The organism is Chryseobacterium sp. 2P, assembly GCF_059579425.1.
On the sequence record NZ_CM184194.1, the window covers coordinates 1,268,770 to 1,326,440 of the forward strand.

Genomic DNA, 57,671 nt, shown 5'->3' on the forward strand with positions numbered 1-57,671 from the left:
AATCTCTCTTTTGATCTACAAATTCTTCAATATGATATAATGTATTCAGTTTGTTCTGAATAGATTTATCTGCAATAGTTATATCTCTACAATTGGTAGATGTATTTAATTTTGTTAATATTTGATTCCAATCTAATACATTCTCGCTATTTATTAATTCATAATTAATGATAGGTAATAAACCTTCATATATAGCTTTCTGATTTTTTTCCTTTGCATGTTCGCAACCTAAAGTAGAAGATGCTATTTTTGAAAAAATTATATCTAGATTTTGAAAAAAAATTTGGTTTTCACCCCAAACTTTATCTTTAGGAATTATTTGATATAATCTATTAATTGTTTCTTCTCCTGCCTTACGACAATTTTCTTGTAAGTCGAATAAAAATTTTATTTGTTCATTAGAATTTATTATTTCTAATATTTTTTCAGGCAAAGTGCTTACTTTTTCTCCCTCAAAATCAAATTTATCAATACTGAAAATTTGAAGAGGGTTTAGTATATCAATTTCCCTTTCATTAATATATTCTCTAAAAACATCAACTAAATCTTTATTTTTTGTCCAAAAGATTAGAATATATGGTCCATTTTCAGGAGAAATAAATTGATTTATTGCGACCGCAAGTTCATTTAAAACTTTTGAATTATTTTTTTTAAGCTCCTCTTTATTCTCACTACTTACAATTTCAGCAAGACTTCCCAAATTAATATCAAAGAATGCAATTCTTACATTTTTTAGAGGTTCTTCATCGTAGTCCTGAGTATAAAGAAAAGTCCTGCATCCAATACCAATTTCTAGAAATGCATTACCTAATCTTTTTAATTCTTCTTGAGAGTTATCTACTATAATTATTCTATTTTGTTTATCAATCATGGTTAATTATTTTGGAAAAACGAGAGCTAAGCATGCACCATCATAAGCTTTTGGTATTTCTAAATCAAGAGTATCAGGAAAAATCAATTTCCCCCCAACCATATTCATCACAACATCAGTAAAATATAAACCTAACCCCATTCCTCCATTTTTTTTAGTTTTAAATGGTTGTGTCATGAATTCTGGATCTACTGAAAATCCTAATCCATTATCGGCAATAATTATTGCAGGACCTTCAAACGAGTTCATGTCTGTGCCAATATATATGGCGGGCTTAAAGTTTTTATTATTAGTTATATCTGCCTTTGATTTTGTCCAATATATTGAATTATCTATTATATTTGAAATTGAGGATATCAGTAAATTTGATGGAACCTTAAATGAAATATCCTTATTTTCTCCATTTAATAATGGACTCGAAAATACTATTTTGTGATATTTAAATCTATTAATATTTCTTTTAAGTGCTATTTCAATAATTTTTTTTGCTGATGTTAAAGTTGTTTGATTCTGTCGTAGAAGTGGTGATAAGCTTTCTAAGATCTGAACTAAATTTTTTATTTTATCTTTAATAATATCTATATCAATACCATCGCCCTCAATATTTAGTTCCTGATTAATAATACGAACTTCTCTATCAACCTCATGAAAGGCAATACCTAAATTTATACCTGTCATGCCTGAATTAACCATAATATCACGCATAATAGTATAATCATTATCGATTCTTTTTAATAATGGAGAGAGTTCGTTATCTAGATTTTTTATTTTTAATTTATCTTCCAGCTCAATGATAGAATCTTTAAATCCTACTTTTTTTATTGGTCTCGTTCCTTCTAGAAATTCTTCAATTTCATCTTTATCACTTTCAGACTCTTTTTCAAACAAATAGAAAATTTCCTTTACAATTAATCTAAATTTCTCAAAAATTTGATTTTCAATAAATCCCTCTCGATTTGTTTTCTCAACAAGTCCATCATTACTGGTTTTTAAATTTAATTCAATTGCACCTACTGTAACTTTTTTTCCAAAATGATCTCCAGCTCTCTGAATTTTATCTAAATCCAATCCTAACCAATCATCAAAAGGTTCACCATAGTTATAAACCCTTATATTGTCTCGAAATATTTTTATCCCACAATTATCTTTAATAAATTGCTTTATAGCATTAATTTGTCCACCAAAATGCATTTTTAATAAATTAGAATTCTGGTTAAAAACATAGAATTGTCCTTTAAATGATCCTATCCCGTCCAGATCTTTATTCCTTAAAAAGTGTTTTAGACTATTACCATCGATATCTTTAAAGATTGTTCCTATATGAAATTCTTGTTCAATAATTTTTTCTTTTTTTTTCAATCCTGTTTGTGAAGGAGGATTAAAATAATACTTAAATTTTATGTTAACAAAATCTTCTTTATCACCTAATTGATCTAGTTCAAAACTAAACTGATATAATGAATCTTCTAAAACTTCAGTAGTATCTTTGACTTCTTTTATCCATTCATTATGAATATCGTTTGCTTCAACAATAATCTCAAAATTATTGTTTAGTGAAAATGGGTTTTTAATATTATTGATTTTTCTAACTAAATCTTTAAGTGTTTTTTTGCTCCACACTTTCGTAGTTAAATTGTCCAGAATTATTCTTGTACCATGACCATCCTCAAATAAAACTTCTCCTACTGATTCAACTTCAACTTCTAAATCCTGAATAAATTCTTTAGAACTAATCAGCTGTGGCCAATCAATTTGTAACCGGCTTGGAAATAAATCATTTCTACCTTGTGTTTCTAGCGTAATAGTTTTTGCTAATTTATGTACAGCAAGTCTACCTACTCCCTTATTTCCAAAAGAAACTCTATTTAATATAGGGCTCTCCTTTCTATTTTTGCCTCTTTTAAAATCAGTGCCAATTGTTAACCAAACATCTTGAATAATCTTTGAAGACATTCCATTTCCATTGTCTTCAATTATTATTCTTTGACTATTTTGATTCAAATTTAGAAACGTAACTTTTACTTTTGTAGCGTCTGCATCATAAGCATTTTTAACCAATTCAAATATTGCTAAACTATCACTTCCAATGAGCTCATCTCCGAGTAGAGATAATATATGACTTTTTGCCTTAATTTTATGTGTACTATAATTGCTCATAAATATTTTTCATTTTTTTTGCAATAGCATACGCTAGCAGTGGAGGAACAGCATTTCCAATTTGTTTAAATGCTGCAGATCTTGAACCTTCAAAATAAAAATCATCTGGAAATGATTGTAATCTTGCCGCTTCTCTTACCGAAATAGATCGACATTGTTCTTCGTCTGGGTGTATATAATGATGTCCATCTTTTGCAATGTGTGCAACTACTGTATGTGATACTCCTGTTCCGTTTACAACCTTGAATCTATCAATGAATGAAGATTCATTTTTATGTGTCTTTAATTCTTCGGGTAAATCTGGGTATTTTATTCTTATTTGTTCATTATTCCACTTATTTATCGCAGTTTTATAAATTGCTAAATCTCTCTCATTATGAGGGCGTGAAATATGCTGAGTGACAAATTCAATTCCATTTCTTAAATTGAATTTTTCAAGATAATTATTCTTCTCCTCTTTATATTTTATATACTGATGACTTTCACCAGGTTTTAATTTAGGTAAATCTTGAAAAGCGTCATTAACAGTGTATTTTCTTTTCGATTTTTCAAAATCAGGAAAGCCAAAATCATTTTCTTTTTTCCATCCGATAATTATTATTCTTTTTCTTGCCTGAACAACGCCATAATCTGAAGCATCAAGTGTTTCATGATATACTTCATAACCAAGCTTTCTGAAATAAGCTTTTAGGTTTTTAAAGTGCTTTCCTTTATTTGCACTTAGTAGACCAGGAACATTTTCAAAAACAAATGCTTTTGGATTAAATTCTTTCAAAAATCTGCCATATTGAATATATAGTTTATTTCTTGGGTCATTTTCGATGTTTTCTTGGTGTCTTCCTAATAATGAGTATGCCTGACAGGGAGGTCCGCCAATTATCAAATCAATATTTTGTTTTTGGAGGCTAAGTTTTTTAAAAATATCTCTAATAGAATTATCATCTATTTCTACATTAATAACAGAATCTAATATTTCTTCAGGTACATTTTTGTAAAGTTCCTCTCTTGAAATTTCTCCCTTAATATAGGAATAATATATTTTTATTTTTTTTTTTGATTTAAGATAATGATATGCTGCTCTTGTTTTTATTGTTAAACAAGCTTCCTGATTCATTTCAATGTGAGCTATAGGATTAAATCCAGCATTCACAAATCCTTCAGACATACCAGATGCCCCTGCAAATAAATCTATAAAATTTATTAATTTAGTTTCCATAATTTTTCTGATGAAAATGGCGTTATATAAAAATAACTAAAATTTCCATACTGACAATATAATATAGAATAAATTTTAGCCACCTTTTTTAACTACCCTAAAAATCAAAAACCTCTGAAAATCAAATGATTTCAGAGGTTTTTTGTACCCAGGACCGGGATCGAACCGGTACTCCTAAGAACTGGTGTTTGAGACCAGCGCGTCTACCAATTCCGCCACCTGGGCAAGTGTGTTACCTTGTTTTGAATCGGTGTGCAAATATAGAAACTTTTCTTTATTCTCCAAAGTTTTTGAAGAAAAATTTTAAAAAATAATCTCCAGACCGTCGTAGGCAAGGTGCATTCCGGATGGAAGCTGTTTATCTTCAACGTCATGCAATCCTAAATGATGACTGATGTGGGTTAAAAATAATTTTTCAGGTTTCAGTTCTTCAAATAATTTAATGACATCCGGTAAAATGAAATGGGCAGGATGAGGATCAGACTTACGGATACAGTTTAAAATCAAGACATCGAGATTTTTTAATTTTTCTTTTTCCATTTCAGAAATAAATCCGGCATCTGTTATATAAGCCAGCTTTTTAAATTTATAACCGAAAACGGGAATTTTAAAATGAATGACCTCAACCGGTGTAATTTCAGTATCTAAAACTGCGAAAGTTCTGTTTTCAATTTCATGAAGTTCAAAAGCCGGAGCTCCGGGATATTTTTCATCTGCAAAAGCATAAGGAAAACGATTTTTTACCTCGTTGGCAACTCTGGAAGAGCAGTATAAAGAGATATCTTTTCCGGTTTTGAAAATAAGAGGACGCATATCATCAAGACCGATAACATGATCATTATGTTCGTGAGTAAGCAATGCAATATCTACACGATCTTCCTGATTGGTAAGCATTTGCTGCCTGAAATCGGGTCCGCAGTCGATAAGGATTTTTTTGTCTTCATCGGTCGTTATCATTACAGAAGAGCGGAGCCGACTGTCTTTTGGATTACCTGAAGTACACACTTCACAAGTGCAGCCAATCACAGGAACACCCTGCGAAGTTCCCGTTCCTAAAAATTTCAACTTCATTTTCTTTTGAGGTTGGTTTAATTTTGGTAAATTTACGAAAAATTTAATGTCCTAATGTATCAGAAACTAACTCCTAAACAAAAAGCATTAACAATTAATCTAGATCCTACTATTTATGGTACTTTCGCAGAAATTGGAGCAGGGCAGGAGACAGTCCGACACTTTTTTAGAGCAGGGGGAGCTTCCGGTACAATTGCTAAGGCGATGTCGGCTTACGACAAAGATTTTAGTGATGCCATCTACGGAAAAGAGGTAAAAAACAGATACGTTACCCAAAACAGACTTCGAAAAATGCTTCGCTATGAAGTCGCTCTTATCGAAGAAAGAATTTCAAGAGAAAGCAATCCCAACAGAAAATATTTTTCTTACGCCAATACTGTTACCACGATCAATTTTGATAAAACAGTCAAAGGTCACGGTTGGGTTGGAATCCGTTTTCAGGTAAAAGAGAACGAGGATTATAATGAAATTGTAATTCACGTAAAATTCAAAGAGAATGATGCTACCTTGCAGCAGGAAACCCTTGGAAATCTGGGAGTGAATTTAATTTTTGGAGCCTTTCATTACTACGACAATCCACGAAATTTAATAGAATCTTTATACGACGACGTGGCAAAAGACAATCTGGAAATTGATATGATCGATTTCAGCGGACCTGCTTTTGCGTATGTGGATAACAGGCTGATGTCTTTACAGCTGGTTAAAAACGGAATGACGGATGCCGTGATTTTCAATTCGGAGGGGAATAATATGCTTCCTGCGGATATTTTGTACAAGAAAAATATTTTTGCGGTAAGAGGAAGTTTCAGACCAGTAACGAAAGTGAACATTGATATGCTTCAGAACGGACTCAATATGTTCATGAAAGAAGTAACCTGTACTGAGGATGAAACCGAAGTTTTAATAGAAATTACCATTTCAAACCTTCGCGCCGACGGAGACATCAATGAAAGGGATTTCCTCGACAGAGTGGATGTTCTCGGCAAATTAGGATATACCGTAATCGTGTCCAATTATTCTGAATATTACCGACTGATTGATTATTTTGCGTCTTACACAAGCGGAGAAATCGGAGTTGCAATGGGCGTGAATAATCTTCTAATGGTATTTGACGAAAAGTATTATAAAAATTTATCGGGAGGAATTCTTGAAGCTTTCGGAAAATTTTTCCGAAACGGGATGAGAGTGTATCTGTATCCTTATAAAGATCCGGAAACTCTGGAACTGCTGGATTCCGATAACCTTAAAGTGGAAGAAAACCTGAAGGAGCTTTATAAATATTTCAAGCACAACAACCGTATTGTGGACATCACCAATTACAATCCGGAGTTTTTGGAAATTTATTCCAGAGATATCCTGAAGAAGATCGGGTGCAATATAAAAGGATGGGAAAATCAGCTTCCGGAAGGAGTGGCAGAGATGATAAAAGAGCGTGGAATGTTCGGCTACAAAGAAGAACTTTCCTTAAAACAATTTTCTTAAAACAGTAAAAAAATGTCAGAATTAAAAAAAAGGCTTTCGTCTATTCTTGAAAGTCCGAAACATAATACCGAAGAGAAACTTCAGAAAGTGTGTCACCTTTTGGATCAGGAAATATCTTATTTCAACTGGACAGGTTTTTATTTCAAAAACGGAGATAAAGACGAGTTGAAACTGGGACCTTATGTTGGAGCTCCTACAGATCATACCATCATTCCTTACGGAAAAGGAATCTGCGGTCAGGTTGCGGTTTCCAATGAAACGTTTGTTGTTCCCGATGTACATGAAGAAAGCAATTATTTAAGCTGTTCTATCGATACCAAAGCAGAAATCGTGGTTCCGATCTTCAAAGACGGACAGAATATCGGTCAGATTGATATCGATTCCCACACAATTGATCCTTTTACCGAAGAAGACAGAGAATTATTGGAGTGGCTTTGTAACGAAGTTTCCAAAATTTTGTAAAAAATTATCGCTTTTAAAGTGTTTAAAATATAAGACTCCGGCTCGAAGAGCCGGAGTCTTTTGTATGATATGATAGGGGTAAATCAAAATTTTCTTTCGAAATAAACGGACTTTAGTCCGTTTTCATCAACAAACGAATAAATCGGCTTCAGCCAAAACTTAGAAAATCCATTAAAAAAGAGTGACTGCCATTCGTGAAAAAATTAGTGAAATTCGTGTCTAAGATCAGAAATAAGTTCCTTAAAATAATTTTCACACTTCGCAATGTGCGTTCCGTACCACGAAAACGCTTCTCCGTCTACAATCATTATTTTTTTATCAGGATAAAACTTTTTTAGCTCTTTAATATGTTTTTCTTTAAAAGGAAAAGGTTCAGAAGACAGCATTATCAGTTCCGCTTCCGCAAGATCTTCCGTCTGAATGACAGGATAACGTTTCTGATCTTTAAAAATATTTTCAAAACCAATCTCACCCAGAATTTTATGAATAAAAGTATCGGAACCGATGGTCATGTAAGGGTTATTCCAGATTAAATAGGCAACTTTTAAGGGGGATTTAATTTTTGCGTGGTTGAGAACATCATAGATTTTAAGATTAAAAAGCTGTGCTTTTTCTTCCCGATGAAAGATTTTGCCTAAATTTTTAAGCATATAATAATTGTCCTCAATATTTTCAACATTGGTGACGATTACTTTACAATCATCCATTAAAGCTTCCACCTGCTCTTTTACATTTTCTTCCTTATTGGCTAAAATAAGATCAGGCTGCAAAGCTTTTATTTTTTCAATATTGATATTTTTTGTACCGCCGATAACCGTTACATTTTTTACCTTCCCAGCAGGATGAATACAGAATTTCGTTCTTCCGACCACTTCTTTTTCCGTTAAACCCAAATCAAATAAAGCCTCAGTAATTGAGGGAACCAAAGAAACTACCTTCATTGTACAATTTTAGATGCCGCCTAAAATTACAAAAGTTTACCCGTTAAGAAAAGTCCTGCGACCGAAAAATAAATGATTAATCCCGTTACATCTACCAGTGTAGCTACAAAAGGAGCAGAAGAAGTTGCCGGATCGAGTTTTAATTTTTTAAGAATAAAAGGAACCATAGAACCCGAAAGAGTTCCCCAAAGAACGATCATCACCAGAGAAACGCCTACACTTAATCCTACAAAAGCCCAGTGAATTCCATAGTCGAAAAAACCTGCTTTATGCCAGATCATAATTCTTAAGAAACCGATGATCCCTAAAATTCCGCCCAATGATAAACCCGTGAAAATTTCTTTTCTCATCACGTACCACCAGTCTTTCAGAGTAATTTCCTGAAGAGCCATCGCTCTGATAATCAAAGTTGCCGCCTGTGAACCGGAATTTCCCCCGCTGGAAATAATCAATGGAACAAAAAGTGCAAGAACAACTGCTTTCTGAATTTCATCTTCAAAATAACCCATCGCCGAAGCTGTAAGCATTTCAGAGAAAAATAGGATAATCAGCCACATTCCTCTCTTTTTTACCATTTCGATAAGAGAAGTCTGCGTATAAGGAACGTCCAAAGCTTCCAATCCCCCGAATTTCTGGATATCTTCCGTATTCTGCTGCTCGATCTGGTCGAGAATATCATCAATCGTTACAATTCCTACCAGAACTCCTGCTTCTGTAATAATAGGAAGCGCAGCACGGTCATACTTTTCGAAATACTGTACCGCATCTTCTTTGGAAGTCGTTGTCGTGATGGCAACAAAATGATTATCTGTAATTTCTGAAACCAAAGTTTCTTCCTCCGCCAGTAAAAGACTTCCCAGCGCAATATCATCGATCAGCCGGTTTCTTTCGTCCACAACGTAGAGATAATTCATCGTCTCTACTTTACTTCCTACTTTTTTAATCTGCTGAAGACATCTTTTAATCGTCCATTCTTTACGGATCTGGATGTAATAAGGCGTCATCAGACGGGCAATAGAATCTGAATCGTAGCCTAGTAATTTAAGGGCAATTCTGCGTTCCTGCGGATTAAGATGATTGATGGAGTACTTGATAAGCTCATCCGGAAAATCTTCAAAAAGAGCCGTTCTGTCATCCGGCGTCATCGCATTCAGAATTTCTGAAACCTCATCGCTTCCGATGCTTCTGATGGTTTCTTCCTGAAAATCGGGATCAAGATGTGAAAAAACTTCCGCTTTGTATTCTTTCGGAACTTTCAGAAATGCCAAAAGCCTCTCATCTGCGTGAAGTTCGCTAAGAGTTTCGGCAATATCGGCAGGGTTGAAGATAAGTTCGTCTTTAGAATTCAAAACGTCAAATTTTTAAGAGTAGTGCAAAAATAACCCAAATTTTTAAAATTGCCCAAAGAACTGCAAAATTTAAGGATTAATTAAATTTCTGAAAATAAAAAAGCATCCGCAAAAACGAATGCTTTGAAAAAATTAAATTTTAAAAGTGATAAATTATTGTTTTTCTTTTTTACATGTACTGAATTTTCAGGTTTTCAGTAAGAGGTTTTCCGACTAAGGTTCAATGCAGGCATACGGAACGCAGCTGTAGGAACAGCACCATCCGATAAAGCAGTGTGCATCTTTTGTGCATTGTACCATAGCGGCTCCGTTGATTTTTTCCTGCTCTTTTCTGGTGAGTTTTTTAAGATTTTTCATAATAGACTTTTCAGGGGTTATACTTCAGGGCAGTTGTAGTACACACAAACATTCTGGCAGCAGGATCCTCCCGGACATTCAAAATGGTAATGACATCTCTGAAGTCCTCCGCCGTTGATTTTTTCCTGCTCCTTTCTGGTGAGCTTTTTCAGGTTTGAATTTTTCATATTATTTAGATTTAATGTAGGCTAAAAATACAAAAAAGATTGTATTATTCACTGTTAAATGAAAATAATTTGATTTTAATGTGTTGTTTTACTGATGAATGTCTTCTGTATTATCCCATAATAAAAAAGCATCTGCAATCTGAGAGTGCAAATGCTAAGAAATTTCAATTTAGATAGTTTGAAGAATTGTTCTTAACTAAATTACTAATAATAATTGTAATTATTCACACTGCGATGAATTTAAATTGATGAATTTAAATGTTGCGCATAGCAGTTTTTAACTTCGGAGCTTTATTTAGAATGTGTTCAGATTGAGATTATTTTTAATGGAAAACAATAATCTGATTTTCCCTTGCTGTTTATTTAAAATCAATTTAGGATTTCTCAATATATTTTTCCTGATGAATTGAAGTGTATAGGATTAGAATTAAACCTGAAACAGAATCGTTGAAGTTTTCAAAAGAATAAAAATAAAAGGTTTTTAAAGGCTATTCATTTTTTTTCATTGGGAAATCCTGAACTTAAGTAAAGTATCGCTTATCTTTTGTGGGACTTCGTTGAAATAAAAATTAAGTAGATTTTCCTGAAATCATAATTCTGATTCAGCGGCGTGTTTCATTTTTTTTAACTGCTTTACAATTTCTTTTATGGCTCCGTTGGTTCCTATTTTTACGGAGTTTACGGTGGAACCAAGCAGTCTCATGTTCTTTTTATAGGTGTCGTAGTCTGTTTCTGTAATCAGATTGCCTTCTGCATCAAAAAGTTTCATGCTTACAACTACCTGATTGGAAAAGACGTATTTTCCTATTCCTACTTTGAAATATTTAACTTTGGGAACAATGGCAAAATCGGCTTCGTTATTTTTGCAGTAATCCCAAACGGTCTGTTTATCAATGCTGTCGAAGGAAATCTGTGTTTCCGTTCTCAGCATTTTGTTTTTTCTTTCGCTTAAATTATCAGAAACTGCGCTGAAGAAAGCGGTATTGGTAGGTTCTTTAATTTCCTGAATGTCGGGTTCTACTTCAGGATTGAAATATAAAACTTTTTTGATCTTGTTCTCACGGTTTTTCTGAGCTTTTAATAAAGAAAAACCTGCAAAAAGAGCTAAAGTAAAGGTGGTAAATGTTATTAATTTTCTCATCACTAAATTCGTATGCAAAATTACTGCCTTTTAGTGGGGTAACATAATTTTTTTAAGAAATTTTTAACATTTTTTTCTATCAAAATCAATAAATGAAATCAATAATGTTGGCAGAATAAAAAAATAGTCGTACTTTTGCACCCGTTACATAATAATCATTAAACAATATTGGAATGTACTTAACAACAGAAAAAAAGCAGGAAATTTTCGCAAAGCACGGAAAATCTGCACAGGACACAGGAAGTGCTGAAGGACAAATTGCACTTTTCACTTTCAGAATCAACCACCTTTCTGCTCATTTAAAGAGCAATCACAAAGATTACAACACAGAAAGATCTTTGGTGAAACTGGTAGGTAAAAGAAAAAGTTTATTAGATTACCTTAAAAATAAAGATATCGCAAGATACAGAGCAATTATTGCTGAATTAGGTTTAAGAAAATAATCTACAAAGATTTTCACATAAAAAGCAATCTCGAGAGAGGTTGCTTTTTTGTTTTCGTAATCAGAAGTGGTTTTCGGTGCAGAATATATGGAAATTATAGGGCAGATGTGTAAGATTTTACAGGCAAAAATTTAAAAAAATCATTATAATACATTACCTTTGCAAACGAAAATTTAAAGAGTTTAAATAATAATCGTACTCAATACGGAGTACATGAAGACAATTTTTTTATGAGTATACCTCAAGCGTTTACAGAAACGATTACTCTTGCAGACGGCAGGGAAATCATTATTGAAACGGGGAAGCTGGCAAAGCAGGCCGACGGATCCGTAGTTGTAAGATGTGGCGGAACGATGCTTTTAGCAACGGTGGTAGCCAACAAAGAAGCGAATCCGGGAGTGGATTTTTTACCTTTAACGGTAGATTACAGAGAAAAATTTTATGCAGGAGGAAGAATTCCTGGAAACTTTTTCCGCAGAGAGGCGAAGCCTTCTGATGATGAAGTTTTAACAATGAGATTGGTGGACAGGGTTTTGCGTCCGTTATTTCCTGAAGATTTCCACGCGGAAGTACAGGTAATGATCTCATTAATTTCTTATGATAAGGAAGTAATGCCTGAAGCTCTGGCTGGTTTAGCGGCTTCAGCAGCGATTGCTATTACAGATATTCCTTTCGGCGGACCGATGTCTGAAGCGAGAGTGGTAAGAATAGACGGAGAACTTGCCGTTAACCCAAGTTATGAAAATCTTCTGAAGTCTGACATCGATATTATGGTAGGGGCTACAAAGGATTCTATCGTAATGGTGGAAGGTGAGATGAAGGAGATTTCTGAGCAGGAAATGCTGGAAGCGATCAATTTCGCTCATGCTGAAATTAAAAAGCAGATTGAAGCTCAGGAAAGACTTGCTGAGAAAGTGGGTAAATCTTTCCCTAAGAGAGAGTATTCTCATGAAACTCATGATGAGGAAATCCGTGAGAAAGTATGGAAGGAATGCTATGATAAGGTATATGAAGTAGCAAAAACTCCATCGGCTAAAGAAGAGAGAGGGGAGAAGTTCAAGGCTGTTCTTGATGAGTTCCTTGCGCAGTATGCAGAGGATGCGGAAGAGCTTGAAAGAGTAACTCCTTTCGTAAAAGTATATTATCACGACGTTGAAAAAGAGGCGATGCGCCAGATGATTCTTGAAGAAAATATCCGTCTTGACGGCCGTGATCCTCAAACGATCCGTCCGATCTGGTCTGAGATCGATTATCTTCCGGGAGCACACGGTTCTGCAGTCTTTACAAGAGGGGAAACTCAGTCGTTAACTGCGGTTACTTTAGGTTCTGTAAAGGATGCGAACATGATCGACAGCGTGATTACGCAGCATGACGAAAAATTCTTTTTACATTATAATTTCCCGCCGTTCTCTACGGGTGAAGCAAGACCTTTAAGAGGAACTTCAAGAAGAGAAGTCGGACACGGGAATCTTGCTCAGAGAGCTTTAACTGCAGTAATCCCTGCAGAAAATCCTTACACGATCAGAATTGTTTCTGATATTTTAGAATCTAACGGTTCGTCTTCTATGGCAACGGTTTGTGCAGGAACACTGGCATTGATGGATGCGGGTGTACAGATTACAAAACCTGTTTCGGGGATTGCCATGGGATTGATTACGGATACAAAATCGGGTAAATTCACGGTACTTTCTGATATCTTAGGAGATGAAGATCACTTAGGGGATATGGATTTTAAAGTAACGGGTACTGCGGATGGTATCACAGCCTGCCAGATGGATATTAAAATCCAGGGGCTTTCTATGGATATTATGGAAAAGGCTTTGATGCAGGCAAGAGATGGAAGATTGCATATTTTAAATAAGATTACTGAAACGATTGCTGAACCAAGAGCTGACGTTAAGCCTCACGCTCCGAAGATGGTGGTAATGGAGATTCCGAAGGAGTTTATCGGTGCGGTAATCGGACCTGGCGGAAAGATCATTCAGCAGATGCAGAAGGATACGGATACGGTTATTGCTATTGAAGAGATTGGTGAAATCGGACGTATCGAGATTGCAGGTACAGACAGAGAGAAGATCAATGCTGCGGTTGCGAAGATCAATGAGATTACTTTTGTTCCTGTTGTAGGAGAGGTTTATAAAGGGAAAGTGGTGAAGGTAATGGATTTCGGTGCTTTTGTAGCGATTGCTAAGGGTACTGAAGGTCTTCTTCACATTTCTGAGATCGAATGGTCCCGTTTAGATAAGGTTCCTTATAACGAAGGTGATGAAGTGGAAGTGAAATTTATGGGGTATGATGACCGTAAGAAAATGAAGCTTTCCAGAAAAGTTCTTTTACCAAGACCTCCGAAGCCTGAAGGGAAACCAAGACCGGAAGGGCAGGGAAGACCTGAAAGACCTAACAGACCGGAAGGACAGAGAAGACCTGAAGGTGAAAAACCTGCGGGAGATCAGAATCCTTCGGCTGAAGCTTAAGATAAATCTGTTATTAACAGATATGAAAACCACCGGAATCCGGTGGTTTTTTTATGGGGTTTTGTTATTGGGAACGGGAGAAATGGGATTTGAGATTGTTTTTGCGGTGGAGGTTTTAAGGGCTGAGATTAAACTCCTCCGGAGTTCTGCTATTGTATGGATTGTTTTTTCTACACAGATTATGCTCCTACGGAGCTGTTTAGGGTAAAGTATGGCTGTGGGGGCAGGATTAAGCTGAGAGGCTGAAAATTATTTTTTACGGATGGAAGAATATCACTTTATGATGCTCTAATCTAACTTCATGATGCTCCAATGTAACTTTAGGGTGCTCCAATCTAACTTTATGATGCTCTAATCTAACTTCATGATGCTCCAATGTAACTTTATGATGCTCTAATCTAACTTTATGATGCTCCAATGTAACTTTATGATACTCTAATCTAACTTTAAGGTGCAGGAATATAACTTTCCGGTGCTCCAATGTCATGTGAGTTTGATATAAGGGGATTGAAAGTTGATTGATCATTCAACGGCTGTATTTTATTAATTGTGCTGGTCTGGGGCTCGGTATAGGGTTTTCAAATTAAAACTGACTTTGATAGAAATAGACTGTAGGTTTTGGCTGAAGCCTGTTGTTTTCCTGATCTCTAAAATGGGCTGAAGCCCATTCCTGTTGATATTGTTGTATTGTTTTTACGTGGAATTTACATTAATATAGATTGCAGGTATTTAAATAAAAAATATCCTGACTGAATATTCGGTCAGGATGCTTTGATTTAATTATTGGTTGTTGCGGAAAGATTTGTTGTTTTGATTATTCATTGTATTGCAGGGGATTATTCCTTCAGTGTGGAGAATTTTATGGCAGATATATTGGCATATTCCGGAGAGGCTGCCCCGTACAGGCTTTTTACATATTTTTTTACATTCTGTACGATGGGGTAGAGTCCGGTTCCTTCTGCATACAGTATTCTATTTCTTTCAATGAATTTGAGGTTAAGTTCTGCTTCGGCCTGGTCTACTGCCTGAGTGGTGTTTACCAATGATTGTTTGTAGGTGTTGAGGTTTGTCAGTTTCAGTTCTTCTTCATCCGGTGTGAAGGAAGGAATGGTTTCTAACAACTGTACGAGTATCCCGAAGCTTTCTGCCTGCTGGGTGTAAGACTGCCGGGAAGTGGAAATGGTTTTGGGTGCTTCTTTTCCTTCTTCGGGTGTGGCAGCAGGTTTCTTTTTTGCTCCTTGTATGGTGCGGTTTAAGGATTTTGCCTGATTCAGAGTCCCTTGTGATAAGCCCAGAATTTCTAAACGGTTGGTGATTCGGGTGCAGTTTGTTTTCAGGTTTTTGAATGCGTCCTGACGAAGAGCAATGGCATTTTTATTGGCATTGCGTTTTTCCTCGACTTCCACGAGTTTGGCGCTGGCAGTGGTGTACAGGTTCTGAAGACTATCGATGGTAAGTTCGGGAACCGGTGGATTGTAAAGGGAATAAACGGAGATCTGCTGAATTAATTTTTGAAGGTTCGCGACATTTTTAGCGTGCCCTACTTCTGATTTTGAAGACATAAATTGTTGTGTTTTTTTTAATTTTTTCCAAATATAAAATTTATTTTGAAACGGAAATAATTTTTATTAAATATTTTATAGTCAGCGTGTTATGTAAAGTTGGGATAGGGAAGTCTGTGGGGTGGGGTGAAGAGGTTTTAGTTTTTAAAAGTAGAGCTTGCAAAATCAGTTTTTGAGTTTGAAATTATTGCTCAAAGTTGAGAGACTTTGCGCAACGGGGTGTTGTTTTATCTTGTTCTTTGAAATCTTTCAGCCTGTTTTTTAGCTGTTTTCCAAATTAAACCTTACGGCTTCTTTTATTAATTCATTTAAGTCATTCCATTGATTGCATTTTTCTAGATAGAATGGTTCCATCCAGTCATAATTTTTTATTATGCAAACGCTAAAATATCCTTCAATATCCGATGAAGGATACCATCCAACATCTAATACATTGCCGTTTGTCAATTCAACTTGCAGCAAATCTTCTTTTAAATCGTCAATATTATTTTCAATGCCCAACGATATATCTATTGGACTTAAGTCATCGAATACTATTTTACCTTTATTTCCAATTATTTCTTGTATGTTGAGTGATTTCATTATCAATTAATTTAAGTACCTGTTTAAATATTGCTAAATAAAAGTTTTACAGGTTTTTCTTAACTTTTTCAATTAAAATAAACTTTGTTTATTCTTAAATTTAACATTAAGAATTTAAGCCAGTTAAGCTGATTCTAGTTAAGAAATCAATACATCGATTTTTATTAAGTTTTTTAAGCTAAAAGAGGCTTAACTCCTTAATGGTAAAAATAAATTATAAATTTGACACGCCTTAGACAAAACTCGCTTCGTAAAGTCTTAAAACTTTAATAAGCGGGGGAGTCATATTAATTTTGATTTTGAGCAACCGACATGGTTAGATATTGTTATAAATATATGATTTCTACACAGAAAAATATTACAGAAAACCATAACATTTAATTATTATCAATCCGATGTTTTAAATCACATACTCATTCATCATTAGATTTTAAATAAATAATAAGATCATTTCAAAATAATTTACATAACATTGCAAAAAAAATATTCCATGAAAATTTTCAAATTTATTTCAGTTGTAACTGCAATGGTATTCTTCGGGATTACTATCAATGCACAAAAAAAGAAACCGGCAGCAGCTTCAAAATCAGGACCCATCGAAATGCCTGCAGGCACGGAAACCCAGTCGATCCCTAATGAAGAAAAATTCACAGATATGATTATGAAAATCAATGAAGCCGTTGTTTTTAAGTATGATAATAGTTATAAAAATGCAGATGTATACATTATGAAGAATGGTAAGGAAACATTGATGTACAAGGTAAAATCTAATGATACGGGTGTGGATAAAAAACTGAATGCGAGAGTCTATAATAAGAAAGTATACAGCGCTGACGGAAAACAACTTTTATTTACTTATGAGACGGAAACTGCTGTAAGCAGTTTAATAAAGTTTATCTTTAATTTCCCGGAAAAGAAATCTCTTATCCTTGATTTTTCAAATATATATGAGCATGATGCGTACACCATGGGTAAATCAGAAACTTTTGAAAGGTATCCTGTTTTTTATTATTATTCGTTTTATACGAATGCGAAAAAATGATTTACGTCCCATAAAGTTACTGTTCCGGAAATCAGGAAATCTTCCATAGAAAGAGAAGAATTTGTATAGGATTTTATGAAGAAATGGGATATAACCAAAGCATTTTTGAGCTTGGAAGTACAGCGCGGATTTACAATCCGCGCTATCAGGTGTTTTTGTTGATATTACAGGCACGGATTACAAATCCGAGATATCGAGTGGGATATAACCAAAGCATTTTTGAGCTTGGAAGTACAGCACGGATTTCAAATCCGCGCTATCGGGTATCGGGATTCGCGCTATCGGATTACAAATCCGCGCTATCAAGAATTAGGAAGTTGACACTAACATAGCATCTTCTATTTCCCAATAATTATCATGCAATCTTAGTTTAAATATAGCATTTCTACCGTAATAATCTTTTTTTATATGATGGTCAACAAAAACTAATGCACTTCTTTTAGAACGATCAAATACAATCTCTGAAAAATAGACAACACCTATCTCACATTCATTAGTATGTTTATCATACTCTGCCAGATCCAGTACTTTTGCGGTACACAAATTAAATTGATTTGCTTTTATAGAACTTCGTGTGCTTAAATTTTTAATATCTGGACTATTAGAAAAGTCTTTAAAAAAATCCTTTTTTCTTTCTATGTATTTTATATTATCTTCAATACTATCTGCTGCAAAATCTGTGTTTTTACTTTTAGTAGAATCTATATACAAATTGCAATATTTTTCAGGATGATTAAAAATTTCGTTGTACGCTTTTGTCTTCTCTTCGATATATAAATCCTCATTATGAACTCTTAAACTATCAAAATATTTTTTTTTACCTAAATAATCTTCTCTAAAAAAATAAGGTATCAACTGATCTGTTAAATCATTATATAGTTTTACATTAGTATCGGTAGATTGACTTACACATTTTTTCATTTTCTCCTTACAATTCGTAAGTAATAAAGAGGATAATAAAATCATAACTATTTTAGTTTTAAAATTCATATTATTTAGGAATTTTGGGTTAATAACATCTATTGATGACGTAGCCATACAACATCATTCTTTTTTCTCTTATACAATAATCTAAAGAAGAAACTATGATATCTTTATAAACTTTTCTTGTAAAAATATCTATCAAATCTACTACTATACAAGTAATAAAATGCATTTTTTCCCGATCTTTTATAATATAGCCTTCTTTCATTTAGTATTGTTTTAATTTTTGCTCAAAATAGGGAGACTATCAGAAACGGGATAAATTTAAAAAAAATGTTTGGGTTTGATATTGCTCAAAGTCGTGAAACTTTGCGCAGCGCGGTTTGGGAGTACAGCACGGATTTCAAATCTGCGCTATCGAAAGGTTTTCAATAAGCTGTAACAGAGAAGACTTTATTTGGCAGTCAGACTTTTACATAATACAGGGATTTTCCCAGCTTATCTTCAAGATACTCTACATAATCATCCTCTGTTAATCCAATGTTGTATTTTTCCCAAGGGGCAGTTAAAGTCTCAGTTTTTTTAAGATATGTGTTTATCAATTCCAATATTGACTTCCTGTTCAATGGTTCTCCTTGATAGTTTGTTAACCTTTCAGATTCTTCATGGTTATTGATTGTATTGTATACCATCAATAATTGATGCTTAAAGTTATTTTCTCCAAATAAAATAATCGAATTTTCCAGTGTGGTATTTAACCAATGTGGAAAATGAAAAACAGGAGTATACACTTTGTAAGGTTCTCCCCATTCGAATTTCTTTTCTTCAATCTTGCATTGGGGTACTGTGCTTTCGTCTATATCATTCATATTATTTCTGCTCTCAAAAAGTATTTGTATTTAAGAAAAGATTTCAAGCGGCTTCAGGGTAATTTTATCGATATCAACGGATTCTATTTTTTCTAAGTGGATGAAAAATTCGATCCAGCTAAGGATATGCTCTTCTTTAAGCGAATAAACATTTAATTTCCAGATTCCTGCTGGTATTTCTATCAATGGTAATTCATATTTAAAGTATTCTTCTTTGGTTACATATCCACTCCCGTTTAAAATGTTTTTAAGGGGTAATGAGCTGTCGATATGAGCTTCTAGATCCCCTTTGTGATTATGGCACATTTGGGTAAAATCTGCATGAGAAACAGCGCGGATTTCATCTCCGGGTTCTGCTTTTAAGTAGTTGTAAGAATCGTGAAATTCCCACCTATTGCTGTCTATTTCTTCTTTATTAAAAACAAAATCGACTTGTTCCACCGCTTCATCGGTAGTAATGATATGGATGATTCCCTGTTTCAATAATTCTGATAATCCATCGGGATAGTCATAATTGAATTCTTTATCCGAGTAATAGTTTTTACACTTGGTTATATTGGCAAAAATAAGTACGCCTTCTGTATTTAATCCTTCGAGAACCATGGTCTGTTTGTTTAAAAATTATAAAGAGAACTTTAAATGGGCAGAGTTTCTGAATTTTATTATGCAGAATTTCTACGGGGAAAGTTTTATCTCCTGAGCAAATTAAGTATAATTATGATATTTCCCAAACCTGTTTTTATAGAGAAGGGGTATTCGCAATAAGCCCGGCGTTCCGTAGGAACGCTATCTCTAGAACATTGCCGCATTAAAGATACCAATCCTACGGATTGATTGCCTGATTTATTTTTATTTCTACACAGATTCTGCTCCTAAAGGAGCAGTCTTTTTATTCTTTTAAACCATTTAATCATTAGAAAGGTTTATTTGTGTAGACACTATATTCGCAAGGCGTTCGTTCCGTAGGAACGCTATTTTTAGAACATTGCCACATTAAAGATACCAATCCTACGGATTGATTGCCGGATTTATTTTTATTTCTACACAGATTCTGCTCCTAAAGGAGCAGCTTCTTTATTATTTTCAACAATTTAATCATTAAAAAGGTTTATCTGTCTCTAAATTCCTGTGGAGCACCGGATAATTCTGCCAAATCTATTTCTAAGCGGGTATTTCCGTCATCTGCTTCAGCTCCTGCGGTGAATGCTCCATATACTTTATTTAAAACCAACCTTGCAATTCCGTCAGTAACCGCAATGATCGGGTTGTCATTGTTAAAAGTGGGGTGTAAATGGAATTTAACAAACCCGGTAAGAGGATTTGCCGGATTTGTACTGCATACTTCGAGGGTTACTTTATATAATGCAGGATTTTCTGAAGGTTCTATTTTTGCCGTAATTTTTCTTTCATTACATTCAGATTTTCCGCCCCATTTTGATTTTTGAGGATCATCCGGATCATTGGCAGCAATATTGTTTACTTCTGCTTTTACTTCATCAAACTTTTCAGAGATTGTTTTTCCGCCGCCTAAATCGGTCATTTTTTGCTGTGTATCATTAATGACTTCAGCCATTGCATTGACTTTTTTATCTAAATCGTCTTCCACTTTTTTTACCATACCGATAAAATGAAGTCTTGTCCACAGATAAACGGATAAGAAGCCAATAATCAGAAAATACAATATTACAGCGATGGCTATTTTTTCACCGGACTCTTTGTTCTGAAATATTATCGAAAAATATTTTCCCACCCGCGCTAAAAATTCAGGAATATTATTCAATTGAGTTAAGCCCACTCCGACAATAATCTTTGTAAGCCAGTCACTGATCTGAACAAGATTATCATTTTGCGTAACTGAAGGTTTTCTGTCATGATTATTTGTATCTGAATTTAAAATTTTTGGTACCCCAAATAAAAATCCTGAAAGTCCCCCAATTCCAAAACTGGCTCCTCCAATAAAGATGCATGCTCCTGTAAGTTCCAGATAAGCCATTATTCCTCCTTTCATATTCAAGGTGTTTAAGCCGATAAGAAAGCAGATTACTATTCCGACAATAATGGAAAAGAGTAAGAAATCCCAAATGCTTTTAAGATCTCTGTTTTTTTGTTTTAATGTTAATTCTGGCATGATTATAAATTTTCTTATACGAATTTCTTATATATTCCAGAATTAATCCACTCCTATTTTGTGTGATTTTTTGCGGGAATCTTCGGATTGCTTTTTCATCAGGCTTCATTTAAAATTCAATCTCTAAAATAAATTGAAATTCAATGAATTGAATTTTCCAAGATTTGTCTGGTGTGCTTATTTTTCGTATATTTGTTACCTTATTAAAAGAAATCTCTGTCTTTACTTTCTGTGATCGTTTAGAATATTTTATTTACTTCCGTTTCAATTTATGTCTTTTTAAGGGCATTCACATTAATAAAAGCACTCAGAAACCCTTTAATAACAGGTTCGGAATTTGGTGGACAGAATCACTGAGAAGGGCAGGAACCCTGATTTTTCCGAAGCTTCAAATAACTGTAAAATAAAAATTCAATAAAATATATGGCAGATTCTTTCTCTAAAAAAGAAAATTTCAAGAAGAAACAGCAAAAACTAAAAGAAAAAGCAATGCGCCGTGAAGAGCGTAAGGAAAATAATGATAAAGGGAAAAGCCTGAACGAAATGTTCATGTATGTAGATGCGAACGGACAACTTACTTCTACACCACCGGATCAGGCTGAAAGAGAGGAAATTGATATCAACAATATCCAGTTGGGAGCAGCTCCTATTGAAGCTGAAGAAACTGTAAAAACAGGAATTGTAACTTTTCTAAGTGAAAAAGGATACGGTTTCATTACGGAAGATAAGACTAAGGAAAATATCTTCTTCCACAATAATAACTGTATCGACCAGATTAAGAAAGGGAATAAGGTCTCTTTCGAAAAGGAAAAATCTCCGAAAGGTTTTTCTGCAACGGAGATCAGACTGGTAAAATAAGTATCGGACAATATAAAATAAAGCTTCAGAAATGAAGCTTTATTTGTTTTTATAGAGTTCCTCGCGGATCTGAACTAAGATTTTTGTGGTTTTTTCCAGATCCGGAAGATCGGGCAGGGCAGAAGCTGCATGATGTTCTTCAATGGAAGCAATAAGGTCTCCGGCTTTTTTCATGACCTGTTCGTAAGACCAGTTTCCGGCTTTGATGTCTAACAGTTCTTCGCGGTTGTCGACACGGATATTGAGGGAATTGTTTTTAAATATCTGTTCGCACGACTGTAATAAACGGATGGTGTGCATCATGTTTTTGCTGTCGTAATTCTGTCCGTGGTTCTGGTTGACATTGTAGCGGTCATCATTGCGCTCGGAAACCCATTTCCAGTATTCGCGGTAATCTTTGCAGTAGGTGGAATAGGCATCGAGGTTGCAGAAGAGATAGGCAAGGGGATGCTGTCCTTTGGGAACGGAGGAAACAGAGACCTGATTGGCTTCCAGATTTTGAATGATTCCTTTGTATCTGAAATCGCCGGACTGATCGTAAAACAGGGCAAACATTCCTTTGGTATTGTCGATGCTTACCAAGCCGCATTTTTCCTGTTGTAAACCATTCTGATTTTCCGCGGAAGAGAATTCCCGCAGCCATTTTTTCAACGGAACAGAGCCCTGATCCTGCAAAATGTAGCAGAAATCGAGGATAGATTTCTTTTCTTTATCCATCGGGTTAAGGATCTTTTTGTTGAGTCCTTTTGCTTTTTTAATCTGTGAAACGGCATATCCGGCAAAGGTGTCTTTGCAGAGTCTGGAAAGGAAATCTTCGGGTTTCACGAGATCCATTAAGGGATGTTTCTGTAAGATGCAGTCTTCCGGACTGGCGATAATTTCAAGGATGTTGGGATTGTTTTTCTGTAACAGTTCGATAAGTCTCCCGATTTCGTAATACGTAATGTCGTTGGTTTCGTTGGAAATCTGGGGAATATAGTTTAACCCGAAGAAGTCTTCTTTCGGTAAATAATACACGCCACGAATGTCTGTATCGGAATTTTCTGTTGCCAATCCGAAAGAGCGGCTTCCGGAGATGGCTTCGAAAAGGATGAGGTTTTTGTTTTTAAGGTCTTGGATGGTCATTTAATAATCTTTAAAAAGTTCAAAATCTTCAAATTTTATTTTTTGAGATTTATTCTTAAAATATCTGTTATTTCTGTTGCTTTTAAAACCTGTTCTTCCGATTAAATTACTATTAATAAAAAGATGTGTTTCTTTGTTTTCGAAAGGAATCGTTATAAAAAAACATTTTTCGAGGTTTTTTTCAAGATCCTTAAAGCATCTGTTAAGAAAAGCAAAGTTTTCTGTTTCCGAAATAAATTTCTCTTCCAATATAGAAAATTTACTTTGCGCTGAATCAATCATTGCTTGTAACCTATCGGAATTTTCATCAGGATACATATTAAAATAAGTTTCTACGACATACTTTACAAATTCCTGTGTATAGAAAATTTTATATTCTTTAAAGTTTTTTATGACTAAATAGACAGGATCCTTAGAATCGTCTTTAAGGTTGACACATCTAATTTTGACGGATTCGGGGATTTCAATTCCGTATTCAGATTTTAAATGTTCACAATGCTTTAAAAATAAATTTTCTTCTTTGTATAAAACTTTTACTTCTCCTTTGGCAATATTTTTCTCAATACTTACGAACCAAGGATTTCGTCCCTCCTGCCAAACTCCATCTCTAAAGATTAAGGTGGAATATTTGTATTCCGCTCTGTTTTTAGCATTAAAACTGATATGAATTGTATCTCTTTCCTGAGGAGTATAATCGAAATCGAAAATGTTCCCATGATTAAGTTTGGATGTCATATGTTCTGCAGAGATTCCGTTTTCAAAATCTTTTACAGGCATCATGACTTTTCCGCGTATTAATGATTCCCGAGAGCCATGATAACGGTATAAAGACCAAATGTAAATGTCTTTTATGTCATTGATGTTTCCTTCAGTACAGGTGCAGAATTGTAGTTCTGTATTGGGGGTACACATAATTTAATCTAAAAAATAGGGTGAAAAATCAATTCCCTGAAAACAGCCTGCCATTGGTAAAACGTTATCGCCGTTCATGGTGACTTCATATTCTTCGCAGGTGAGCTGTGAAATTTTCTGATACCAGCTTTTCTGGTGTTCTTTCAGAATGTTGTCCAGTTTAATTAAACAGTGCAGTCCGCCATTGGTTTTAATAAAGGTAAGACAGTCGGGGTTTAAACAGTCTGCAATGTCTTCTCTGAATTTATCAATGGCTTGTTGATGGTTTTCTATACGGAAATCAATATCGAGATCAAAGAATATCTTTCGTGAAGTGGTGGTCTGAATAAGATTTAAAGCTAATGTGTGAGGATTGATGGCGTTATCTTTCCGGATGAGTTTTTCCGAAATTTCTTTCATTAAAAACAATGAGGCATTGTGAAGGTCGCGCGGGTTGGGAGTGATGTAAATGGCGAGGTTATCCTGAGAAACTTCGGTACTTCCGGATTCGTACAAGCCTGCCGGAATTTCGAGCTGCCTGATTTTGTGAAGCAGTCTTTCTTTGGTTGAGGTAAATCGTTTTAACTGTGCTTTATCTGCTTTCAGTCCTGTTTCGGGGTTGTATTTTTTTCTTGCAAGAAGAGCAACGTAATATTGTTCATTGGGCAATAGTTCCGGAAGCCAGTCTATGAATTGCTGTAATTTTTCTTCGTTGTGTATGATTTTGTAGTTCATTGGTTTTTAATTTTGTTTTTGAAATTCAATAACCTTATCAATCCATTCCAAAATAGTATTTTCCAGTGCTTGTAAATTTTCAAGATCGTAAGTTTTTTTGTCTGAATGTGATAGTATACCTGCTTTATGTATTTTATCTTTAATTTTAAAGATAAAATGTGTTTCTGGAAGATCTAATATTGCACCACCGCCATAATAGCCAAATGTATTATTTTCATGAACTGTTTTTAGAAATTGAAATAAAATTTTTAGCGGAATTTGTCCTTGATTAACAAAATCTAGTTTTCTTCCGGAGCTTTCAGAAAATTCATTTGAACAAATATGCAAATAATAATCAAAATCTTCATCAATTAATAAACGAACACTTCTTACTCTCAGATCTCTTCTTAAACCATCACTTTTACTAAAATAAAAGATATAATTACTTTGAGAATAATCTTCATCATTGATGTAAACAGGTAAGCGGTATTTCCTTTTTCTGTAACCATTTTCATCTTTCACTGGATTTCTAAAGGAGAAAAATAAAACTTCATAAGATATTTTAGAAACTATAAAATCGTCTTTTTTGTTTAATCCGTTTGCATAGACAAAGGTTTCATTTTCCCAAGAGTAATTTTTTGTTTTAAGGTTCCATTTATTTTTAGTAAAAATAAATTCAATCCAATAATAACCGGAAAACTGTTCTGTTTTTAGAATAAAAACATCCCTAAACTGTGGCGTGTAATTTATGCTTTTGAAAAAATTTCCTCCTGTAAATTCATTGTATAAATCGGTTATGTTCTGTGAAATTTCATTAAAATTTTTGACATCTTCAAATATTTTTTTCCAGGGAAATTGCACACCAATAATTGTAGACTTTCTATCTTTAAAATTTGGTAAATAACGCTTTATTGCCCAATTAAAATCAGCTTTCTGATGGGTTTGGCTGATGGTGATAATACTTTCTTTTTCCATGGTTGTGTTTTTAAAATTCATTCAAAAATAATCTATAATCTTCTCGTATCATCAATTCCTTTTCCACAAACAATTCATTTCTTACATAATCAGCCGTTTCCTGTGTTACATGATTGTAGCCTTGTTTGTTAACTTCTACAGCAAAGAAAATAAAAATTAAATAAAAAACCGGACAATTTTTAAAGTCCGGTCTGTTTTTGTTAGTTTTCAAAAAAGTGTTTTTTGTTTTCTTCGAAGAATACCTGATCTCCGACCTGTCTGCGGAGTGCGATGGTTTGTTTGGAATCTTCTCCTGCGAAGTAACGCAACTGGTTTTTACCGTCTGTTGCTGCTTCGTACACGACTTCTGCAATCTGCTCCGGAGTGGAATACTGGAAAACTCTGTTGGGATCTCTGAAGACTTCCCAGACTTTTTCTGTCATTTCCTGATAGGCAGGATGCGCTCCCATATCGAGAGAACGGCTTGCAAAATCGGTGGAAATTCCGCCCGGCGCAATGGTTTTGATGGTGATTCCGAAAGGATTGAGTTCAAATGCCATGCTTTCTGACCAGCCTTCGAGAGCCCATTTTGTAGCGTGATATAATGAGGCTAAAGGAAAGGCAACGTGACCGCCAATGGAAGTGGTGGTTAAAAACAATCCTTTCTTATGTTCTCTGAAATAGGGGATGAAAGCCTGTGTTGTACGGATCACACCCCATAAATTGGTTTCGAACTGTCTGCTGATCTGTTCTTCGGACAGTCCTTCCAATGGTCCCATTAATCCGTAACCTGCATTGTTGAATACGACATCTACACCGTCCTGAATTACTTTTTCAGCGACTTGTTTGATTTCCTGCGGATTGGTAACATCCAGTTTCATCACTTTGATGTTGGGAATAGAAGAGAGTTCTGTATCGTTTTCGGGAGTTCTCATGGTTGCGACCACGTTCCAGCCTTTTTCTGCGAATAGTTTTGCAGTTGCTTTACCCAGTCCGGTAGAAGCTCCTGTAATGAAAATAGTTTTTGACATCGTTTTTTAGATTTTGTTGAAACGAAATTAATATTTACTTTTGAGACCTAAAAGTATATAGTATACTGTATGGTTTTAATTTTAACGAAAATTTAACAATGAAGTATTTAATCAACCAGCTTTCGAAGGCAACAGAAATCCCAATCGGAACGATCCGTTTTTATGAAAAAAGCGGTTTAATTGCCGGAGAAAAGGATGAAACGATAAAAAGCAACAATTACACGTATTATTCTGAGGAGGTTATCGAAAAGCTTGATTTTATAAAGGAAGCCAAATCTGTGGGGTTTACTCTGGCAGAAATTAAGGACTGTATGGATGCATGGTTTGAAGACCGCCTGAATACAGAAGACAAAATTAAGTTGATGGATGATAAGATTGCCCAGATCGATGCAAAAATAGAGGAAATGCAGCAGCTAAAGGAAAAACTGGCGTATGCAAAGGAGGTGATCCGGAATGGGGAGTGCTGATTTTTAAAAACTCCATGTTTTGGAAAGAGTGATATTTTGAGATTGATTTAAATTTTAAATAATAAATTAATACTTTTATTTAAAACTAATTGTTTTTTTAAAAGTATTAATTTTTTTATACATTAAAAGTCATTTATAAATCTTATGGAACAAATTAATTTAAGATTAAAAAAATGATTATTTTTGCAATATAATTTAATAATGAGCCAATTCGATTACATAAAAGATATAGCAAAATATGGTCTTGAAAATGATCAAGAAAAGCTGTTGTCAGTATTAAATGAGTTAATCGAACATTCTAAAAACACTAAAAAATTAAATTTCGCAATACAGCTACAATCAATCCTAAAAGACTCTATTAAACATCAGCGCAACAATTCTTTAACTAAAGTAGGCTCTGAATCTTATTTTAATAGAATTGAAGATAAAGAGGTTGGAGAATTAATATTAGAAAAGTTAACTTCTAGTTATAGACTTGATAATATAGTAGCTGATAATTCTGTAATCCATAGTTTACAATATTTTATTGAAGAACATCAAAAAGCAGAGTTACTTAGAAAATTTGATTTACCAATAGCAAATAAATTATTATTACATGGACCTTCTGGTTGTGGTAAAACGCTGGCTTCTTATGTTGTTGCAGGAGAATTAGATAAGATGATGGTAGTTGTAAATTTAGGAGCAATTGTATCATCAAAATTAGGAGAGACTAGTAAAAATTTATCCAAGATATTTAGAAAAGCAGCTTCTGAAGATTGTATTATATTTATTGATGAATTTGATTCTTTGGGGAAAGTTAGAGATTATTCACAAGATCACGGAGAAATGAAAAGAGTTGTAAATACGATTTTGCAATTATTTGATTATCTTCCACAAAATAGTATTGTTATAGCTGCAACAAACCAAAAGGAAATGCTAGATGAAGCATTGCTTAGAAGATTTGATTTTTCTATTGGATTTAATTTACCAACAGAAAAAGAAATAAAAGAATTAGTATTACTGACTCTTAAAAATGGCAATTTTTCTTTTGATAACAAAACAAAAGCCAACAAAGTAATTAAGAATTCTGTTGGATTATCTTACTATAGTATTCAAAAAACATTAGTCACAGCTATAAAAAGAAGTTTGTTTGCTATAGATAATCCAGAAAATATAATTTCTGCCAAAATAGATACTATAATATGGCAGAAATTAATTGATATTGAAAAAAAATCTATCGGAGTTTAATTTTCTGCGTCAAGTTCTGGATTAAGTTCTGAATCTAAATTATTTAATATTTCAATGTGATTGTTTATATTTAACATTTCTGAGTATAAATTTTCAGTACCTTTACCTTCATTTGTCAATATTTCCGTAATTTTAATAACTATGGAAAACTCATGTGATGATTTTGATAGTTCGCTGATATAGTCATTTTTGGATAAACATCTAACAGCTAGAGCTACAATATCATTTAAGTTGTTAAAATCGTTTGGTTGAATTCTATAAGACATAAATTGACTATTGGAAAATTGTCTGTTATCAATCCCAAAATGATCTTCACTCCATGTTATAGAATTCTTTATACTAAAATCTTTTTGAACGGCATTTTCATAAATTTTAACGTCTACATTTTTCACTAAACTAAATGACATATGCAATGGTAAATAATCTAATTGATTATCTTTAGTAGGTAAAAAACTATAACACAAAGAAATATCAAATTGTAATTTATTACCAGAATTTTTAATATATGAAGGAAGAATAATAGGAATATTAATTATTTCGCCAATTTTAATAGAATCTTCAACAATAAATGTTATACAGTTATCATTATTCTCAATTAATTCAGTTTTATTAGGTTTTCCAAAGCCGATTAAACTTTTTAGTAACGTTTCAGGTTTGTCCTTAAAGTGAAGAGGTTTAAAATAGTTTGCTGAATTTACTAATAATGCCTTTATAGTTTGAGTTCTAAGAGTAGGATACTCATTTAAAATTTCTGCTGCGTATGAAGTGATTAAAGGAGTTGCTAAACTAGTTCCACATGATCGTCCATAAAATTTATCATCAATTACCATTGGAGATCTTAAAATTTCTAATCCTGCTTTAGCATCAAATAAATCACCTCCATAAAAAACAAAATCAGGCTTATTCAAGTGTTTGTTTTTTTGTTTAATTATTTGAGAATTGATTGTTTGAGAATAATCATAGTGAAATTTTCTTGTGTAATACGCAGGATAAAGTTCATTTGGTGTTATATCTGAATGGTCAATATCTTCCATATTTCCTGCCAATGCTCCAATTGATACATTATTTAGTGATTCAGATGGCGAACAAATATTTGTGTCTTCACAACTATGAACTTGTGTAGTACTATCTAATTTATAGAAGAAATCAGGATAGTCGTGGTCGGGATGAGGTTCTTCAAAAATTAAAGCTTTTAAACTATCACTATTAAAATTACCTACAGAGATGAAAATTAAAATATCTTCTTCAAAAGCAAGTTTATCTAACTCATATGAAAATTGACTAAATGTTTCATTATATTTTTTAGCATTAGGAATTACTAAGGACATATTGAAAATTCTAATTCCATAATTTCTTTTAGCGAACTTAATATCGTCTAATAATCTTGGAATATCAAGTGGGTCATTGTCTTGCTGTAAAACCTTAATGACAAAAATTTTAGCCTTTGCATTATAAATTTCTTTAATGTTATTATAAAACTCATCTCCTAATGCTACCAAACCAGCTACCATGGTACCATGACCAACTTCATCCCAAAAAGCTCCATTGCCTGTATGGTCAATATTATTTTTTAAAATTATATTTTTTAATGGTTGAATTCTTTCAACACCTGTATCTATAATACCAACAGTTGTTATATAATCTTTGAATTCTATTTCAAATTCATAATCTCTTATCGGTCCATTGTAGCCAGGTCTGAGTTTTTGTGTTCTTGAGCTAACTATCGCTTTAATAATATCAAAATTATCTGCAATAAATTGAATTTCATCTTTTTGAATTTTTTGAATTTCTAAAATACTATCGTGATCTTCAGAATATGAGTAATTTAATTTTTTTTCTTTTAAATAGTTAAATAATATTTCTTTTTGTTCAATAAAAACAGAATCAACACTTTCAATAAAATTTAATAAAACTCCTTCATTAATGTAAGTTAGAATTCTTGCTTTGCTATCAATAAACTCAAATTTATAAATTAGTGCTAATATGTTATATTCTTTATTTTGATAAGATGTTCCGCTTGGACTATCAATAATTGCTTGTATGTGATTTTTAAAATATTCAAACAATGATAAATCTACAATTTCAAAAATAACAGTTTTATTAAAATCTTTATATTCAATGGGGGTAATGCCATATTTTTCTAAGAATTTAAGTTTTAGATCGGAATTGAATATAGTATAAAATTTAATTTTAATAATATCAATATACTTAGAAAACTGAATAGTTCTTTTTATATTTCTATTTTTACGTTTAGCGTAAAAAGTAATATTGTATTCTCTTAATTTTTCTTTTTGATATTCTTCAATTATTTTTTTCTCATTTTGTTCAATCTCTTCTTGATTCTCTTCTTCACTTTTTTTATTACCTCCAACATTTCTTTGTCGGTTAAATTTTGGGTGGCTTGATTTGTCATTGTTTAAAAAAATATGTCTATTCATGATGTGTTTTTATTATTTGCAAATTAATATGATTTTATTAGAAGTTTATTTTTTTTATGGAAAATATATCAAATTGTTAAAAAACAATTACGGAAAACCATAATCGCTTAATTTTTAATACAACTCTCCACAATCACCTCCAATGCTTTTTCCGCATCACAATTATACAAACCGGAACACCAAGCCGGATTCGCTTCAATCAAAGCCCAGCCTTTTCCTTTGATGATCCCGAAATCCAGAACAATGGCTTTGGGAAGCGTTTCACCGTATTGTTGAATGAAATTTTTGAAAAAATCAAAAAGCTCTTTCTGTTCGTTTTCGGAAAGCGGATCGGTATCAAAAACGTCATTTCTCCAATAAGAAGAATGCGTTATTATTTGATTATTTAAAACAAAACATCTTACTTCCAGTTCCCATTCTACGACTTCGGAAGTGAAAACCCTGCTTTCCAGATCCAGTGTATCAAAACCTTTAATGTTGGTGACTTTATCAAAAATTCCGGCTTTAAAACTTTTAAAATCCGAACATTTGATGAAAATATTTTCTTCATGCACGAAATCTTTCAGCTTTCCGTAAGAGATTTTCCTTTTGGTAAATTCCTCCGAAACTTTGGAAAGCCAGTCGTCATCGGGTTTTGTTAACGTAAGACTGCATTGTTCCGCCACAATTTCAGCATAAATATCTTCGCCATACACCGCAATCACGTCTGCACGAAATTCTTCGGGAACATTCCATTTTGCATTAAACCGACTCAATTCGTACGGTGAATTGAGGGATGCTTTTTTCAGATTGTTGCTGTCTTCCGTGTACATGGGAGAGAGCGCGATGAGGTTTTTCATTGTAACAGTATTTATTGTTAGATAAAGGTAAATTTCATAAAACTTAAGATTCTGTTTATATTTCCCTTTCTACTTTCTTAAGGACATAAGTATATTGTCTTTTTAAAAATACGCAAGAATATGTTGCATAAGGATCTATTACAAAATTAGTTTTTGAATGAATTGCAAATAAAAGATTTATTTCGTAATTAAAATTTTCATCATATTTTTTAATTTCTACGCAAATAAGTTCAAAATATCCATCCTTTTCTTGGTATTCATTATTAAAGATCGTTTTATGAAAAGGAACTAATACTGATTCTGATCTTTCAGCCAAATTCTTTTTATTTTCTATAAGATCTTCTACAATTTGTTTTATCAGATCCCAGTTGATTTTATTACTGATAATAAATGAAATTTCATAATTATCAGGAGGAATTTCAGAAACCCATTCATTTTGAAGCTCATATTTTTTAAATAATATTTCCCCAAATTTTGTCAATAATTTGTGGTTGTTTTTTTGTGTTTTCATTAAGACAAGTTTAATATTTCCCTGAAAACCCGCTCCATTTCGTTTTTATCCGAATTTCCTCCTTTCAGACTTTTCGCTTTTTCTTCATTATCTAATATGGTCTTCTCTAAAAATCCGAAGAGTTCCCAGTCATTCGGATGGTGGTAAGATTCTCCTTTGGTGGCTTTTAAAGCGATTAAATTTTCTATTTTCGTTCTTGTAAAATCATCGACCAAAACCAGTAATTCACTGAACAAAACAGGCGGAACTGTCCCTTTTTCCAATATCCATTTTCCGGTTAAGGTAGTTCGTAAGCAGTAAAAGTAAGATTTCAGTTTCACCTCATCAAGTCTACATGCTTCGAGATATTTTTTGCTCATGCTTGAGTAATGATAAAATACCGATATCGGAGAAAAACATTCATCTGCCAAAGGTTTGAACAGGTCGTGAAATTTTTCATTTTTCACATAAACGACAGGAGAGTAGAACCAGCTCAGCAAAGCCGCGTTTGACTTCAACAATAAATGGAACGTTTTTCTTAGATCCCATCCGGAACCGTCCAGATCGTCTTCCGTTATAAATTCTATGGTTTCATCTTTATCCCACGGTGAGAGATACCAGTCTTTTTCGTGTCGGTATATGAAGCGTATATCGTAGTCGCTGTCCGGAGAAGCAAATCCCCATGCTCGACTTCCGGATTCTACGGCAAGCAGTATTTCTACACCGCGTTTTTCTTCAACTTCTTTTAGTTTTTCTATTATTTTTGGTGTCATTGTTTTTTAATTTGATACAAAATAAAAAACATCCTGCGCAATCTTTTTACGCAGGATTATTTTATGTAAAACCTGGATAAACTTTTAACCGCAAAAGATGCAAAAGATTTTACACTTTAGTTTCTTAAGTTTACTACTTAATTCCGATAAAATACTTTAAAAGAAAGCAAAGTAAGGGAAGATTTCATCTGCTATTAAGCGAAGTCTATAACAGCCGTTTATTACGTAAAGCTATATGCAACATTTTCCATAAATAATATGCTTTCCTACTTAAATTACATTTTTATCATTCGCTGAACGAAGTGCCCTTGCGAACCAATAAATAAAATCATTTTATTGAATATAACTTTGTGGGCATTGCGTTAAAATTATCTAGCCTCAAAAATTTTATCAATTAAAAATCTTTGTAAAACTGTCTTTTTCCAGATTCTCCAAAGAAAAATCAAAGTCGGCATTTTCTTTATCATAAACGATTTCAGCTCCTAATTCCTGAATCAAAAGATTGAAGGATATCGGTTCGTACCATTGCTGATACAAAGCGTTCGTCGCCATTACGGAAATTTCTGTATTTCCTGAAACATGAGCATGTCCTGCTCCGAAATTCAGCAGTACGAAACACTGTCTTCCGTCTTTTGGCAGCAACATTCCCAAAACGGTCTGTTTTTGTACGGATTGACATTTTGCTTCCGCAAAAAGATGGTTCGGATTCATCATATAATCGTAAGAAACGGCATCGCCTTTTCCGATAACAATTTTATATCCGCAGTCGCTGTTTCCGTTGAAAACGTTGTTCATTACCAAAGTAGGAGCCATTAAACCTCTGTTTGCGTAAAGATATTCTACAGCACCGTTTGGCGCGGAAGTGATGTCTCCGGAATACATCAACTGACCAGAATTTTGGCTGTAAGCGGCATTCCATCCGATTTTTCCGGCAATATTTAATCCTGAAAGGTCCAAATCATAAGCTCCCCATGCATTTTCCCAGTAAATTCCGACCGCTAATCTTTCACCGAAAAATCTTGTTCCCGTCGGAATATTCCCTACAAGCATCTTTTCAGAAGTCGGTAACGCAAATTCTACGTCTTCTGGGAAATAGAATTTCTTTCCTTCAAAACGATACTTTGATTTTAAATAGCTTAAAATAAAATCGTAGTTCAGTTCATTCACGGAAGTTCCGATTGATTTTTTCGTCCACGATTTTCCGTTCCGTATTCTGTACACAAAAGTATCCTGACCGTACATTCTTGAATAACAAGCCGATAAAGATTTAAACAAAGCAAACGGAGTGGCATTTTCCAGCCAGTGCAAATCACTGTTTTCCAGTAATATATTGGTTGCGTTATTCAATGGATTCGAAATTAATGGTTTATGATAAACCTTTGACAGCTTCGAAATTTTATTAATCACTTTTGGTGCTCTGTTTTTATAGGCTAAAAATAAGGGCTTGAAACGATTGAAAATTTCCGCCATTTTTTCCAGTCCGAAACTTTCAAAAAGATAAGTCGGATTAAATTTACTTTGCTTGATATCATTAATCAAATCATTGTTTTTAATTAATAATGTTTCTTTTGTGGTTTTGTAGATCACGTAACGCAAAAATTCAACATTATTTTCAGGATAAACGTCGTAACGGTCGGCAATTTTTATGATGGCTTCTTTGTTTCTGATATTTTCTTTTCCTGTAAAATCATATTCCAGTTCATTGTGCAGAATAGATAGTAAATCATCAATTGTTTCTTCTTTCAGAGCGATTCCTGATCTTAGAATAGCAAGACATTTTTCCTGAAGTTCTTCTTCGGAACAGGCTTTAATTACTTTGAAATTCAGCTTCAGATCCGGGATATTCAACACTTCATCCGGAATGTATACTTCACCCTGAAATCTGCTTCCGTAGGTAGAAAAATAATGAAAGAGCTGTTCCATCAACAGTTCGAATCTTGTACTTTCTTTAATCTTCTGCCACGATTTATGGAACGTTTTGTTGAGATCATTTCCGTTCAGCTTTTCTTTAGCGTAATAAGAAACAATTTCTTTTTTTGCCCATAGTGCAGAAGGTTCGATGATAAAACCATCCTGAGAAATAAATATTTCAGCATCCGATTCTTTTGCCAGTACAGCGTTGAATAATTTTAATGTTTTCATTGTTTTTAGTTTAAAAAAATAAGTGAGGAGTAAGATTCATTAAAAGTGAAGTGTTATAGGAACTCCTTTTACCTATAATTTTTAAAAGGCGGGGAGTAATTTTCCAAATAATTTATAGGAACTCCCTTTGCCTTAAAGTTTTTTAAAAAGGCGGACACTTCGGCAAGCTCAGTGCGACATTTTTAGCTAACATATTGAGCATTAAATTTTATCGGAGATAAAATCCTTGCGCCTTAACAAGTATAGCTTTTAAATAAATTGCGCCTTTGTGTATATCTAACAATTTTTTTTCATTTTTTGAGGAACAGGCAGGACTCGAACCTGCGACACACAACTTTGAAGTTTACAGGAACTTTATTTGCCAAAAGCGAAAAGTAATCTGTTGCTCTACCATCTGAGCTACTGTTCCTACCTTATGATTAAAGGTTTTCATTAAACCCTACAGGCTTTTACACCTGCAAGGTTCGGTTATTAGTTTTCTTTTTTATTTTGTTTTTGTTTAATGCAAAGACGCAAGTTTTTTTTTCCAATTGGTTATGTTTTTAAGGCGTAAGACACTTCGGCAAGCTCAGTGTGATACTTTTAGCTAATATTAAGTTTAAATTTTATCGGAGATAAAATCCTTGCGCCTTAACAAGTATAGTTTTTAAAAGTAATTTGCGCCATTGCGTGATATCCAACAATTAAGCTTTTCTAAACTTCTTCTTTTTCTTCCACGGTGCATTTTTCTGAACATCACCCGCCATGATACATCCGTAAGGCATCACTTCATCCAGAACTTCACACAGTCCGTATTCTTCAATCTGCGCTCTTACTTTTTTGGCACTTTTATAAGCGGTTGGAAGCTCAGAAATATCAATTTCGTTGGTGAAGAAACGGATATCTAATCCTTTGGTTTCTTCTTCAAAAACTTCTTCAATGGTTTTATGCGCCAACGATTTTTTATGCTGACTTCTACTGAAGTTTCTTCCCGCTCCGTGTGGTGCGAAACCTAAATTTCTTTCGTTGGTTGTTCCTTTTACAATCAAAACAGGTTCTGCCATATTCAAAGGAATCAATCTCGGACCTGTAATATCCGGCATAAATTTATCATCCAAAGGCGTTGCACCTTTTGCGTGGTAGAATAAATCTCCATCTCTGAATACAAAATTATGCTCGTTCCAGTATCGGTCTTCTTTCTCGATTCCTAATTTATTCAAAGCGGCATCATGAATGGAAATATGGTTTTCTTTCGTCCATTTTCTGATTAACTGCAAGGCTTCCCAATATTGTTTTCCTTCTTCCGTTTCATAAGGGATCCATGCGTTTTCTCTTAAGGTTTCAGGAGAAATTTCCATTCTGAACTGGTTCGCAACCTTCATTCCTTTATCATATAAAGCTGCGCCCGGAGCTCTTGAACCGTGGTGTGTTACCAACATCGTGTTTCCGGTATTTTTGGAAATTCCGACAAACAGGAAATGGTTTCCGTCGCCCTGCGTTCCCATATGAGAACGTGCAATGCTTATTAATTTTTCGTCATTCAGAAAATCATTCGCTCTAAAATCATCCATTAATTCCTGAGACATCGGCATCTGTTCTCCTCTCGGTCTTCCACCGTATCCGAAATGCGTGATGGAATGAGCTGCATCCAACACTTCTTTAGGATCTGCCTTTCCAAAATCCGTCAGCATAACAGAACAGCAGATATCTGCACTATGGAATCCCGGATGAATCGCATTTTTTGCCACAACCACACCGCCAACAGGAATATGTCCTGCAGGACCTGTAGGACAGGCATCCGGCATAATGGCTCCGTTTTCCAGAGTCGGCGTTTTCATCAGGACTTTCATGGTGTTGATTACTTTTTCCACGTTATCATTTTCACTTTCGTGTTCTGCTCTGATGTTGATCACAAAATCTTTTGCCGTTTCATGAAGCGGAATCAGTTCGGGCTGTTTAAACTGTTCCAGATATTCTTTTATCTGAGTTTCGTTTAAATTATTTTCGTTGATGAATTCAATCGCTTCTTTAAACCATTTCGCTGGTCTGTATCCTAATTCGATTAAATGATTTCCGTTAAATTCCATGTGTTCTCTCATTTTGATGATGCAAAGTAAGAACTAAAGTATGCAATCTTTTTGCGCAGATAAAATTATTTTAATTATTTTTGACGAGTTGACCACAAAAGGCACAAAAGTTAGTTGACACATGAGTCACATTAGTTTTAAGTTAAATGATTGAGAATATTTTAGAGCACATAAGATTTAAAAATCAAAGATTTTTGTGAGGAACAAAGAAAGCTCTAAAGTGGATACTGAATCATTTCAAAAAATAATGTCCTTAAAGAACGAGAAATGGTTTTTTAAAACTTTTCTAAACAGATATTGCTCCGATCGGGCGGATTTCTGTTATTTATAAATAAAAAATTAAGATATGTTATTTGAACAATTAGAAAAATCGGCAGAGGAAATCCAGTTTAAGGATGTAATTGCTTTTATTGATGAACATTACGATTTTACTCCCACAAAATTTACAAACGGAAAAACGGTAAATGAAGCCAATCAGAATAATGGTTCCTGTAAGATTTTTAGTTTTGCGAAATTAAATGATCTGTCGAAAGAAGAAACGCTGAGTCTTTTCGGAGAATTTTACAGGGAAGATGTTCTTAAAAATCCTGAAGGAACAGATCATCAGAATATCAGAAACTTTATGACGTTTGGCTGGGACGGGATTGCTTTTGAAGGAAAAGCTTTAAGTAGAAAGTAAACTGTCATTGCTAAAAGACCGGAGGTCTGCGAACGCAGTTCAGAAATGACGAAGCAATCTCAAATAATTTGGAAGAGAGTGAAAAATGGTAACGTTTAACCACCCCGTCAAAAAATCCAAGATTTTTCGCCACCCCTCCAGAGGAGGGGAATTTGACCGCCTTATATTAAATTCAACCTCAATCTAAATCTCAGTCTTAACCTTAACCTTAACCTTAACTTAAACCCTAACCTCATCGTATGTCATCCAACAAAAACGCGCTCATCCGGTATAAAACACTGGATAAATGCCTGAAAAATAAATACAGGAAATATACTCTCGAAGATCTTATTGACGAATGTTCGGAAGCTTTGTTTGAATTTGAGGGGAAAGAATCTTTTGTAAGCAAAAGAACGGTACAGCTGGATCTGCAGAATATGCGGAGTGAAAAATTCGGATATGAAGCACCGATTGAGGTATACGAAAGAAAATACTATCGTTACAGCGATCCCGATTACAGCATTCATAATATTTCGGTTAATGAAAGTGATCTGAAAGCCATGAATAATGCGGTGCAGATTCTAAAGCAGTTCAAAGATTTTTCGATGTTCAAGGAAATGAACGGGGTGATCCAGAAACTGGAAGATTCCATCCATTCCACGAACCAGAAATCAATTATTCATTTAGACAAAAATGAACAGTTGAAAGGTCTGGAATATATTGATATTCTGTATGATGCGATCTTGCACAAAAAAGTGCTGAACATCACGTATAAAAGTTTTAAGGCAAGAGAATCAGATTCTTATATTGTTCATCCGCAATTGCTGAAGGAATTTAACAACCGCTGGTTTTTGATCTGTTCCAATAAGCAATATGTCTATAATCTCGCTCTGGACAGAATGGAAGATATTCAGACCGATGAAAATATTGAGTATATTGATATGAATCTCGACGGCGACGAATATTTCAAAGATATTGTGGGAGTAAGTGTTTCGCCGACGATGGCTCCGCGAAATGTGGTTTTCTTTGTAGATTCTTCCAACGCTCCCTATGTAAAGACCAAGCCTTTTCATGCCAGTCAGGAAATTGTAAGCGAAACGAATGAAGGAACCATTTTTAAAATCTGTGTACAGCTGAACTTCGAACTGGAAAGACTTCTTTTGGGGTTCGGAGAATGTCTGGTTGTGCATAAACCGAGAAAACTCAGACTGAGACTGGAAGAAAAATTCAAAGCGGCAGCTAAAAATTATGAAAACCTTGCCATTCCGGATGAAGACGGATAAAAATCTTGGCGTAGAAATTGTATTGCATGAATCATAAAAAAATAAACCGTATGAAATCAAGAATATTAAAAGCAGTTGTTGCTGTCGTAGCTCCTTTAGTGATTGAATTTATCGTGAAGAAAATTTCTGAGAAAATTGATCAGAAAAGTCAGAAAAAAGAAGATCCTAAGCAACTTCCTGCATCCACGAATTAACATGACAAGTAGTTAGATTTAAATTATAGAAAAGAGGCTGTTCATTTTTGCAACAGCCTCTTTTTATTTTTAAAATTTTCTAAATTGATTTTAAAATTCGCCGCAAGCTGAAGGTTCGACAGAGTAAAAAGTTGCAAAATATGATCAAAATGTAATAATTACTAAATTTATTGTTAACTTTTTATTTGTTAAGACAAATTTTTATGATTGTCCGTAATTTGTCATCATTAAACCTTTGAGTTCTTTGCTGAGTGAATAGTTTATGCTGAGCTTGTCGAAGCACCTTTGTGAACTTAAAAGCAGTTAGTATATCAGAAAATCTTAGTGATCTTAGCGTTAAAAGCAGTATAATTTATAATGGATAATCAAACGCTTTTATACAAAATCATAAACCCCGTTTTTCCAGCCCAGAACTTTAGAAGAGTCCGCTTTAAGCCAGTTTTTTAGGATGGTGGCATAAATTTTCCGGAAATCTTCGGTGTAGATTAAATCTCCTTCATTCAGATTCTGTAAATCGGGAAGTGCATTCAAAATTCCTTTTTTCTTTAAACCTCCACTGATGAAAAACATCTGGTTTGCCGTTCCGTGATCGGTTCCGTTACTTGCATTCTGGGCAACACGTCTGCCAAATTCTGAAAAAGTCATCAGCAAAATATCATTAAAAAGTCCGTTGCTTTTCATATCTGCCACAAACGCTTTTACCGCATCATTAATATCTGTAAACAGTTTTTGCTGTCTTTCATTTTGGTTCACGTGCGTATCGAAACTTCCGATGGAAAGATAATACACTCTCGTATTAATGTCAGATTTTATTAAAGAAGAAACGGTTTTAAAGTCTTTTCCGAGCTGAGAATTTGGGTAGACTTGTTCCGTATTTTTTGCCTTGCTTTTTTCGAAAATATACCCAGCATTGTTGATGGTGGAACCTAAAGTCTGATATAAATAGGAAACCGTTTCATCGTCATGATGATGATCATACAGCGATTTGAAATATTTTTCCTGACTGGTCTGATATAATCTTTTCGGATCTTTAAAGGCAAATGCTTTATTTTTTTCACCTTTTAAAGCTAAACTCAGCATATCATCCACTTCTAATGCTTGTGTGGGATGATCGCATTTATAACATTCTTCATCCAGAAATCTTCCCAGCCAGCCTGTGTCAAGATATTCATCGCTTCTGCTTGCAGAATGCCAGATGTCCATGCTTCGGAAGTGTGATTTATCGGGATTCGGATAACCGACATTGTTCATTACAGAAAGTTCTCCCTGATCGTACAGTTCTTTGAAATAGGAGAGGGCAGGATTAATCCCCGCTTCGTCCGTAAGCTGCATGGAATTCTGAATGGCAATTTTATTTCTTTCCCTGAAATAAATATCATTTTTTGTAGGAATAATCGTATTCAGACCATCGTTTCCTCCTGTAAACTGCAGTACCACCAATATTTTCTGATTGGGTTCCAGCGCGTCATCGAATGTCATGGCTTTCAGGAAATTTGGCATCAGAAAAGATGCGGTTGCCAATGAACTTATTTTTAGAAATTCTCTTCTTTTGATTAACATAAGCTTAGGTTTTAGGGTAAAGATGACAGGTTGCAGGCTTTAACGTAAGCTAAAATCTGCTGCTGAAAACTACATTAACTGATATTCCGGTGTCGACATGAGATTAATGACATTCATTTTCACACTGTTGTCGGAGAAATTTTTCACCGAACTCATATCCAGAGATTTTGAACTCTGAATTAAATAATCTTCCACATTCTTTCCGTTAAAAATCTTTTCTACACGAGACCAATCGATCGTAATATTGGGATTTTTAAAACTTTTCGTTAAAGAATTCGTGTTATTTTTTAAACCCATATCCAAATCATCATCATCTTTCGGACGGTAATCTAACGGTCGCAAACCAGACCAGATCTGCGGAATCTGAAGTCTTAACATTAAGGTAGAACTGTCGATCCACGATTTTCCGTTCGGCCAGCCTGAAACATTCGGTGGGTACAAAAGCATTTGTCCCAGTAATTTCTGATAAACGATGAGGTTTTCAGGATTCTGAATGGTCATGGGAAGTGACCGCATCATTCCTGCCATGAGTTCAATCGGAGACTTTATCCTGCTGCCGATATTTTTTTTATCGTAAAACCAGGAGCTCGAGAAAATATCCATCATGAGTCTTTTAATATCGTAACCGGACTGGTAGAAACTTTCGCTCAGGGATTTTACAATATTTTCATCAACATTTTCATTCACGAAGAATTTATAGATTTTTGTGGTGATGAATTTTGCCGTTGCCTTTTGTTCAAGAATGATATTTAAAACATCTGTGCCTGTAAAATTACCTGTTTTTCCGAGAAATGTCTTTGAGCCTTCATCATGAAGATTTTTCCGTTCTTTAAAATTTCCTTCTTTATCCGATCCCCATCCTGTAAAAGCTCTCGCACCTTCTCGTATGTCTTTCTCTGTGTAATTTCCGCGTCCCATCGTGAAAAGCTCCATTACTTCACGGGCAAAATTTTCGTTGGGATGATCTTTTTTGTTCTGCTGATTGTTAAGAAAATTCAGCATTGCAGGAGCTTGGCTCACTTCAAATAATAGATCTTTAAAGTTTCCGAGTGCATTTTTTCGGATAACATTTAAAATCTGTCGGTTAAATTTCGGATTAACAACTCTTGATGCAAAATGTCCATGCCAGAAAAAAGCCATTTTTTCTCTCATCTGCTCTTTGCTGTTCACCATTTTATTAAGAAAATTCAGATTGAGCTCTTCGTTCTGCAGTCGGCTGATTCTCTGCATTTCCTTTTTCTTTTCTGCCGGAGTCTGATCATTCATCATATAATCTCCGGTTTCAGGAATGTCAGGAGTATCATAATTTACATAAAGAAACGTTTCTTCTTTAAATAAATCATTAATCAGGCTTTTAATGTCTTTTTTATGAAGATCTTCCAGCTGACTGATTCCCGGTCCGAATCCTGCCCGCCAGAGTAGGTGTTTATTGTTGAGTAACGATGGAGAAATCATATCAATTATTTACTTTTTGATGGTTGTGATAAGGTAAGGTTAAAATTAATAACGGTTAAGAATTGTTAATATTGAATAGTGTTTTGAATAAATTGAGTTTAAATGTTTAATCATTTATTTAAAATGAGTGAATTTTTTAAACGTTTATTTAATTTTTTAGTCGGAATAATGAATTGAATTTCATGTTTTTACATTTTTAAGCATTGTTAAAGTCGCAGGAAAGGCTTTGCTTGGCACGATTTTTACATTTTTCAGGTTAGTAAAATTTAAAAAATCAGAGTTATGAAAATGTTTAAACAAGCAATTTTATTTGCCGGAATTTTGACTGCAGGAGCATTGAGCGCACAAAGTGCACAGATGAATAATATGATTAAGGTAGGAGCAAATGTTGGTTTAGCAGTTCCTTCTGACAATACTTCGATGGCAGTAGGAGTGGATGTAGCATACCAGAACCTTATTACTCCGGGATTCGGATTGGGTATCGCAACAGGGTATACACACTATTTCGGTAAAGATAACAACGGATATACTAATAATGATGTGGGAGTAGTTCCTGTAGCAGCATTAATTAGAATTTATCCTAAACAGACAGGATTTTACTTTGGTACAGACTTAGGGTACGGATTTTTGACAGGGGATAATAAAGTAGCATCTAACGTTACATTAGACAGACCAAACGGAGGATTTTATTTAAAGCCTGAAATCGGATATCACAATCAGGACTGGAATTTCTTCGTACAGTATCAGAAAGTTTTTGTAGGAAACAACGGCGATTTGCCAAATCAGGACTACAATGTGGGCAACATTGGGGTAGGATTTTCTTACAATATTCCTTTAGGGAAGTAGTTAGATTTAAATATAAGCAATTATTAACCAAACCTTTTCGATTTTTTGAGAAGGTTTTTTATTTCTAACGAAAATTTACAAAAGATATTATTATATTTGATAAAATTTGAGGTTATGATTTTGAATCCAAAATTTCCACTTTATTTACCAGGAGTAAAAAACGGTAGCAATGATAACGTTTCTATCATTGGCGCAAACCTACGTGAAGATATTACAACTTTAGGATATTTCGTCTCCGGTAACGGAGGTCTTGAGATTAAAATCCAGAATAATTACCCAACGAAAGAGTATGCTTCTTTTTCAGAAATCCTGAAGAAGTTTATTCTGGACAATCAGCTGGAGAATGTGAAAAGGCTTGGAATGGCTGTTCCGGGACCGGTTTTAAACGGAAAAAGCAGCCCTGCAAGATTAGGCTGGAATCTGGATGTAGAAGAATACAAAAGAGATCTGGGATTCGAAAAAGTAAATATGCTGAATGACCAGGAATCTTCAGCTTACGGAATGGGGCTTTTGGAAGATTCTGATCTTGATCCGATCTACACAAGCGGACATCTTGAAAACGGCAACGTAGCGATTCTCGCTCCGGGAAATGGTTTGGGTGAAGCAGGATATTTCTTCGACGGAAAATATTTAAGACCTTTCGCAACAGAAGGAGGACATTCTGAATTCTCTCCAAGAACGAATGTTGAGGTAGAATTTTATCAGTTTCTGAATAATCTTTACGGAATTGTAAGCTGGGAAAATGTGTTATCTAAAGGAGGTCTGTTTAATATTTACAGATTCCTCAGAGATGTAAAAAGACATCCTGAACCGGAATGGCTTGCAGAGCGTTTCTCGAATGGCAATTTTGTTGAAGAACTATATAAAGCTGCGGTTGAAGAAGATGTTCTGATCTGTAAGATTGCTCTGGACACTTTCCTTGAATTTTTAGCAAGAGAGGCAAACAATTTAACGCTGAAGTTAAAAGCAACCGGCGGTTTGCTGATTTCCGGAGATATTCCGCAGATTATTACAGACTATATTAACAAGGATAAATTCTATGAAAAGTTCAAGATCAGCGATAAAATGGAAGAAATGCTGAGAAACATTCCGATTTATCTGAACAGAAATCCGAATACGGCACTCATTGGTTCAGCGCTTTATACCGCTTACTATCACGAATAAAACAAAGCTCCGAAGAAATTCGGAGTTTTTTTATGGATGATATTACTCATGAAAAAAAATGTATTTATTGATGTACATCAATGAAATCTCTCGAAGCAGTTAGTTACATTTGCATCAGTAAATAACAAACAAGAAAATAACTTTTATTCAAATGAAAAAAATATTTTTATTAGCAGTTTTAGCAAGCGGACTTGCATTCGGACAGGTAAAAAAAGTAGTAAGCTCTGATGTACAGTGGTGGGGTTACAAAATCGCAAAATCCGAGGCAAGCTCTCACAACGGTACCGTAAAAGTAAAATCCGGAGAAATGGTATTGAAAGGAAACCAGTTAGTAGGAGGTTCTTTCGTTTTAGACATGACTTCTATTAATGCTACAGATCTTTCCGGTGAATATCAGCAAAAACTGAATGGTCACCTTAAAACAGGAGATTTCTTCGAAGTTGAAAAATTTCCAACAGCAACTTTCAAAATCACCGGAGTAAAGAAAAACAACGACAAAGTGTACACTTCTTTAGTTACAGGAAACTTAACGGTAAAAGGAAAAACCAACGCGATTTCTTTCCCTGCAAAAATTACGTATGCAAACGGAGCAGTAAGCTTAATGTCTAACAAATTCTCTATCGACAGACAGAAATTTGATGTTGCTTACAAATCAACAATGCAGGATGTTCTTGTGAAAGATGATATGGATTTGCTTGTAAAAGTAACAGCTAAATAATTTAATCAAAAAAAGATTATTAAAAGTGTAGAAGTTCTACACTTTTTTTTATTTTTGTTGAATTGTAAATAAAAAAGAATGAAAAGATTACTATTGTTTGCTATGATGTGCGTAAGTATGTCATTTGTTTTCGCTCAGAAGAAAGGAGATAAAGTGGTAAAAGTAACATCGTCGGACATCAGATGGTGGGGGTACAAAGTTGTAAAAACGGTTCCTACTACACATTCCGGAACCATAAAACTGAAAAGTGGAAAATTCACTTTTGATAAGACGGTTTTGGTGGACGGAGAATTTGTGATTGATATGAAGTCATTGATGGCAGGTGATGTTTCCAGTCAGGATGAAGATATGGTAAAATTAACGAACGATCTTAAAAGTTCAAATTTCTTCGATGTTAAAAAATTCCCGCTGGCGAAATTCCATTTAACGAAAATAATTCCTTTGGCAAACAGCGAGTATAATTCTACAGTTTACGGAGATGTAACGATTAAAGGAGTGAGAAAAACGATCACTTTCCCTGCAAATGTTTATATCACTCAGTTTACAGTGGTTATCGAATCTGCTAAATTCTCATTGAACAGAAGAGATTTCAAAGTGTTCTACCAGTCTTCTCTGAAAGATTATTTCATTAAAAACGAAATGGATATTCAGTTCAAAATTTCGACAGCAGTTTTGGATAACGAAAACAGAACGCCTGTTAAAAAGAAATAAGGTATAATTTCCTTTAATAAACGAAAATGAGCGATTTCTTTGGGAATCGCTCATTTTTTTTAACGATTTTTTTATTTTAGTGGTATGAAAATTTATGTAGTAAGCGGACTTGGTGCAGATTTTAAGGTTTTGGAGAAAATTGAATTTCCAAAGCATCACGAAGTGGTTTTTATCGATTGGCTGATTCCTCACCAAAATGAAGAATTCTCAGATTACGTAAAAAGAATGGCAGAAAAGGTTGATGATTCTGAGCCGTTTTATCTGGTAGGATACTCTTTCGGCGGAATTATGGTTCAGGAAATCAACAGGCTGAAACCTGCCAGAAAAGTTGTTATTCTCGGAAGCATTAAATCCCATAAAGAAAAATCCCGTCTTATTAAAGCCGGACAGATCACAAAAATTCCAAAAGTTCTTCCTGTTACTTTTTTCAACGAAAGAACAACCAATATGTATTCTGTAGTCAGAAAATTCTTTGATCCCCGAAATCCTAAGGTTTTACAATACTTCAGAGTAAGAGATCCGTATTATTTAAAATGGTCGATTGAAAAAATATCAGACTGGAAGTTTGAAGAAAACCCCGATGTTATACAGATTTTGGCAGACCGCGATATTGTTTTCCCGATAAAAAATTCCAAACCCGATTATGTAATCAAAGGAGGAACTCATTTATTTCCAATTACGAAATTTAAAGAAGTAGCTTCTATTTTGAAGGGGGTTTTGGATTGAAATTGTGTTTAAAAATTAAAATTGTATTAATTTTTAAGGGGTTTGTTTTAAATTTTATTGTTTTTGAAAAATTTATCCTTACATTTGAAGGGTAAACACAAATTTTTTATGACAGTAGGTTTAAAATGGATTGTTTCTTTCGCGATCATCGCTCTGGTTGCTGTAGGCGGACTATTCTGGAATCCCATTACAGATTTTCCCAACACAGGAGAGTTTTTAAGCGAAGATAAAATTGTAGGTGCGGATGTTGCATGGATTCTTGCTGCGGCAGGTCTGGTTTTATTAATGACTCCCGGTTTATCTTTCTTTTACGGAGGAATGGTAGGGAAGAAAAACGTAATTTCTACGATGCTTCAAAGTTTTATTGCTTTGGGAGTGATTTCTATTTTGTGGGTAGTGGTTGGTTTTTCCCTCTCTTTCGGAGATTCTATTGGTTTTACCATCAATGGAGAACATTACGGAATCATCGGCAATCCTATGAGCTATCCCTTTTTCAGCAGGGTAGGAGTGTTGCCGCATAAAGCAATGGCTTCAACAATTCCTTTTATTCTTTTTGCTCTATTTCAGATGAAATTTGCAGTCATTACCCCTGCATTAATTACGGGTTCTTTTGCAGAACGTGTACGTTTCATCTCTTACCTTTTATTCATGGTGCTTTTCAGTCTGTTTATTTATACACCTCTTTGTCATATGGTTTGGCATCCGGACGGATTACTGAATAAATATTTTGGCGTAAAAGATTTTGCGGGAGGTACTGTTGTACACATGAGTGCAGGTTTTGCAGCTTTAGCAGGCGCAATGGTTGTAGGAAACAGGAAAAAACCTCATCACGATCCTTCCAATATTTCGTATGTGATGCTGGGAACAGGAATGCTCTGGTTTGGGTGGTTTGGTTTTAATGCAGGTTCGGCTTTGGCAGCCAATGCAACAGCAGCAACGGCTTTCGGAACCACTACAATTGCTTCAGCTTCTGCGATGATGACGTGGATCTTTTTCGACAGGATTAATAAAAGAAAAGTTTCAGCTTTAGGAGCGTGCATCGGAGCCGTTGTTGGTTTAGTGGCGATTACTCCGGCTTGTGGTTTTGTTTCCGTTTCAGAAAGTCTGTTCATCGGATTTATTTCCGCCATAGTTTCTAATGTAATGGTGAATTGGAAAGCGTTAAAGAAAATTGACGATACACTGGATGTTTTTGCCTGTCATGGAGTAGGAGGAATTATGGGGATGATCTTAACGGCAATTTTTGCACACGGTGAAAATGCGAGTCTTCTTCATGGTGGGTTTGAAGTTTTTGCCCATCATATGGCAGCCTTATTTTTAGTCTCTGTTTTTACTTTTTTCGGGTCATTGCTTTTGTATAAAATCACCAATAGCATTATTACTTTAAGAGTTTCTGAAGAATCCGAAGATATGGGACTGGATATTTCGCAGCATGAAGAAAGCCTTTGCTGAGAAAAAGAATGTTGAATAGTAAATGGTCAATTGTCAATCGTGAATTTACTTAAATTAAAAAATTAACAATTTACAATTGAATGCGAAGCAAATTCACCATTCGTCATTCATACAAAAAAGATTATCTACAAGTGTTCATATAGTTTTAATTTGAGCCGGAGCTGAATTTTCAGCTCCGGCTTTTGCATCTCGATTTATCGTGTATCTTTGTGTTTGGGAAAAATGAGCAAATTTCTATATGGAATCAATATCGGTTTTTGAGATTATAAAAGTAGGAATAGGTCCATCCAGTTCGCATACGATGGGACCTTGGAATGCGGCATCTGCATTCATCAGGATTATTAAAAGAGAAAGAGCAATTGAAGAGGTAAAAGAAGTTTTCCTTGAATTTTTCGGTTCACTTGCAAAAACGGGAATCGGTCACGGAACCGATATTGCCGGAATGCTCGGTCTGAATGGAGAAGATTTTAAAACAATCGATACCACAAAAATTGATGAAAAAATAGAAAAAATAAAATCTACCCAAATCCTTAATCTAGGTGGCGAAAAAGAAATTCCTTTCATTTACGGGCATCATCTGGTGCTTAATATGAAAAAATCTCTTGAATATCATCCCAACGGAATGATTTTCAGAGCCATTTTTGAAGACGGAACCGAGCTTGTGCAGGATTTTTATTCTGTAGGCGGCGGTTTTATCATGAGTCAGGAAAAAAAATCAATTCAGAAACACTGTGTCCGTACTTTATATCCTTGTCATAAATCTTCCGATATTGTAAAATATTGTGAAAAACTGGGATTAAAACGTATTTCAGATTTAATTTTAATCAATGAAGAAAGCTGGAGAACACCGGACGAGACAAGAGCAGAAGCACTTTACATCTGGCAGCAGATTAAAGAATGCATTTACAAAGGCGTCAATAAAGAAGGAACTCTTCCGGGCGGATTGAATGTTACGCGTCGTGCAGCCGGAATCAACAGAAAATTACTGGGCGATAAAATTTACAAAAATAAAGATGAATGGTTTCAGCAGGTTGTAGAAGCCGAAGAAAATTTCACCAATATCAATAAATGGATTTCCTGTTTTGCATTGGCGGTGAATGAAGAAAATGCAAGTTTCGGAAGAATTATTACCGCTCCTACCAACGGTGCAAGTGGCGTAATTCCGGCGGTTCTGATGTATGCACAGGCTTTTACGGAATTCACCAGCGAAGATGACATTGTAAGATTTCTTTTAGTAGCAGGAGAAATCGGTACATTATTCAAAAAAAATGCAACCATTTCTGCGGCAATGGGCGGTTGTCAGGCAGAAGTAGGCGTTTCTTCGGCAATGGCGGCGGCTGGTCTTACCGAAATTTTGGGCGGAAGTGTCGGTCAGGTTTTAATGGCAGCCGAAATTGCCATGGAGCATCATTTAGGCTTAACCTGTGACCCGATAAAAGGTCTGGTACAAATTCCTTGTATCGAAAGAAATACGATGGGAGCGATAAAAGCCATCACGGCAGCAAATATTGCACTGGAAAGTGATCCTGCAAAAGCGAAAGTAACTTTAGATGAGGTAATACAAACCATGTGGGAAACTGCTTTATCGATGAATGACCGTTTTAAGGAAACTTCAGAAGGCGGTCTGGCAATTGCGGTGAATGTTCCGGAGTGTTAATGTACAATATATGTTATTAGTTTAATTTAATTAAGGAACCTTTAAAGAATAGTTCACATTTAATTTAAATTAATATCTTTGAAACCTTTAACAAAAACATTAAACATGAAAAAGCAAAATGTATCAACTGCATTTGTCGCAGCATCCTGGGTTGCTTTAGGAGCCGGAATGATTGGTTTTATTGTAGGTCTTGCAAGAGCGGAAATGCAGCTTAATGAGAAAGGATATTATTTTACCATTCTTCTGTATGGATTATTTGCAGTAGTTTCTTTGCAGAAAGCAGTACGCGACAGACTGGAAAATATAAAAGTGACTGATATCTACTATGGAATCTGTTGGTTTGCTACCCTTTCCTCCATCGTATTACTGGCAATCGGATTATGGAATGCGACAATTCTTCCAAGTGAAAAAGGGTTTTACGGATTTGCCTTTTTACTGGCACTTTTCGGAGCCATTGCCGTTCAGAAAAATACACGGGACAATATGCTTCAGGAATAAAAAATGATTAGACTCTCCAGATTCGGAGAGTTTTTATTTTAATGGAACTCGAAAAAATTCCTGATGAAACAAGCTGTAGCGGAATAACAACTAAATTTCAGGAGTAGTGATAAAGACTCAGGCTCACGAATTTCGTGAGCCTGAGTTTTATAATGTATTAAATTATTTATCAAAATGATTCGGATGTTTCTCTTTGATATCGTCCACGGTTCCCAGAACTTTATCCTTTAAAGAATCCTGATATTGCTGAAGGTTTTCAGCAACGGTTTCATCGGAGCTTCCGATAATTTTTGCAGCTAAAATTCCTGCATTCAAAGCACCGTTCAAAGCAACTGTAGCTACAGGAATTCCACCCGGCATCTGCAGGATTGATAATACAGAATCCCAGCCATCAATAGAGTTGCTCGACAAAATAGGAACTCCGATCACAGGTAAGGTTGTACAGCTCGCTACCATTCCCGGAAGGTGGGCTGCTCCTCCCGCTCCCGCAACAATTACTTTCAATCCCCTTTCTTTAGCAGTTTTCGCATAATCAAACATTCTTTCCGGTGTTCTGTGTGCAGAAACTACCGTCAGTTCATAAGGGATGTTCAGGGATTTTAAAAAATTTGCTGCCTGTTCCATGATTGGCAAGTCGCTCTGACTTCCCATTATTATTCCTACCATTTTTCAATTTATTAGATGTTCAAAGATAAAAAATTAAAAAACCTCACGCAAAAAGGCTTAAAAGTTGTTGGATAATATTGATGAAGCTCAGGAAAGCTTTTGAATGAACTTTTAATTGAATATATTTGCCGCTAAGACCACCATTTTGAAAGATTTTAAGCTTACTCTTGCCATTTTCACCGTTGCTGTTGTCTGGGGAACTATATTTTTATCAATCCGCGTTGCTGTTGAAACCATTCCGGCTTGGTTTGTTGCGGGAATCCGCCAGTTTTTGGCAGCAGTTATCATGCTTTTCATCTTACTGTACAGAAAACAGTTCCAGTGGATCGGCTGGAAAAATCTGGGATATCAGCTTATTTTTTCTTCTTTAATGCTGATTATGGCAAACGGACTGACAACCGTTGCAGAAGAAACGCTGACGAGCAGTTTAACTTCATTAATGAGCGCAACTTCACCTATTGTTGTATTTTTGGGAAGTGTTGCCATCGGATTGCAGAAATTCACCATTCGTGCAATGATCGGTCTTTTAATGTGTTTCGGAGGAATTTTATTTATCTTTTGGGACGGCATCAATGATCTTGCGAATCCGGATTACAGATTTGGGATTTTCCTTTTATTTATTGCCATTGCAGGATGGGCCTCAGGAACGATTTTTACGAAGAAAATGAATATCCAGAGTAAAAATATTTCGCTGAACTTATTTTATCAGTTCGCGTTTGCCGGAATTATTCAGATTATTTTTGCTTTCCTTTTCACGGATAATTATAACTTCGAAAACTGGTCTGTAAAAAGTATTTCAGCAATGCTGTATCTTTCCGTTTTCGGCTCTGTAGCTGCTTTTTTCGCCTATCATTATGCTTTAACGAAGGTTTCTCCGGTTCAGGTTTCCATACTGGCTTATATTAATACTATTATTTCAATTTTCTTAAGCTGGCTGATTCTTAATGAAGAAATTTCAGCTAAATTTATCATTGCAGCGATATTGATTATTTTAGGTGTTTTTGTTATTAATTACAATAGAGAAATGTTTAAAAAGCAACGAATCGCTTAAAAATTAATCTGAATTATTACCATTCACACAAAAATAGAGGCTCTAAACTTTCCGTTTTTTTTCTTATATTGTTTTCACCAAGTTATTCAATATGATAAAAAACGCCTTATTTGCAGTTTCTGCTATTCTACTGCTTTTAACAAGCTGCGACAATAGAAAAAAGGAAAATGACCTTACTTTAAGAGAGCAGCAATTACTGGAAAAAGAAAAATCATTTGCACAGAAGGAATCTGAATATCAGTCTCTTTTAAAAATGAGAGACAGTATTTTTGCTAAAAAAGATTCGGTGAAAATTGTAGTCTGGCCTGCTGAAATCGCCGGATCGTGGACAGGAAAAGTGATCTGTACAGAATCCAACTGCAGCGATTATGTAGTCGGTGATCAGCGTACCGATACATGGGAATTCGACAGTGATTCTATCCAGCTTGTAACCAAAATCATCAACAATAATAATCTGGTAAGGCTCTACTCCGGAAAATTTGAAAACAACGAGGCAAAACTTACTTTTAAAACAGATTCTGCTTCAAAAAAACAGGTTGAAATGAATGTTATCCTGAATGATTTTTCAGCCAATAAAATAAGAGGGACAAGAACCATTTCAGCTGATAATAACTGTATGGCGAAATTCTCTGTAGAATTAGTACGTTCCACCAAATAAGCACACAATGACTTTACTGAGCATTCATAATCTGAGTCTTCCCATCGAAGATCCGGTACTTAAATTTCTTCTGGTTTTAATTATTATTCTTGCCGCACCATTGCTTTTAAATAAGATAAAAGTCCCGCATCTGCTCGGATTGATTATTGCAGGTGCCGTTATCGGTCCGAACGGCTTCAATGTTCTGGCGAGAGACAGCAGCATTGTGGTAACAGGAACTACGGGACTGCTTTACATTATGTTTCTTGCAGGACTGGAAATAGACATGGGCGATTTCAAAAAAAATAAATGGAAAAGTCTCACCTTCGGAATTTATACCTTTACCGTGCCTTTTGTTTTAGGATATTTCGGAGCCTATTATATTCTGCATTTTTCGGTTCTGACTTCGGTACTTTTTGCCAGTTTATTTTCGTCTCACACATTAATTGCGTATCCTTTAGTCAGTAAATTGGGCATTGCAAAAAATTCCGCAGTGAACATTACTGTCGGCGGAACGATGATTACGGATATTCTTGCGCTTTTGGTTCTTGCCGTGATTGTAGGAATGTCGCAGGGTGATGTCGGAACAGAATTCTGGGTAAAACTTTCTGTCTCATTCGTTGTGTTCGGACTGATTGTTCTGCTGATTTTCCCCATGATCGGACGCTGGTTCTTTAAAAAAGTTGATGACAAAATTTCACAGTATATTTTTGTTCTGGTGATGATCTATCTCGCGGCTTTACTGGCAGAATTGGCAGGTGTGGAAGCTATTATCGGAGCTTTCTTTGCAGGATTGGCTTTAAACAGGCTGATTCCTCACACCTCATCGCTGATGAACCGTGTAGAATTTGTAGGCAATGCGATCTTCATCCCTTTTTTCCTGATCAGTGTAGGAATGCTGATTGATTTCAAAGTTTTTTTCAAAAGCTGGGAAACTTTGGAAGTCGCCGCAATAATGCTTGTTGCTTCAATTGGCGGAAAATATCTTTCGGCTGTTGCTACACAGAAAACATTCAGGCTTACGAAAGAAGAAGGAAAGCTGATTTTCGGGCTGAGTTCCGCTTCGGCAGCGGCAACGCTGGCTTCAGTAATGGTAGGTTACAATATCATTCTTTCGGAAACGGAAACGGGAGAACCCATCAGATTATTAAATGAGCATGTTCTGAACGGCAGTATTCTGTTGATTCTAATTTCATGTACCATTTCTTCATTCATTTCCATGTCCAGCGCACAGAAAATTGCAGAACAGGACAATGAAGATACGGTTTCCGGAAATACGCATGAAGAGGAAAATATTCTTTTAGCTTTAAATTATGAAGCCACTGTTGAAAGAATGGTGAATCTGGGAATTTTAATTAAAGCCCATTCTAACACAGAAAATATATTCGCGCTGAACGTCATTAACGAAGATAAAAACGAATCTTCCGTAAAAAATGCCGAAAAACTTCTGCACAGCGCTGCAGATACGGCTGCTGCTGCGGATGTGAAAATTCAGCCACTGAAAAGATACGACAATGATGTCATCAACGGAGTGAATAACGTTATTAAAGAGCAGAATATTACCGATATCATCATCGGACTGGAAGATGAAAAAGGTTTTTCCCCTTCTTTTGTGTACAATCTTTACAACGGCTATCTTCAGAACGATCATGTGAATGTTTTGGTGTATCACGCTGCACAGCCTTTGTCGACCATCAAAAAATATGCGGTGATGATTCCCGAAAACGCCCACAAAGAAGCAGGTTTCTTTCATGCGCTTTTAAGGGTCTGGAATATTGCCAGAAACTCCGGGGCAACGATTGTTTTTTATGCTTCGGAAACTATTCTGGACATTCTTCAGAAAATTATAAAAAAAGCCAATATTGAAGCGGAATTTATTATTATGAATTCATGGAAAGACGGCGAAAAAACCGCTGCGGAACTTAAAGAAGATGAAGCTTTAATTGTTTTTATGGCTAAAAGAGGCATGAAATCCTACATTCCGCAGATGAGACTGATTCCGGAACTTTTAAACAGAAATCTTCGCAATAATAATTATCTTTTGATTTTTCCGTTCTCCGAATTTGATGAAAATGATGTGGAAAAACGTTCTGTAGGAAATCATGACGATTTTATGGAAATCGGAAATGTGATTAAGAAGATTTTTAAGTAAGAATTGTATATTATATTCAAATAATATTTATATTTCACTTATTAAAAACTAATTACCAAATCATGAATGAAACAGAAAGAATCAACGAAGATTTAAGGCAATATAAATTGTTTAAAATCCAGAGAGTAAATACTCATGAACAAAAATTCAAAGAGTTAAAGAATGATTTTGTCAAAATTCAAAAAAATGAAATTTTGAATTATTTGATCGCTTTTCTTAATATGGCTGTTATAGTTCTATCATTATACAATCTCTTCAAATTATTCACCGTAAGTAATTATTTTGATAGTAATTCGGAACTCGTTATTTTTAATATTTTTTCGATATTAATATTTTCTTTATTCTTAACGTATAAATTTTGGAATTTTAATCTTAAACTTAAAAAATATATCAAAACAGCAGAGAACGCACAAAGTTATTTTCAAAACGAAAGTGAAAATTTGAGAAGTAATTATGAAAATTATGTAGATCATTATTTAAATGATATCAAAAGAAAATAAAGATATTAATTTTAGAAATAGTTCAAGTAAATGAAATTTACCTATATAATCTGTTTTATCCTATTCTTTGGAACATATGAATACAATTATGCCTGTGATTGTAATTATGAAGGAGGTTTTCTTAAAATGTCTTTAAATTCAAAATTGATCACTGTAGTTAAAGTAATAAAGTTTATTACCTTCAAAGATATTTATGATGAGCAGGTTCCAATGTCTATGGAAGTTGAAGTTATCGAAGTTGTAAAAGGAAAAGAATCCAGAGAGACATTTATCATTTGGGGAGATAATGGAAATCTCTGTAGACCTTATCTTTCTTCATTTCAACTAGGTAAATACTACATCATGAGTCTTAATGCTGCGAGTGACGGAAGTAAGAATAACTATTTTCACATCAAAGAAAGACCAAAAAATTATTATATTTCAGCTTGCGGATGTTATTGGCTTACATTGAATAAAGATTCAAAAACAGTTTATGGAGATATTTCAAAAAATAAAAAAGAAATGAAGCTTACAGAGTTAAAAAATAAAATTAAAAACTAAAAAAGACTGCCTTCTCAAGCAGTCTTTTTCAATGATGTTAATCGTAAATTATTCGGAAATAACTCTTACCATTTCTTTTACCATTACAAGTTTTTCCATCAGTTCTTCTCTGGATTCTGCCAGAACATTGATGTGCCCCATTTTTCTTCCCGGTTTCGTTTCTGTTTTGCCATAAAGATGAACGTAGGTTTCAGGAAGTCTTAAAACGTCTTCCATTCCTTCATAAACTACTTTTCCGGAAAAACCTTCTGCGCCCACAAGATTCAGCATTCCGCTGTAGATAATGGCATCCGTATCTGCCAAAGGTAAATTTTTTACCACGCGGTACATCTGCTCAAACTGTGAATTCGCATTTCCTTCCTGACTCTGATGTCCTGAATTGTGAAGTCTCGTAGCCGTTTCGTTTACCCAGACTTTTCCTTCTTTATCTAAAAAAAGTTCGATGGCGAAAAGTCCCGGAGAATGAATCGCATTGAGGAATTTTTCTGTGATAGAATTGATCTGCTCCTCAATTTCTTCGGTTAAAGAAACCGGACAGATGTTGAAATCCAGAAGATTAAGCTTCGGATCGGCAACCATTTCCGTTACAGGGAAAGTTTTTGTTTCTCCGTTTTCATTTCTGGCAACAATTACGGAAAGTTCTTTATCAATATCCACTAACTTTTCGATCACAGAATCCTGTATCCAGAGATTTTTCATGTCTTCATGGGTACGGATTACCTGAACGCCTTTTCCGTCGTAACCTCCTGTGTTCATTTTCTGTACAAACGGCAGAGGCATTTTTATTTCGTCGGAACTTCCGTCCATTACTTCAAATTCAGGACTTGGAATATCGTGCTCCGCGTAAAATTGTTTCTGAAGAATCTTTTGTTGAATCGTTTTAATGATTTTAGAATTCGGAACGACTTTTATCCCCTGATTTTCAAGTTCGGCAAGAGCATCCGCGTTTACGTGCTCAATTTCGATGGTTACCACATCTTTATCCTTACCGAAATTCAGAACGGTTTCATAATCGTTGAAATTTCCCTGTGTAAAGTAGGAAATATTATGACAGGGTGCGTCTGAAGCAGGATCCAGCGTATAAAATTCATCGTCGTATTTCAATGCTTCCTGAATCAGCATTCGTCCGAGCTGTCCTCCTCCTAAAATTCCAATTTTCATTTTTTACTTTTATTTTCTGTTAGATTTTATATCGTTTAAAATTTAACGCTAAGCAGGCAGAGAGTTTTTTGAAAAATTCACTCATTATTTTTCGCTCGCAAAGGCGTTTCACTCAGTTATGAGCATTATATTTTATTGAATTTTATCAATTTTCAGATATCCCAGTTCCACTACGTTTTCCTGATTTTCAGCATTGGATTTTATTAAGGAAATAGAATATTTTTCTTTCATTTTTTCAGGAAGAATATCATTTACCTTGAAAATATCATCAATGTCTACACCGTGTTTATCATCAATATGACTTTCCGCTCCTTTAAATCCCATGGTTTTATAAAATTCTGTAGCTTTTGCTCTTTTGGTAACTTCCGCCATCGAATTTCCAACCATTAAATGCTGTTCATGAAATTCTTCAAAAAAACCTCTTTTATATCCTCCGAGATTAATAAAGTACAGTTGTTCTTCCGATGTTTTCTCTCCTTTTTCTGTAATTTTCACTTCATAACCATCAATAAAACGCACTTCCTGATAACAGTCGATGTGGATTTTGGCATCTTTCCAGAACTCTTTCATATCCGGAACCAGATCTTTCAGGCTTTTCGCAATTCCGAAGAAGACATCGTGCTGCTCTATATTTCGCCCTTTCGGAGTAGCTCCGAGGATGATATAAAATAATTTCATATAAAATTTTGTTTATGCAAAAATACGTCAAATTTATCTTTTTTAAACGTTTGGCAGACTAACGCAATAGTTTTATATTTGTAACATGTCAGAAATCATCATTCTCTTTCT

The 57,671-nt window shown here is 34.7% G+C and carries 57 protein-coding genes and 2 tRNA genes (2 of these 59 only partly in view); 25 read left to right on the top strand and 34 right to left on the bottom strand.

The genetic code is table 11. From position 1 onward, the window contains the following. From AC52CF_RS05775 to AC52CF_RS05795, 5 genes are all read right to left on the bottom strand, one after another. Positions 1-871: the 5' portion of a hypothetical protein gene (locus AC52CF_RS05775; protein WP_496517936.1), read on the bottom strand. 503 nt of this gene lie to the left of the window's left edge; only the first 871 of its 1,374 coding nucleotides appear in the window; the start codon lies at positions 869-871; its stop codon lies beyond the left edge, outside the window. Between the two features lie 6 nt (positions 872-877). Beyond that, entirely contained in the window at positions 878-3,028 is a 2,151-nt protein-coding gene (locus AC52CF_RS05780) for an ATP-binding protein (protein WP_496517937.1), read from the bottom strand. Beyond that, positions 3,015-4,244, bottom strand: coding sequence for a DNA cytosine methyltransferase (locus tag AC52CF_RS05785; protein ID WP_496517938.1), 1,230 nt, complete (start codon positions 4,242-4,244; stop codon positions 3,015-3,017). Before AC52CF_RS05785 ends, AC52CF_RS05780 begins: the two co-directional genes overlap by 14 nt. Before the next feature lie 145 nt (positions 4,245-4,389). Continuing rightward, positions 4,390-4,469, bottom strand: a tRNA-Leu gene (locus AC52CF_RS05790). Between the two features lie 78 nt (positions 4,470-4,547). Continuing rightward, the gene (locus AC52CF_RS05795; protein WP_496517939.1) at positions 4,548-5,315 is read right to left on the bottom strand and encodes an MBL fold metallo-hydrolase; all 768 of its coding nucleotides are present in this window, start codon (positions 5,313-5,315) and stop codon (positions 4,548-4,550) included. A gap of 54 nt (positions 5,316-5,369) precedes the next feature. Here AC52CF_RS05795 and AC52CF_RS05800 point away from each other — a divergent pair, with 54 nt between their 5' ends. Both AC52CF_RS05800 and AC52CF_RS05805 read left to right on the top strand, forming a co-directional pair. After that, positions 5,370-6,797, top strand: a complete 1,428-nt coding sequence (locus AC52CF_RS05800; protein WP_214590454.1) for a TonB-dependent receptor — start codon at positions 5,370-5,372, stop codon at positions 6,795-6,797. Between the two features lie 12 nt (positions 6,798-6,809). Next, positions 6,810-7,259: a GAF domain-containing protein gene (locus AC52CF_RS05805; protein ID WP_087711498.1), complete on the top strand. Its 450-nt coding sequence runs from the start codon at positions 6,810-6,812 to the stop codon at positions 7,257-7,259. A 203-nt stretch (positions 7,260-7,462) separates the two neighbouring features. Here AC52CF_RS05805 and AC52CF_RS05810 read toward each other — a convergent pair whose 3' ends face one another. The 5 genes from AC52CF_RS05810 to AC52CF_RS05830 all read right to left on the bottom strand — a co-directional run bounded on the left by AC52CF_RS05810 (position 7,463) and on the right by AC52CF_RS05830 (position 11,214). Beyond that, positions 7,463-8,200 (bottom strand): ABC transporter substrate-binding protein, encoded by a 738-nt coding sequence (locus tag AC52CF_RS05810; RefSeq protein ID WP_496517940.1) that lies wholly within the window; start codon positions 8,198-8,200, stop codon positions 7,463-7,465. Between the two features lie 26 nt (positions 8,201-8,226). Continuing rightward, entirely contained in the window at positions 8,227-9,549 is a 1,323-nt protein-coding gene (gene mgtE / locus AC52CF_RS05815; RefSeq protein WP_214590452.1) for a magnesium transporter, read from the bottom strand. Between the two features lie 213 nt (positions 9,550-9,762). After that, positions 9,763-9,906, bottom strand: a complete 144-nt coding sequence (locus tag AC52CF_RS05820) for a bacteriocin-like protein (RefSeq protein WP_214590451.1) — start codon at positions 9,904-9,906, stop codon at positions 9,763-9,765. 17 nt (positions 9,907-9,923) lie between these two features. Then, entirely contained in the window at positions 9,924-10,073 is a 150-nt protein-coding gene (locus AC52CF_RS05825; protein ID WP_214590450.1) for a hypothetical protein, read from the bottom strand. A 589-nt stretch (positions 10,074-10,662) separates the two neighbouring features. After that, entirely contained in the window at positions 10,663-11,214 is a 552-nt protein-coding gene (locus AC52CF_RS05830) for a pyruvate decarboxylase (protein ID WP_214591112.1), read from the bottom strand. Between the two features lie 173 nt (positions 11,215-11,387). Here AC52CF_RS05830 and rpsO point away from each other — a divergent pair, with 173 nt between their 5' ends. Together rpsO and AC52CF_RS05840 are read left to right on the top strand one after the other, a co-directional pair. Then, positions 11,388-11,657, top strand: coding sequence for a 30S ribosomal protein S15 (gene rpsO / locus AC52CF_RS05835; protein ID WP_214590449.1), 270 nt, complete (start codon positions 11,388-11,390; stop codon positions 11,655-11,657). 230 nt (positions 11,658-11,887) lie between these two features. Next, positions 11,888-14,131: a polyribonucleotide nucleotidyltransferase gene (locus AC52CF_RS05840; protein WP_214590448.1), complete on the top strand. Its 2,244-nt coding sequence runs from the start codon at positions 11,888-11,890 to the stop codon at positions 14,129-14,131. 836 nt (positions 14,132-14,967) lie between these two features. On the opposite strand, the gene AC52CF_RS05845 is transcribed toward AC52CF_RS05840, so the two are convergent. Together AC52CF_RS05845 and AC52CF_RS05850 are read right to left on the bottom strand one after the other, a co-directional pair. Beyond that, positions 14,968-15,693 (bottom strand): hypothetical protein, encoded by a 726-nt coding sequence (locus tag AC52CF_RS05845; protein ID WP_214590447.1) that lies wholly within the window; start codon positions 15,691-15,693, stop codon positions 14,968-14,970. A gap of 261 nt (positions 15,694-15,954) precedes the next feature. Continuing rightward, positions 15,955-16,275: a hypothetical protein gene (locus AC52CF_RS05850; protein ID WP_214590446.1), complete on the bottom strand. Its 321-nt coding sequence runs from the start codon at positions 16,273-16,275 to the stop codon at positions 15,955-15,957. Between the two features lie 490 nt (positions 16,276-16,765). Between AC52CF_RS05850 and AC52CF_RS05855 the strand changes: the two genes are divergently transcribed. Then, the gene (locus AC52CF_RS05855; RefSeq protein WP_214590445.1) at positions 16,766-17,317 is read left to right on the top strand and encodes a hypothetical protein; all 552 of its coding nucleotides are present in this window, start codon (positions 16,766-16,768) and stop codon (positions 17,315-17,317) included. Between the two features lie 309 nt (positions 17,318-17,626). Here AC52CF_RS05855 and AC52CF_RS05860 read toward each other — a convergent pair whose 3' ends face one another. The 4 genes from AC52CF_RS05860 to AC52CF_RS05875 all read right to left on the bottom strand — a co-directional run bounded on the left by AC52CF_RS05860 (position 17,627) and on the right by AC52CF_RS05875 (position 21,238). Then, positions 17,627-18,355 (bottom strand): hypothetical protein, encoded by a 729-nt coding sequence (locus AC52CF_RS05860; protein WP_496517941.1) that lies wholly within the window; start codon positions 18,353-18,355, stop codon positions 17,627-17,629. A 350-nt stretch (positions 18,356-18,705) separates the two neighbouring features. Continuing rightward, on the bottom strand, positions 18,706-19,110 hold the full coding sequence (locus AC52CF_RS05865) for a hypothetical protein (RefSeq protein WP_214590442.1): 405 nt from the start codon (positions 19,108-19,110) through the stop codon (positions 18,706-18,708). Positions 19,111-19,140: 30 nt separating this feature from the next. Continuing rightward, the gene (locus tag AC52CF_RS05870; RefSeq protein WP_214590441.1) at positions 19,141-19,713 is read right to left on the bottom strand and encodes a hypothetical protein; all 573 of its coding nucleotides are present in this window, start codon (positions 19,711-19,713) and stop codon (positions 19,141-19,143) included. A 505-nt stretch (positions 19,714-20,218) separates the two neighbouring features. Continuing rightward, complete coding sequence (locus AC52CF_RS05875; protein ID WP_214590440.1) at positions 20,219-21,238, bottom strand: pYEATS domain-containing protein; 1,020 nt, start codon at positions 21,236-21,238, stop codon at positions 20,219-20,221. A gap of 423 nt (positions 21,239-21,661) precedes the next feature. On the opposite strand from AC52CF_RS05875, the gene AC52CF_RS05880 reads away from it, so the two are divergent. Beyond that, complete coding sequence (locus tag AC52CF_RS05880) at positions 21,662-22,096, top strand: cold shock domain-containing protein (protein WP_214590439.1); 435 nt, start codon at positions 21,662-21,664, stop codon at positions 22,094-22,096. Positions 22,097-22,135: 39 nt separating this feature from the next. On the opposite strand, the gene AC52CF_RS05885 is transcribed toward AC52CF_RS05880, so the two are convergent. From AC52CF_RS05885 to AC52CF_RS05910, 6 genes are read right to left on the bottom strand one after another with little or no spacing between them, the layout of a single operon-like run. Beyond that, positions 22,136-23,221 carry a nucleotidyltransferase domain-containing protein gene (locus AC52CF_RS05885; protein ID WP_290261151.1) on the bottom strand — a complete coding sequence of 362 codons (1,086 nt, stop codon included), beginning with the start codon at positions 23,219-23,221 and terminating at the stop codon, positions 22,136-22,138. Continuing rightward, positions 23,222-24,133, bottom strand: coding sequence for a hypothetical protein (locus tag AC52CF_RS05890; protein WP_496517942.1), 912 nt, complete (start codon positions 24,131-24,133; stop codon positions 23,222-23,224). It lies immediately after the preceding gene. Positions 24,134-24,136: 3 nt separating this feature from the next. Continuing rightward, positions 24,137-24,847 carry a hypothetical protein gene (locus tag AC52CF_RS05895; RefSeq protein ID WP_214590437.1) on the bottom strand — a complete coding sequence of 237 codons (711 nt, stop codon included), beginning with the start codon at positions 24,845-24,847 and terminating at the stop codon, positions 24,137-24,139. Between the two features lie 6 nt (positions 24,848-24,853). Continuing rightward, complete coding sequence (locus AC52CF_RS05900; RefSeq protein ID WP_214590436.1) at positions 24,854-25,801, bottom strand: hypothetical protein; 948 nt, start codon at positions 25,799-25,801, stop codon at positions 24,854-24,856. A gap of 10 nt (positions 25,802-25,811) precedes the next feature. After that, a complete protein-coding gene (locus tag AC52CF_RS05905; protein WP_214590435.1) occupies positions 25,812-26,012 on the bottom strand; it encodes a hypothetical protein in 201 nt (66 codons plus the stop codon). Further along, positions 26,002-26,811: an SDR family oxidoreductase gene (locus tag AC52CF_RS05910; protein ID WP_214590434.1), complete on the bottom strand. Its 810-nt coding sequence runs from the start codon at positions 26,809-26,811 to the stop codon at positions 26,002-26,004. The genes AC52CF_RS05905 and AC52CF_RS05910 overlap by 11 nt, the downstream gene beginning before the upstream one ends. Before the next feature lie 98 nt (positions 26,812-26,909). Here AC52CF_RS05910 and AC52CF_RS05915 point away from each other — a divergent pair, with 98 nt between their 5' ends. Then, a complete protein-coding gene (locus tag AC52CF_RS05915; RefSeq protein ID WP_290261138.1) occupies positions 26,910-27,278 on the top strand; it encodes a MerR family transcriptional regulator in 369 nt (122 codons plus the stop codon). A 201-nt stretch (positions 27,279-27,479) separates the two neighbouring features. Then, positions 27,480-28,505: an AAA family ATPase gene (locus tag AC52CF_RS05920; protein ID WP_214590432.1), complete on the top strand. Its 1,026-nt coding sequence runs from the start codon at positions 27,480-27,482 to the stop codon at positions 28,503-28,505. On the opposite strand, the gene AC52CF_RS05925 is transcribed toward AC52CF_RS05920, so the two are convergent. From AC52CF_RS05925 to AC52CF_RS05955, 7 genes are all read right to left on the bottom strand, one after another. Continuing rightward, on the bottom strand, positions 28,502-30,943 hold the full coding sequence (locus tag AC52CF_RS05925) for a S8 family peptidase (RefSeq protein ID WP_214590431.1): 2,442 nt from the start codon (positions 30,941-30,943) through the stop codon (positions 28,502-28,504). The genes AC52CF_RS05920 and AC52CF_RS05925 overlap by 4 nt on opposite strands. A gap of 107 nt (positions 30,944-31,050) precedes the next feature. Continuing rightward, complete coding sequence (locus AC52CF_RS05930; protein ID WP_214590430.1) at positions 31,051-31,782, bottom strand: ATP-grasp domain-containing protein; 732 nt, start codon at positions 31,780-31,782, stop codon at positions 31,051-31,053. Between the two features lie 55 nt (positions 31,783-31,837). Continuing rightward, positions 31,838-32,293, bottom strand: coding sequence for a hypothetical protein (locus tag AC52CF_RS05935; protein ID WP_496517943.1), 456 nt, complete (start codon positions 32,291-32,293; stop codon positions 31,838-31,840). Further along, positions 32,293-33,045 carry a nucleotidyltransferase domain-containing protein gene (locus tag AC52CF_RS05940; protein WP_375181583.1) on the bottom strand — a complete coding sequence of 251 codons (753 nt, stop codon included), beginning with the start codon at positions 33,043-33,045 and terminating at the stop codon, positions 32,293-32,295. Before AC52CF_RS05940 ends, AC52CF_RS05935 begins: the two co-directional genes overlap by 1 nt. Positions 33,046-33,435: 390 nt before the next feature. Next, a complete protein-coding gene (locus tag AC52CF_RS05945; protein WP_214590428.1) occupies positions 33,436-35,187 on the bottom strand; it encodes a hypothetical protein in 1,752 nt (583 codons plus the stop codon). 300 nt (positions 35,188-35,487) lie between these two features. Continuing rightward, a tRNA-OTHER gene (locus AC52CF_RS05950) sits at positions 35,488-35,596 on the bottom strand. A gap of 274 nt (positions 35,597-35,870) precedes the next feature. Beyond that, positions 35,871-37,253, bottom strand: coding sequence for an RtcB family protein (locus tag AC52CF_RS05955; RefSeq protein ID WP_496518208.1), 1,383 nt, complete (start codon positions 37,251-37,253; stop codon positions 35,871-35,873). Positions 37,254-37,599: 346 nt separating this feature from the next. Here AC52CF_RS05955 and AC52CF_RS05960 point away from each other — a divergent pair, with 346 nt between their 5' ends. The 3 genes from AC52CF_RS05960 to AC52CF_RS05970 all read left to right on the top strand — a co-directional run bounded on the left by AC52CF_RS05960 (position 37,600) and on the right by AC52CF_RS05970 (position 39,388). Next, a complete protein-coding gene (locus AC52CF_RS05960; RefSeq protein WP_214590426.1) occupies positions 37,600-37,932 on the top strand; it encodes a HopJ type III effector protein in 333 nt (110 codons plus the stop codon). A 239-nt stretch (positions 37,933-38,171) separates the two neighbouring features. Continuing rightward, positions 38,172-39,194 carry a helix-turn-helix transcriptional regulator gene (locus AC52CF_RS05965; RefSeq protein ID WP_214590425.1) on the top strand — a complete coding sequence of 341 codons (1,023 nt, stop codon included), beginning with the start codon at positions 38,172-38,174 and terminating at the stop codon, positions 39,192-39,194. Positions 39,195-39,244: 50 nt separating this feature from the next. Then, a complete protein-coding gene (locus AC52CF_RS05970) occupies positions 39,245-39,388 on the top strand; it encodes a hypothetical protein (RefSeq protein WP_165763009.1) in 144 nt (47 codons plus the stop codon). Between the two features lie 375 nt (positions 39,389-39,763). Here AC52CF_RS05970 and AC52CF_RS05975 read toward each other — a convergent pair whose 3' ends face one another. Both AC52CF_RS05975 and AC52CF_RS05980 read right to left on the bottom strand, forming a co-directional pair. Next, positions 39,764-40,948 (bottom strand): DUF1501 domain-containing protein, encoded by a 1,185-nt coding sequence (locus tag AC52CF_RS05975; RefSeq protein WP_214590424.1) that lies wholly within the window; start codon positions 40,946-40,948, stop codon positions 39,764-39,766. Positions 40,949-41,017: 69 nt separating this feature from the next. Beyond that, on the bottom strand, positions 41,018-42,403 hold the full coding sequence (locus tag AC52CF_RS05980; RefSeq protein ID WP_375181581.1) for a DUF1800 domain-containing protein: 1,386 nt from the start codon (positions 42,401-42,403) through the stop codon (positions 41,018-41,020). Positions 42,404-42,685: 282 nt separating this feature from the next. On the opposite strand from AC52CF_RS05980, the gene AC52CF_RS05985 reads away from it, so the two are divergent. The 8 genes from AC52CF_RS05985 (at position 42,686) to yiaA (ending at position 50,175) form a co-directional block, all read left to right on the top strand. Then, on the top strand, positions 42,686-43,249 hold the full coding sequence (locus AC52CF_RS05985; protein ID WP_235130022.1) for a hypothetical protein: 564 nt from the start codon (positions 42,686-42,688) through the stop codon (positions 43,247-43,249). A 114-nt stretch (positions 43,250-43,363) separates the two neighbouring features. Continuing rightward, complete coding sequence (locus AC52CF_RS05990) at positions 43,364-44,413, top strand: glucokinase (RefSeq protein ID WP_214590421.1); 1,050 nt, start codon at positions 43,364-43,366, stop codon at positions 44,411-44,413. 151 nt (positions 44,414-44,564) lie between these two features. Next, positions 44,565-45,131 (top strand): YceI family protein, encoded by a 567-nt coding sequence (locus AC52CF_RS05995; RefSeq protein ID WP_214590420.1) that lies wholly within the window; start codon positions 44,565-44,567, stop codon positions 45,129-45,131. Between the two features lie 78 nt (positions 45,132-45,209). Continuing rightward, on the top strand, positions 45,210-45,842 hold the full coding sequence (locus tag AC52CF_RS06000) for a YceI family protein (protein ID WP_214590419.1): 633 nt from the start codon (positions 45,210-45,212) through the stop codon (positions 45,840-45,842). 84 nt (positions 45,843-45,926) lie between these two features. Beyond that, the gene (locus AC52CF_RS06005) at positions 45,927-46,568 is read left to right on the top strand and encodes an alpha/beta hydrolase (protein ID WP_214590418.1); all 642 of its coding nucleotides are present in this window, start codon (positions 45,927-45,929) and stop codon (positions 46,566-46,568) included. 108 nt (positions 46,569-46,676) lie between these two features. After that, positions 46,677-48,020 carry an ammonium transporter gene (locus tag AC52CF_RS06010; protein WP_375181580.1) on the top strand — a complete coding sequence of 448 codons (1,344 nt, stop codon included), beginning with the start codon at positions 46,677-46,679 and terminating at the stop codon, positions 48,018-48,020. A gap of 238 nt (positions 48,021-48,258) precedes the next feature. Beyond that, complete coding sequence (locus tag AC52CF_RS06015) at positions 48,259-49,677, top strand: L-serine ammonia-lyase (RefSeq protein WP_336690388.1); 1,419 nt, start codon at positions 48,259-48,261, stop codon at positions 49,675-49,677. A 105-nt stretch (positions 49,678-49,782) separates the two neighbouring features. Beyond that, positions 49,783-50,175, top strand: a complete 393-nt coding sequence (yiaA, locus tag AC52CF_RS06020; RefSeq protein WP_076396732.1) for an inner membrane protein YiaA — start codon at positions 49,783-49,785, stop codon at positions 50,173-50,175. Between the two features lie 162 nt (positions 50,176-50,337). Here the strand turns inward: yiaA and purE are convergent, their stop codons facing one another. After that, complete coding sequence (gene purE, locus AC52CF_RS06025) at positions 50,338-50,841, bottom strand: 5-(carboxyamino)imidazole ribonucleotide mutase (protein WP_214590415.1); 504 nt, start codon at positions 50,839-50,841, stop codon at positions 50,338-50,340. A gap of 145 nt (positions 50,842-50,986) precedes the next feature. Here purE and AC52CF_RS06030 point away from each other — a divergent pair, with 145 nt between their 5' ends. The 5 genes from AC52CF_RS06030 (at position 50,987) to AC52CF_RS06050 (ending at position 55,721) form a co-directional block, all read left to right on the top strand. Continuing rightward, on the top strand, positions 50,987-51,892 hold the full coding sequence (locus AC52CF_RS06030) for a DMT family transporter (RefSeq protein ID WP_496518209.1): 906 nt from the start codon (positions 50,987-50,989) through the stop codon (positions 51,890-51,892). Between the two features lie 91 nt (positions 51,893-51,983). Beyond that, complete coding sequence (locus AC52CF_RS06035) at positions 51,984-52,550, top strand: hypothetical protein (RefSeq protein WP_496517944.1); 567 nt, start codon at positions 51,984-51,986, stop codon at positions 52,548-52,550. Between the two features lie 7 nt (positions 52,551-52,557). Then, positions 52,558-54,681: a cation:proton antiporter gene (locus tag AC52CF_RS06040; RefSeq protein WP_496517945.1), complete on the top strand. Its 2,124-nt coding sequence runs from the start codon at positions 52,558-52,560 to the stop codon at positions 54,679-54,681. Positions 54,682-54,743: 62 nt separating this feature from the next. After that, a complete protein-coding gene (locus AC52CF_RS06045; RefSeq protein ID WP_214590412.1) occupies positions 54,744-55,181 on the top strand; it encodes a hypothetical protein in 438 nt (145 codons plus the stop codon). Between the two features lie 30 nt (positions 55,182-55,211). Beyond that, positions 55,212-55,721, top strand: a complete 510-nt coding sequence (locus AC52CF_RS06050; RefSeq protein ID WP_496517946.1) for a hypothetical protein — start codon at positions 55,212-55,214, stop codon at positions 55,719-55,721. 48 nt (positions 55,722-55,769) lie between these two features. On the opposite strand, the gene AC52CF_RS06055 is transcribed toward AC52CF_RS06050, so the two are convergent. After that, positions 55,770-56,882 carry a 5-(carboxyamino)imidazole ribonucleotide synthase gene (locus AC52CF_RS06055; RefSeq protein WP_496517947.1) on the bottom strand — a complete coding sequence of 371 codons (1,113 nt, stop codon included), beginning with the start codon at positions 56,880-56,882 and terminating at the stop codon, positions 55,770-55,772. Positions 56,883-57,014: 132 nt separating this feature from the next. Continuing rightward, positions 57,015-57,560 carry a DUF1543 domain-containing protein gene (locus AC52CF_RS06060; RefSeq protein ID WP_496517948.1) on the bottom strand — a complete coding sequence of 182 codons (546 nt, stop codon included), beginning with the start codon at positions 57,558-57,560 and terminating at the stop codon, positions 57,015-57,017. Positions 57,561-57,645: 85 nt separating this feature from the next. On the opposite strand from AC52CF_RS06060, the gene AC52CF_RS06065 reads away from it, so the two are divergent. Beyond that, on the top strand, positions 57,646-57,671 hold the 5' portion of the coding sequence (locus AC52CF_RS06065; protein WP_076396750.1) for a sulfite exporter TauE/SafE family protein. Its footprint extends 805 nt past the window's final position; only the first 26 of its 831 coding nucleotides appear in the window; it begins with the start codon at positions 57,646-57,648; its stop codon lies off the right edge, out of view.

Coding starts and splice junctions, on each gene's coding strand:
- AC52CF_RS05780 (WP_496517937.1), bottom strand. CDS start 3,028: ATGAGCAATTATAGTACACATAAAATTAAGGCAAAAAGTCATATATTA.
- AC52CF_RS05785 (WP_496517938.1), bottom strand. CDS start 4,244: ATGGAAACTAAATTAATAAATTTTATAGATTTATTTGCAGGGGCATCT.
- AC52CF_RS05795 (WP_496517939.1), bottom strand. CDS start 5,315: ATGAAGTTGAAATTTTTAGGAACGGGAACTTCGCAGGGTGTTCCTGTG.
- AC52CF_RS05800 (WP_214590454.1), top strand. CDS start 5,370: ATGTATCAGAAACTAACTCCTAAACAAAAAGCATTAACAATTAATCTA.
- AC52CF_RS05805 (WP_087711498.1), top strand. CDS start 6,810: ATGTCAGAATTAAAAAAAAGGCTTTCGTCTATTCTTGAAAGTCCGAAA.
- AC52CF_RS05810 (WP_496517940.1), bottom strand. CDS start 8,200: ATGAAGGTAGTTTCTTTGGTTCCCTCAATTACTGAGGCTTTATTTGAT.
- AC52CF_RS05820 (WP_214590451.1), bottom strand. CDS start 9,906: ATGAAAAATCTTAAAAAACTCACCAGAAAAGAGCAGGAAAAAATCAAC.
- AC52CF_RS05825 (WP_214590450.1), bottom strand. CDS start 10,073: ATGAAAAATTCAAACCTGAAAAAGCTCACCAGAAAGGAGCAGGAAAAA.
- AC52CF_RS05830 (WP_214591112.1), bottom strand. CDS start 11,214: ATGAGAAAATTAATAACATTTACCACCTTTACTTTAGCTCTTTTTGCA.
- rpsO (WP_214590449.1), top strand. CDS start 11,388: ATGTACTTAACAACAGAAAAAAAGCAGGAAATTTTCGCAAAGCACGGA.
- AC52CF_RS05840 (WP_214590448.1), top strand. CDS start 11,888: ATGAGTATACCTCAAGCGTTTACAGAAACGATTACTCTTGCAGACGGC.
- AC52CF_RS05845 (WP_214590447.1), bottom strand. CDS start 15,693: ATGTCTTCAAAATCAGAAGTAGGGCACGCTAAAAATGTCGCGAACCTT.
- AC52CF_RS05850 (WP_214590446.1), bottom strand. CDS start 16,275: ATGAAATCACTCAACATACAAGAAATAATTGGAAATAAAGGTAAAATA.
- AC52CF_RS05855 (WP_214590445.1), top strand. CDS start 16,766: ATGAAAATTTTCAAATTTATTTCAGTTGTAACTGCAATGGTATTCTTC.
- AC52CF_RS05860 (WP_496517941.1), bottom strand. CDS start 18,355: ATGGCTACGTCATCAATAGATGTTATTAACCCAAAATTCCTAAATAAT.
- AC52CF_RS05865 (WP_214590442.1), bottom strand. CDS start 19,110: ATGAATGATATAGACGAAAGCACAGTACCCCAATGCAAGATTGAAGAA.
- AC52CF_RS05870 (WP_214590441.1), bottom strand. CDS start 19,713: ATGGTTCTCGAAGGATTAAATACAGAAGGCGTACTTATTTTTGCCAAT.
- AC52CF_RS05875 (WP_214590440.1), bottom strand. CDS start 21,238: ATGCCAGAATTAACATTAAAACAAAAAAACAGAGATCTTAAAAGCATT.
- AC52CF_RS05880 (WP_214590439.1), top strand. CDS start 21,662: ATGGCAGATTCTTTCTCTAAAAAAGAAAATTTCAAGAAGAAACAGCAA.
- AC52CF_RS05885 (WP_290261151.1), bottom strand. CDS start 23,221: ATGACCATCCAAGACCTTAAAAACAAAAACCTCATCCTTTTCGAAGCC.
- AC52CF_RS05890 (WP_496517942.1), bottom strand. CDS start 24,133: ATGTGTACCCCCAATACAGAACTACAATTCTGCACCTGTACTGAAGGA.
- AC52CF_RS05895 (WP_214590437.1), bottom strand. CDS start 24,847: ATGAACTACAAAATCATACACAACGAAGAAAAATTACAGCAATTCATA.
- AC52CF_RS05900 (WP_214590436.1), bottom strand. CDS start 25,801: ATGGAAAAAGAAAGTATTATCACCATCAGCCAAACCCATCAGAAAGCT.
- AC52CF_RS05910 (WP_214590434.1), bottom strand. CDS start 26,811: ATGTCAAAAACTATTTTCATTACAGGAGCTTCTACCGGACTGGGTAAA.
- AC52CF_RS05915 (WP_290261138.1), top strand. CDS start 26,910: ATGAAGTATTTAATCAACCAGCTTTCGAAGGCAACAGAAATCCCAATC.
- AC52CF_RS05920 (WP_214590432.1), top strand. CDS start 27,480: ATGAGCCAATTCGATTACATAAAAGATATAGCAAAATATGGTCTTGAA.
- AC52CF_RS05925 (WP_214590431.1), bottom strand. CDS start 30,943: ATGAATAGACATATTTTTTTAAACAATGACAAATCAAGCCACCCAAAA.
- AC52CF_RS05930 (WP_214590430.1), bottom strand. CDS start 31,782: ATGAAAAACCTCATCGCGCTCTCTCCCATGTACACGGAAGACAGCAAC.
- AC52CF_RS05935 (WP_496517943.1), bottom strand. CDS start 32,293: ATGAAAACACAAAAAAACAACCACAAATTATTGACAAAATTTGGGGAA.
- AC52CF_RS05940 (WP_375181583.1), bottom strand. CDS start 33,045: ATGACACCAAAAATAATAGAAAAACTAAAAGAAGTTGAAGAAAAACGC.
- AC52CF_RS05945 (WP_214590428.1), bottom strand. CDS start 35,187: ATGAAAACATTAAAATTATTCAACGCTGTACTGGCAAAAGAATCGGAT.
- AC52CF_RS05955 (WP_496518208.1), bottom strand. CDS start 37,253: ATGGAATTTAACGGAAATCATTTAATCGAATTAGGATACAGACCAGCG.
- AC52CF_RS05960 (WP_214590426.1), top strand. CDS start 37,600: ATGTTATTTGAACAATTAGAAAAATCGGCAGAGGAAATCCAGTTTAAG.
- AC52CF_RS05965 (WP_214590425.1), top strand. CDS start 38,172: ATGTCATCCAACAAAAACGCGCTCATCCGGTATAAAACACTGGATAAA.
- AC52CF_RS05970 (WP_165763009.1), top strand. CDS start 39,245: ATGAAATCAAGAATATTAAAAGCAGTTGTTGCTGTCGTAGCTCCTTTA.
- AC52CF_RS05975 (WP_214590424.1), bottom strand. CDS start 40,948: ATGTTAATCAAAAGAAGAGAATTTCTAAAAATAAGTTCATTGGCAACC.
- AC52CF_RS05980 (WP_375181581.1), bottom strand. CDS start 42,403: ATGATTTCTCCATCGTTACTCAACAATAAACACCTACTCTGGCGGGCA.
- AC52CF_RS05985 (WP_235130022.1), top strand. CDS start 42,686: ATGAAAATGTTTAAACAAGCAATTTTATTTGCCGGAATTTTGACTGCA.
- AC52CF_RS05990 (WP_214590421.1), top strand. CDS start 43,364: ATGATTTTGAATCCAAAATTTCCACTTTATTTACCAGGAGTAAAAAAC.
- AC52CF_RS05995 (WP_214590420.1), top strand. CDS start 44,565: ATGAAAAAAATATTTTTATTAGCAGTTTTAGCAAGCGGACTTGCATTC.
- AC52CF_RS06000 (WP_214590419.1), top strand. CDS start 45,210: ATGAAAAGATTACTATTGTTTGCTATGATGTGCGTAAGTATGTCATTT.
- AC52CF_RS06005 (WP_214590418.1), top strand. CDS start 45,927: ATGAAAATTTATGTAGTAAGCGGACTTGGTGCAGATTTTAAGGTTTTG.
- AC52CF_RS06010 (WP_375181580.1), top strand. CDS start 46,677: ATGACAGTAGGTTTAAAATGGATTGTTTCTTTCGCGATCATCGCTCTG.
- AC52CF_RS06015 (WP_336690388.1), top strand. CDS start 48,259: ATGGAATCAATATCGGTTTTTGAGATTATAAAAGTAGGAATAGGTCCA.
- yiaA (WP_076396732.1), top strand. CDS start 49,783: ATGAAAAAGCAAAATGTATCAACTGCATTTGTCGCAGCATCCTGGGTT.
- purE (WP_214590415.1), bottom strand. CDS start 50,841: ATGGTAGGAATAATAATGGGAAGTCAGAGCGACTTGCCAATCATGGAA.
- AC52CF_RS06035 (WP_496517944.1), top strand. CDS start 51,984: ATGATAAAAAACGCCTTATTTGCAGTTTCTGCTATTCTACTGCTTTTA.
- AC52CF_RS06040 (WP_496517945.1), top strand. CDS start 52,558: ATGACTTTACTGAGCATTCATAATCTGAGTCTTCCCATCGAAGATCCG.
- AC52CF_RS06045 (WP_214590412.1), top strand. CDS start 54,744: ATGAATGAAACAGAAAGAATCAACGAAGATTTAAGGCAATATAAATTG.
- AC52CF_RS06050 (WP_496517946.1), top strand. CDS start 55,212: ATGAAATTTACCTATATAATCTGTTTTATCCTATTCTTTGGAACATAT.
- AC52CF_RS06055 (WP_496517947.1), bottom strand. CDS start 56,882: ATGAAAATTGGAATTTTAGGAGGAGGACAGCTCGGACGAATGCTGATT.
- AC52CF_RS06060 (WP_496517948.1), bottom strand. CDS start 57,560: ATGAAATTATTTTATATCATCCTCGGAGCTACTCCGAAAGGGCGAAAT.